This window comes from Lysinibacillus sp. JNUCC 51 (assembly GCF_015999525.1).
In the GTDB taxonomy this organism is placed as follows: domain Bacteria; phylum Bacillota; class Bacilli; order Bacillales_A; family Planococcaceae; genus Lysinibacillus; species Lysinibacillus xylanilyticus.
This window is the reverse complement of sequence record NZ_CP065545.1, coordinates 1,089,329-1,146,999: the sequence shown is the minus strand read 5'-3', so window position 1 is coordinate 1,146,999 and position 57,671 is coordinate 1,089,329. Positions and strand designations below refer to the sequence as shown.

Genomic DNA, 57,671 nt, shown 5'->3' with positions numbered 1-57,671 from the left:
TTACCATCTCTCGAATCTTACTTATTCCGTTCTTTGTCATTGTTATGATGTTTGATTTTGGCTGGGGAACAATGTCACTATTCGGTGCGACGATGCCTGTTCATCATTTTGTAGGTGCACTCATTTTTATTATTGCTTCAACAACTGATTGGGTAGATGGTTATTATGCACGTAAGTACAATCTTGTGACAACGTTTGGGAAATTTTTAGACCCACTTGCTGACAAATTGCTAGTTTCAGCAGCTTTTATTTTAATGGTAGAGCTTGATATGGCGTCTGCATGGATAATAATAATTATTATTAGCCGTGAGTTTGCAGTAACTGGCCTTCGTTTAATATTGGCAGGTGAAGGAGAAGTTGTTGCTGCGAACCAGCTTGGGAAAATTAAAACATGGGCTCAAATTGTAGCCATCGGAGCAGCACTTTTACACAATACAATCTTTACACTTATCGGTATTCCATTTGATACAATTATGCTATATATTGCATTGTTCTTTACACTATGGTCTGGATGGGATTATTTCTATCTAAATCGACGTGTCTTACTTGAGTCTAAATAAGAGAGGTCTTGAGGATCATGAATGCTGAAATTCTTGCGGTTGGCTCAGAGTTATTGCTTGGTCAGATTTCGAACACAAATGCGAGATTTATTTCTAGTCAGTTGTCCGAGTTAGGGATAAATGTGTATTATCACACTGTTGTTGGAGATAATGCACACCGTTTAGAAGAGGCCATTTCCATTGCAGAGACTCGTGCTGATTTAATCATTTTCTCTGGTGGGCTTGGTCCTACAAAAGATGATTTAACAAAGGAAACGATAGCGCGTCATCTTGATGTTTCTCTCGAATTTGATGATATCGCACTAGCTAATATTGAGCAGTTTTTTGCAAAACGAGGACGCCCAATGACGGAAAATAATCGTAAGCAGGCTTTAATACTAGCGGGTAGTGAGGTGCTTGTAAACCATCACGGTATGGCACCTGGCATGATATTAACAAAGGATGGGCGTACGTATATTTTGCTTCCGGGGCCACCTAAAGAGCTTGAGCCAATGTTCCAGTTTGAAGCAAAGCCAAAGCTTGGTGCGATGTTAAATGCTGGAGGGGTAATTACATCGCACGTTATGCGTTTTTATGGAATTGGAGAGGCGGAGCTAGAGGTACGTGTCCAAAATATTTTAGATTCGCAAACAAACCCAACTGTTGCTCCACTTGCTTCTGACGGTGAGGTTACATTGCGTGTAACTGCCAAAGCAGAAACGGAGCAAGAAGCGCAGCAGCTTATTGCCTCGAAGGTAGCGGAGATTCAAGCGATTGTTGGGGACTATCAATACGGTATAGATGATGATTCTCTTGCCTCTAAAACAGTAGAAATGTTACTAGACAATAAGTTAACAATTTCTGCAGCAGAAAGTTTAACAGCGGGATTATTTCAGTCAGAGCTTGCTGAAATACCAGGTGTTGGGGATGCCCTTGTTGGTGGCGTTGTTACGTATACGGAAGAGGCTAAGATTAAGCAACTCGGTATTTCTAAGGAATTATTAACTACACATGGTATTGTAAGCAGTGAATGTGCAGCGGCTATGGCTAGCGCTGTTCGTGAAAAGTTTGATACAGATATTGGTATTGGATTAACAGGTGCAGCAGGTCCTACAGCCCATGATCATCAACCAGTGGGGACGGTTTGGATTGGTCTTGCCATTGGCGATGAAAAACCGATAACGTATTTACTTCATTTATCGGGTATGCGTAATACAAATCGACTGCGTGCAGCGAAATTTACTTGTCATTATTTAATGCAGCTTTTAGTAGAAAGAGGCTTTAAAAAACGTTAATCAATTATGCCTTGGCATAATATAGGTTCATCCCTAAAAGTTTCGGATTACTTTTTGTTAAAACGTTACTATGTAAATAAGTTGATTGGAGTGGAGGCTGGGCGACTCCTTGGGGATTAGCGAATAGAGGAACGAAGGCTAAGACCATCACATCCTGTGACAACGCCTTCGTGACCAACATCGTGTTGGCCCGAGACCCTGGAGCGAGCAACGCGAGTGAAGCGGCTCATCGGACGCCCCCAGGAAGCTTTGCTCTGTGCGAAAGCGAAGCGACAGCAACAAATGTTTTATCTGCGCGAAAGCGAAGCGTCAGCGGCAAATGTTTTATCTGTGCGAAAGCGAAGCGACAGCAACAAAGCGCACAGTCGGAACGGAAATCAACTACACGTTTTGGTGGTGATCCATAATATAGTTGAAATAGAAATTTGGGTAATGGAAAGTTACCCAAATTTTTATTTTGAAGAAAAACGAATAAATGTTCGCTTTTTTCTTGCGTCTTATCTCAAAAACAAGTATAGTAGAGATAGAGAAAAACAGTGAACAGTTTTCGAAGGAGGAAAATGAATGAGTGATCGTAAAGCTGCCTTAGAACAGGCGTTAAAACAAATTGAAAAGAATTTTGGTAAAGGTTCAATCATGAAACTTGGCGAAAAGACTGATTTAGAAATCGCTACATCATCAAGTGGTTCGCTAGCACTTGATGCTGCATTAGGTGTTGGTGGTTATCCACGTGGACGAATTATTGAAGTATACGGCCCTGAATCATCAGGTAAAACAACGGTTGCTCTTCATGCCATTGCAGAGGTTCAGGCAAAGGGTGGACAAGCAGCGTTTATCGATGCTGAGCACGCGTTAGATCCAATCTATGCACAAAAATTAGGTGTCGATATTGATGAACTTCTATTATCTCAACCAGATACAGGAGAACAAGCGCTTGAAATCGCAGAAGCATTAGTACGTAGTGGTGCTATCGATATCATCGTTATTGACTCAGTAGCAGCATTGGTTCCGAAAGCGGAAATCGAAGGAGATATGGGTGATTCGCATGTTGGTTTACAAGCACGTTTAATGTCTCAGGCGTTACGTAAGCTTTCAGGTGCTATCAATAAATCAAAAACGATTGCCATTTTCATTAACCAAGTACGTGAAAAAATCGGTGTTATGTTCGGAAACCCGGAAACAACACCTGGTGGTCGTGCACTTAAATTCTATAGCTCTGTTCGTTTAGAAGTACGTCGTGCAGAAGCTATTAAACAAGGCAATGACATTATGGGTAACCGTACAAAAATTAAAATTGTGAAAAACAAAGTAGCACCACCATTCCGTACAGCTGAAGTTGATATTATGTACGGTGAAGGAATTTCAAAAGAGGGCGAAACAGTCGATTTAGGTGTTGAACTAGATATCGTTCAAAAAAGCGGTTCTTGGTATGCTTACGGTGATGAGCGCCTAGGTCAAGGTCGTGAAAATGCTAAACAGTATTTAAAAGAAAATCCAGCAGTACTTGACGACATCGCAAATAAAATCCGTGCTTCTTACGGTATTGCATCATCATCTTACACAATTGCTGCGCATGATGATGAGGAAGAAATGGATGAGGAATTAAAACTTCTTCTTGAAGATGAATAATATAAATGCATTGTTCCCACTCTTTATAGTGGGAGCAATGCATTTTTTTTGTTTACACATACTGGGGAATATGGTTTTATAATATTTATTAGGAACATTAAAAGTTGTGTGCTACAAAGAGAGATAGGGAAGCTTTGTAAATATAATTCCTAAGTACTGCTTCTATGCGTTAATGTTAAAAGGTAAAATAAGCGTTAGTGTAAAAAGTAATAGGAAATTAATTCTCTTAATGGTTATGACTGACTTTTTTTCATAGGAGGGCGAACAGATGCCCGACTATCCTTGACAGAGCTTGAGGCTAGCTATACAATTAAATATGTATAATTTCTGAATTATGACTTTAAATAGGCAGTACATTCTGAATTCATTAATAAAGGCCATAAAGCCCTAGTAAATGAAGATGAAGACTCTGGCAGATGCCAAGGATTTTGAAAGAAATGAATAATAAGATGTTAGCCTTAGTTCTTTGCATCCTGCGAAAACAGCTAACGTATCTGCATCGGTAAAAACACCACTTCCTGTGACTTTACCGAGTGACCGACATCATGACGGCTCCTCGTGCAGACCAGAGCATAATTTCAAAATCCGGGACGCAATTACTATGCCAAAGGCGAGATTGATGTATGCGCCGACTGAAACTGTAATACCCAAATAGCAAGAGGAGGTGTTCATATGGATGGAATTACTATCATCTCCGCTTTGCTTGGACTCATCGTTGGTGCCGCTGTTAGCTTTATCTACATGAAAAAAGTGAATGACTCAAAAATCACTGGTGCTAAACATGTCGCTGAAACAATCGTTGAAGAAGGAAAACGAGAAGCGGAGGCATTGAAGAAAGAAGCACTACTTGAAGCCAAAGATGAAACTCACAAATTTCGTACTGAAGCAGAAAATGACATTCGTGAACGTCGTTCAGAACTTCAGAAACAAGAGAACCGTTTATTGCAAAGAGAAGAGAATCTTGATCGCAAAGATGATGCTCTAAATAAGAGAGAAGCAAGCTTAGAGCGTAAAGAACAAGCTTTAAGCGAAAGACAACAGCATATTGAACAGATGGAAAGCAAAGTGGACGAGCTCGTTGCCTCGCAAAAATCGGAGCTAGAGAGAATTTCTGCTTTAACTAGAGATGAAGCAAAAGCTATTATCTTAGGAGAAGTAGAAAAAGAGCTAACAACTGATATTGCTGTGATGACGAAGGAAGCTGAAACACGTGCGAAGGAAGATTCAGATAAAAAAGCACGTGAAATTTTATCGCTGGCATTGCAGCGTTTTGCAGCAGACCATGTTGCTGAGACAACAGTATCTGTCGTGAACTTGCCAAATGATGAAATGAAAGGCCGTATTATTGGTCGTGAAGGTCGTAACATCCGAACTTTGGAAACGCTAACAGGTATAGATTTAATTATTGATGATACTCCAGAGGCGGTTATTTTATCAGGCTTTGATCCAATTCGTCGTGAAACTGCTCGACTTGCACTTGAAAAACTTGTACAGGATGGCCGAATTCACCCTGCCCGAATTGAGGAAATGGTGGAAAAAGCTCGACGTGAAGTGGATGAACAAATCCGCGAAACAGGTGAGCAAACAACATTTGAAATTGGCATTCATAACTTACATCCAGATTTAATGAAAATTTTAGGCCGTATGAAATATCGTACAAGCTATGGACAAAACGTTCTAAAGCATTCCATTGAGGTTGCGCATTTAGCAGGCTTACTTGCTGCTGAACTTGGTGAAGATGTAGCATTAGCTCGCCGTGCAGGCTTATTACATGATATTGGTAAAGCGATTGATCATGAAGTTGAAGGTAGTCATGTTGAAATTGGTGTAGAATTAGCAACGAAATACAAAGAACATCCAGTCGTAATAAACAGTATAGCTTCTCACCATGGTGATACAGAAGCAACATCTGTCATCGCGGTATTAGTGGCTGCAGCTGATGCATTGTCAGCGGCTCGTCCAGGTGCTCGAAGTGAGACGCTTGAAAACTATATCCGTAGACTTGAAAAGTTAGAGGAAATTTCTGAAAGCTATGATGGTGTAGAAAAATCCTTTGCGATTCAAGCTGGTCGTGAAATTCGTATAATTGTACAACCTGAAAAAATTGATGACTTAGCTTCACATCGCTTAGCGAGAGATATACGTAAGCGAATTGAAGAAGAACTTGATTATCCGGGCCATATTAAAGTAACGGTTATTCGTGAAACACGTGCCGTGGAGTATGCGAAATAGTGTTGAAAGTTAGAGGTTTCTCTAGATGAAAATCTAGAGAAACCTTTTTTTATTGTGAAATTGTCATGATTAAAAGTTTTCTATCATAAAGAAAAGATAGGGAGTTAATAATAATTTCAGAGAAAGTTGTGAGAGCAATGATTGATATACATACACATATTTTACATGGGGTAGATGATGGACCGAGAACTGAAGAAGAATCATTACAAATATTAAAGCGGGCTGTAAAAGAGGGAATTACGGAAATAATATCAACTTCTCATGCCCTTAAACCGCAATTTCATGTAGACTATGCAACCGTAGTAAAACAATTAGATAACTTACGTGAATTAATCGAACATCACGATATACCGATAACATTACATACTGGACAAGAAGTTCGAATAAACAATCATATTGGCAACTTACTTAATGATAATCAGCTACATGTGTTGGCAAACTCAAAGTATGTTCTGATTGAATTACCGTCAAATATTATTCCTAGCTATACAAATGACTTGATGACAAAATTATTAATAGCAGGTTATACACCTATTATTGCCCATCCAGAACGGAATCGTGCTATTGCTGAGAATCCGAGCCGGCTAGAGGTCCTTATTCGTAATGGTGCATTTGCCCAAATTACAGCTGGAAGTCTTAGTGGACATTTTGGAAGAAAAACTCAAAAATTTTCATTAGAGCTTATTCGAGCAAATTATGTACATACATATGGCTCTGATGTTCACAATTTGACAACAAGACCCTTTCACTTTGAGAAAGGACTTCGATATTTAGAAAAGAAAAAAGAATTAGATATAGTTGATATTTTATTGGAAAATAATAGAAGGATCGTTAATAATCAACCTTTAATCTTACTGGAGCCTGTGGAATTAAAAAGACGAGGTATTTTAAAATAAAGAATTGATAGTAAAGAACTAGAAAATCATTTTATCTAATCTAGTGATGAATAACTTAGAAAATTAAGCGATATACTGACTACTAAACAATGTAATTTAAAAAATAATTCACGTTTATTTTGAGAGCAGCTTATTAAGTACAAATTGATGGATATTAATACTTTGATATAAAGAATAACAGTTACCCTTAATATAGTATAACATTACTGTCCTAATTATAGCTGCGTTAGCCGTACGTTTTAAACGACTAGCGCAGCTTTTGGATTTAAGCGTATTTTATTTCTCTGCATACAATATAACAACGTTTAAATAATTACAAATTGTTTTTATATAACTTGTAAGAAATCAATTAATTCATCTTCAATGAATAACAAGAAAATAATATTCATATATGTATTAAATGGTGAGTATCTAAAAATGACTAAATGATCGTATAGACATTTAGGATTGAAGGGGTCGTGTATGGAGAAAACAATAAACTTATTTGATTTCATCAAGATATTGAAAAAACGGTTCATTCTTATAATGAGTCTAACTGCTCTTTTGGTAGGGATTGCGGCTGTTATGAGTTATTTTGTGCTTACGCCAGTTTATCAATCAGAAACTCAAATTTTGGTTAATCAAAAGCTAGATGCTCAGCAGCAAACTCAATTTGAGGCGCAGAAATTAGAGATAGATTTACAATTGATCAATACGTATAGCATCATTATTAAAAGTCCTGTTATTTTAACGAAAGTGATTGAGAGGCTTGATTTGAATAGCACACCAGAGCAGTTAATGGATCAAATTTCGGTGACGAATGCAAATAGCTCTCAAGTCGTTTCTGTTAAAGTAAAGGATTCTGATTCTAAACAGGCGGTAGAAATTGCGAATACTTTGGCTGAAGTGTTTAAACGAGAGATTCCAGTATTAATGAGTGTAGATAATATTACGATTTTATCTTCCGCAAAAGTTAGTGAAAATCCTGTTCCTATCAAACCAAATAAACTACTGAATTTGGTTATTGGGGGAGTATTCGGTTTTTTAGTAGGTATGGCAATTGCCTTTCTATTAGAAGTTTCCAATAAGAAAATTAAATCTGAACATGAAGTGAAAGAAATTTTAGAATTCCCGATAATTGGTTTTATCAGTCCAATTAAATAATTTGGGAGCTAGGAGCGATTAATATTGGTACTTTTGAGAAAAAGAAAAAAGAAAAAATTGACGACAATGCCACGAAAATTAGTAACCGTGCTAGATGCAAATTCCATTAGCTCTGAACAATTCAGAGCTATACGTACAAATATTAAATTCGCCTTGCCAGATAAAGATTTAAAAACGATTTTAGTGACCTCCTCAATGGCTGGGGAAGGAAAATCGACGAGTGCAGCCAATCTTGCTGTTGTTTTTGCACAAGATGGGAAAAGGGTGCTCATTGTTGATGCAGATATGCGAAAGCCAACGATTCACCATACATTTGAATTGTATAATACGTCAGGTTTATCCAATGTATTAACAAGACAAGAAAAGTTTCATGAAGTCGTACAACGATCATCTATTGAAGGACTTGATGTCATCGTTAGTGGTCCTATGCCACCGAATCCTACAGATTTACTGGATTCGACAACAATGGATATTTTGATGAAAGAAATCTGTCGAGATTATGACATTATTATTTTCGATGCTCCTCCTTTACTGCACATTGCAGATGCCCAGATTTTAGCTCATAAGTGTGACGGTACATTATTAGTAGTAGATACAGATGTTGCCTTAAAAGATGATATGTTGAAGGCGAAAACATTACTTACTACAGCTCGGGCAAAGGTATTAGGTGTTATTATGAATAATATGGCCCTAACTCGTGATCACTATTATTATCAATATTCCAGTAATAAGTAATAAGTAATAAGTAATAAGTAATAAGTAATAAGCATTGTTCCTATACGAATCGTATTAGGTAAGGAGAAATATATGAATTATTTCGTTAATAAAGAAAATATTTCATACTTTTTATTAGTAATTATCGTGTTTCTTAGTTTGATATCCTTTGAAAAAATAATTTATAGCAATATTTATAGTCTAATATTAATGTGTATTTTATTGGTTGCAATGATACTACTTGTGACTCATTTTGTCATTGATAGAGAACGATTTGATCAATTACTATTCCAAGTAATAAATCAAAACAATATCGTCATTTTACTCATCTACTTCTTATTTTTCGCTAGCTTCCTCTCATCTTTAAGTAATGGTTTGATCTCTCTTGGTGGTCTTTTAAGACTGTTTAGTACGAGTTTGTCATTAATTGTGTTTTTTTTAATCATACCGAAACTAACACATACAGTAATTGGTAAAGTGGATCGTTTCATTATTTATCTCATTTCCTTATTTTCCATTGTCGGTATTATAACAAAAATAAATGGTTCCTTTTTTATTTACGATACGTATTATGGACGTGTGAATTCGATTTATTTTGATCCTAATTATTTCGGGGCGATAGCAGGTGTAGCGGTCATATTATCCGCTGAGAAAAAAGGATTTCTATTTAAAGTTTTGTGTGTACTCAATTTTACTGCACTTTTTTTATCCAATTCTAGAACAGCATTTTTAGCACTTTGTCTCACAATGCTCCTTACTTTCTTTTATAGAAGAAGGGTGAAAATTGGAACGATAGTATTTACTGTTTTTTTTATCATGATATTAGGTATTAGTGTGTATTTTTTATATGAAGCGGATTTCTTTAGAATAGAACAAGGCTTAAATTCTCGGGGGGATTTGTGGGAAATCGCCATTTCCGTAATAAAAAATCAGCCACTTTGGGGATATGGGCAAGAAAATATTCCTTATCTACTAACAGAACACGGTGTCGAAAATAGCAGTACACATAACGCGTATTTTGACTACATGCTGTCATACGGTATTCCTTGTATGGTGTTATATATTTTCATAATGCTTATCGCATTTTATAGGGGAATAAAGAATAAAGTAAATCGCTCGAAGATTCAAGTTCCTTTATTCTTACTTATTTGTTCCGCTGCTATCAATATTAGTATTGGAGGGCTAGGTGCTACTTCTTTATTATTCACTTTATATTTAGGGATGTGCAATAGTATGCGCAATCAAGATAAAGGGTTGAAATAATGGATACCGTTTATAAAAGAGAATTTGTAATATAGTCGGCTGAAAATGTGCTGAAGCGAACGTAATAACCATTTATGCGAAAGTTTTAACCTTTAGTACAGTGGTGCAATATGTAACAGACTATTTAACATTTTATCGTGTACCATAGACAAACTCTTTAATGATATTGATTGGCTGAATGAATATAAGGCATTTTAAAAAATTGATATCCCCCATAATCGTAAACAAGCTGTGCTGGTGCTATAGCCTGGATAGCGATCACCTGTCACTCATTTTTAATAAAAAAACGATCAGTAAATGAGAGTATGTGCAGACAGACACGTTGGCAAATTGAGAATATTATCGAATGGAATTAAGGAATGTCAAACTATATTTCTATAGTAAGATGATTTGATGAGGTAAAGGCCGATTTTTCAAAATGCCAATAAAGCAGAATAGTAGCTTCTTTTAAAGCGCATATTGTGTTTGATTTAAACGAGAACACTTTGAATACTATGGAGGAGTTGTACACATTGAAAATTAGTTTTGTGCATAGTGAAAAATCCTATTTACCTGAAATCAATGCATATGAGACTTATTTTAATGAACAAGAAGGAATAGAGGCCCAAATTATCACGAATAACGAACTGAAAGAAATGAAAAGTAACGACTTCGATGTGTTATGGAAATTTCCCGGTATGGATTTGCGGAGGAATTTTAAGGATGTCAAAGTGATTCACGAATATAATTCATTATCTACCGGCTATTTTCCTTCCTTCAAAAATTATTTAAAAAAACATTACAATATTATCCCAGATGGAAAAGTATTTTTGAATGAAAAAGTGGAAAGTGATTTGAAAACGAAAGATAAGATGCCTGCGATTATTAGGGATATGGGCATTGCCAAACAATTTTTTTTACAAAACACAAAGAAAGAATTTGATTTTGTCTATGTGGGAGCTATGGGGAAGGGGAGGGAATTGGAATTTGCTCTACAACCTTTTACCACAAAGCTAAAGCATAAAAGTATGCTATTAATAGGCCAGCCGAATGATGATTTATATGCTCAGTATAAAAATCATTCCAATATCATTTTTACTGGAGTGATGCCCTATAATGAAATTCCTAGCATTGCGTCAAAAGCCATTTATGGATTTAATTATATGCCAGATATATATCCATTCAATGTACAAGCTTCTACAAAATTATTGGAATACTGCGCGCTAGGCTTAAAAGTTGTGACAAGCGATTATCATTGGTTACGTGAATTTGAAAAACAAAGAGAAGGGTGTTTTTTTAAATTGAATGCGGACCTAGCTAATTTTACACAGAGCGAACTAGACAACTTTCCATTTATGACGCCAAATTTACAGGATCTAGAGTGGCATCAACTATTTGATAATATCAATCTTTTAGGATTTTTGAATCAAGTTGTCCACCATGAACCCTCTCGATAGACCAAAACATGATGCTGTTTTTACAGCGAGAGATTTGCTAGCAATATAGTCACTCTGTACTTATTTATTTCAACTTGAAAAGAAATACAATGATTAAGTATTAATGAGTTCTTGTGAGTTTTCATATGAATATATGTTGAATATATAACTCCTAAGCAAAAACCACCTTATCCTACATAAATACATTTGTATTCCTCTAATACAGGAATCCCTATTTCTAACCAATCAAAAGTTATCTCGAAATTAACGCTCATGCCAATCATCTTTCAAAAATAAATTTTAACAGAAGCTAAGGTTATTTTAATTATGGATAATTTTAATTTCTTTCAGTAATTGTCTTTTGTGCCGAAAGCTTAGCGACAGGTATAGAAGTCTCCAGCCTCAAGGGTGGTGAGATGAGTGCGGTTTTAAGTCACTTTTCAGAAGGTGTACAAACATCCACTGAAATAGAGGAACCCAGTCTAAGAACGCTACGTCCTGTGGCGACGACTAAGTGACCAACATCATTTGTTGGCCTAAAGCTTCTCGGACGCAATTTTGCCTCGGCATAATTGATTAGTAGTCAAATGACGAAATGGGTGAGTGCCTTACTTGATATTTCTAAGTTACTAAAGAATAAGTAATAGATTGAATTAATATAATAAGTGACTGATTATCATATGGTGAGTTCAAAGGAAGGGACTGGGGAAAATGAATGAAATTAAAACTGCAGCAATTTTTTCCTATGTAACTATCTTTTGTACTTTTGTAGTTTCAATAGCGTTTACACCATTTATGATTCGCATGCTTGGGCAAGAAGAGTATGGTTTATATGCAATAATGATGGTGATTATTGGCTATTTCTCGATTTTAGATTTAGGATTTGGTAATGCGATTGTTCGTTACATATCAAGAAATCGTGCTCTTGGTGACAAAAACAGTGAAGCGGAATTAAATGGATTTTTTCTGAAATTATATATCTTAATTGGTTTGATTGCGATTGCAATTGGAGTAATTTTATATTCACAAGTCGACAATATTTTTGGAAGTAGCTTATCAGATTATCAAATTGAGAAAGTAAAAATGATGGTTATTTTTATGACCATTAGTTTAGCAGTGCAATTTCCATTATGTGTTTTCTATTCAATCTTACAAGCGTATGAACGGTTTATCTTTATTAAAATAGTATCTTTAATACAGGTGATCATTCAGCCAATTACGATGCTGATTTTCCTTTTAAATGGTGCGGATTCTGTTACGATGATTGGTATTGTTGCAGTTTATAATGCTTTATTTATCCTGATAGATGCATTAATTTGTATAAAAATTCTTCATGTACAATTTACATTTAAAAATAGTAATAAGAGCTTGCTAAAAGAGATTTGTCTTTATGCATTTTTTATTTCTGTCACTGTAATTGTAGATAAAATCTATTGGCAAACTGATCAACTACTTTTAGGTATTTTAAAAGGTACTGTAGATGGTGCTATTTATGCGATTGCCATGCAGATTGTCATGATTTTTATGTCGTTGGCACTAGCTATTAGCAATCTTTATTTGCCTAAAATATCAATACTCGTTACGCAGGAAGATGGGCTGATGCAAATAAATCATCTATTTAAAAAAGTAGGGTCGATTCAGTTTTTAATAATTGGTTATGTTTTGGGGGGATTCATACTTTTTGGAAAAGACTTTATTACGTTATGGGTCGGAAAAGAGTTTCAACAAGTTTATTATATTGTATTGATCATTATGATCCCTTTCTCAGTTGATCTTATTCAGAATTTAGGATTGAGTGTATTAAAAGCAAAAAACTTAGTAAGATTTAGAACAATTCTATTATTATGTATTGCCTTGTTAAATTTTGTGTTATCGATTCCAGCTATTGAATATTTTGGTTTACTGGGAACAGCAAGTATAACAGCATTTTCATTATTAGTTGGTAATGTTGTAATTATGAATGTCTATTATCATAAAAAATTAAAATTAGATATCAAAGGATTTTGGCGAAATATATCAAAATTAATGGTCGCTTTCTTTTTCTCAACAATCACTATGAAGTTACTTTTATTTATATTTAATCCGAATATTACATGGGTTTCTCTCATTAGCTATATCATTTTATATGGCATTCTTATATTCCTAACTCTTATGGTGTTAGTGATAAATGCGCGACAAAGAAAAATGCTCATACATGTAGTAAAAAGTAAATTTACGAACTTAATACCAAGAAAAGTGGGACAGGAATAAGTATAATTTAATCAATTAAACGAAGCTTTTATTCAATGTAGTGTTAATGGAAATATTTATTTGTACTGCATGGTCAATTGCGAATCACCAGTTATAGATGGTAAACTAAAAGATGCTAATTATAGAAAGAGTGGTTTTGAAAATGAAAGTGCTATTTATTGGTGATATCGTTGGTTCAATCGGCCGCGATGCAGTGGAAAAATATTTGCCACGTTTAAAGAGAAAATATAACACAGACATTGTTATTGCCAATGGTGAAAACGCAGCAGCAGGGCGTGGAATTACACGAAATATTTATAATGATCTATTGCAAATGGGTGTAGATGTTATCACAATGGGCAATCATACTTGGGATAATAAAGATATTTTTGATTTTATTGATGATGCGGATTATTTAATCCGTCCAGCGAACTTTTCGAGTGAGGCGCCAGGTAAAGGAATGGTGCAAATTTCAAAAAACGGTGTAACACTATCTGTTATTAATTTACATGGACGAGTATTTTTACCTCCTCATGAGGATCCTTTTGCGATGGCAGAGGAATTAATCGAAGAAGCACATAAAACGTCACCGCTTGTGTTCGTTGATTTCCACGCAGAAGCAACAAGCGAGAAAATTGCACTTGGCTGGCATTTAGATGGGAAGGCATCAGCAGTCGTTGGTACACATACGCATGTTCAAACCGCCGATGCACGTATTTATCCAAATGGAACAGCCTATATTACAGACGTTGGTATGACAGGTCCATACGATGAAATTTTAGGGATGACGAAGGAAAGTGTCATTTATAGATTCCAAACAAACATGCCATCTCGTTTTGAAGTGCCTAAAAAAGGACGCGAAGTGTTAAGTGGTTTCTTTGTAGAGATTGATGATAAAACAGGAAAAGCTATACATTGCGAGCGAATTTATATAAACGAAGATTATCCGTTCCAAGCATAAGAAGAGAAACTATTGTGTATTAAAAAATGCACAATAGTTTTTTTGTTATAAAACAAAATAGTTAAGGGAATCTTTGAGAATTTTGTGGCACTTTAACTAAGAATGATTTCTGTTTCGGGCAACTCGCTTTCCTGTAGTCGAGCGTCGAGCCACTTCCTTCGCGTTGTTGTTGCTGTTGCTTTCGCTTTCGCACAGACAAAACTCCTTTATTAAAATTACTTTTATCACTTAGATTTAAGCGACGTGTCAGAGGATACTTGCTATGGCAATCAGTTGATTTACGTTCCGACTGGGCGACATCAAAACGTAAAAGGATTCACACATAGTTTTGTGTATGAATCGTTTTTTGCTCTTTGGCAGGTAGATGTTGATAAAATTCAAAAGTTGGGTGATAAAACGTGAAAGTTAGTCGATAAAATTCAAAAGTTGGGCGATAAAACATGAAAGTTAGTCGATAAAATTTAAAAGTTGGTCGATAAATCGTAAAAGTGTTCCGATAAAACTAAAAAGTTGGATGACATTTCGGAAGTCATGTGAATCAGTTGATTGGAGTGGAAACTGGGCGACTCCTTCGTGACCAACATTTGCTGTCACTTCGTTGCACTACGCTTTCGTGCAAAAAACATCTGTTGGCCCGAGACCCTGCAGCGAAGCGGCTCATCGGACGCCCCCAGCAAGCTTTGCTCTGCGCGAAAGCGAAGCGTCAGCGACAATGTTTTATCTGCGCGAAAGCGAAGCGTCAGCGACAATGTTTTAACTGTGCGAAAGCGAAGCGTCAGCGACAATGTTTTAACTGTGCGAAAGCGAAGCGTCAGCGACAATGTTTTAACTGTGCGAAAGCGAAGCGTCAGCGACAAAGCGCTCAGTCGGAACGGAAATCACCTCCTCGGTTTGCCAAAGAGCCATACTTTGTTTGATTACCATAGATTTTCAATGTAAATTTTCAGTCTTTTTTGATTGTTTCAATATATAAGAAATGAAAATAGTCTATTTTCTTCTTGGCGAGCATAAAATGACCTATCGACAATAACTTGAGGTCCAAAAAAAGGGGGACATGAGTTGTTGAGCGTAAACACTATTCGCGAAACGGGGAGGAATAATTGTGGATTCATTAAAAGTATCATCACGCTCTAATCCAAATTCAGTTGCAGGTGCATTAGTCGCGGTAATCAGAGAAAAAGGGCAAGCAGAAATGCAGGCAGTTGGGGCAGGTGCACTTAACCAAGCCGTGAAAGCAGTGGCCATTGCACGCGGATTTGTAGCGCCAAGTGGCACAGATTTAATTTGCGCACCGGCGTTTGCCGATATTTTAATTGCTGGTGAGGAACGTACAGCTTTAAAGCTTCTTGTGGAAAAACGTATTCGATAAAATGTAATGAAGTAAAATGCCTTGCACATAATAAGCTGCAAGGCATTTTTTCGTTTATGATAGAAATAAGGATATGAGGAAGAGAATGCCTCATGCCCTACATACTAACATGTTAAATGTCACTTGAAATCAGCAAGTTAATTTTTTAAACTTAATTGATTTGAAAATTACAACTTTATGAACCCATTTTCAGTCAAAGGTCTGATTTTCGGTTAAATCGTTGAATAACAATAGTGCAGACCGTTTCTTCGTGTTAAACTTATGAAGGAAATATAATAGCATATACATTGGATCTAAGGAGTTGTTGACATGTTACATCAGCTTTCATGGAAAGTCGGTGGGCAACAAGGTGAAGGGATTGAAAGTACAGGCGAAATTTTCTCAACGGCAATGAATCGTTTAGGTTACTTCCTATACGGTTATCGTCATTTCTCTTCTCGAATTAAAGGTGGCCATACCAATAATAAAATTACAGTTCGTCCAACAGAAGTACGTTCTATTGCGGATGATTTAGATATTTTAGTAGCGTTCGACCAAGAAACAATCGACGTCAATTATAAAGAACTAACAGAAACAGGAATTATTTTAGCTGATTCAAAATTTGATCCAGTGAAGCCAGAAGATTCAAAGGCGCCATTATTTGCGGTACCATTTACAGAAATTGCAGCAGAGCTAGGTACTTCGTTAATGAAAAATATGGTGGCTATTGGGGCAACTGCATCATTGTTAAATTTAGATAATGCAGTATTCCAAAATGTTGTCGACGATATTTTTGGTAAAAAAGGTGAAGAAGTAGTTCAAAAAAATATGGAGGCCATTGCACGAGGCCGCCAAATTATGAGTGAGCTTTTAGGCGATCGTGTAGGTGAATGGGCTTTAGCACCAGCAGATGGCAAACGCCGTATGTTCATGATCGGAAACGATGCTGTAGCACTAGGTGCACTTGCGGCTGGGACACGCTTTATGGCAGCTTACCCAATTACACCAGCTTCTGAGATTATGGAATACCTTATTAAAAAATTACCGAAATTCGGTGGTGCGGTTATTCAAACAGAAGACGAAATTGCTGCAGCGACAATGGCAATTGGTGCAAACTTTGGTGGTGTTCGTGCCTTTACAGCTTCTGCCGGCCCTGGTCTTTCATTAATGATGGAAGCACTTGGTCTTTCAGGTATGACGGAGCAGCCGCTAGTTGTTGTTGATACACAACGTGGTGGTCCATCAACAGGGTTACCAACAAAACAAGAGCAATCAGATTTAATGGCGATGTTATATGGTACGCATGGTGAAATTCCTAAAGTAGTAATTGCACCTTCTACAATGGAGGAGGCATTCTTTGACACAATCCAAGCGTTTAACATTGCAGAGGAATTACAATTACCAGTTATTTTAATGACTGACTTGCAATTATCTCTAGGTAAACAATCTGTAGAGCCATTCGATTACAATAAAATTGAAATTCGTCGCGGTAAAATTGTTACAGGCGACATTGAAGAAGCAGCTGATAAAGCATACTTCAAACGTTATGAAGATACGGAAGATGGTATTTCGCCACGTGTGCTACCTGGTACGTTAAACGGTATTCACCATGTAACAGGGGTTGAACACGATGAAACAGGTAAACCATCTGAAGCAACTGGTAACCGTCAAGTACAAATGGATAAACGTTTCCGTAAGCTAGCAGCATTGAAATTTGATAATCCAGTACATTCTAATGCTTCACACGAAGAAGCCGATATTTTATTAGTTGGTTTTAACTCAACACGTGGAGCAATTGAAGAAGTACAAGAACGATTGAATGCTCAAGGTATGAAGGTGAACCATGCACATATTCGCTTAATTCACCCATTCCCATCTGCTGAGGTGGTACCACTTGTAGCAAAAGCGAAAAAAGTAATCGTTGTAGAAAATAACTACACAGGTCAATTAGCAAATATCATGAAGATGAATGTTGGTGGTCACGATAAAATCGAGACTATTACAAAATATGATGGTACACCATTCTTGCCAGGTGAATTAGAAAATCGTGTGAAGGAGTTGACTCGCTAATGGCAACATTTAAGGACTTTCGTAATACAGTGAAACCAAACTGGTGCCCAGGCTGTGGTGACTTCTCTGTTCAAGCAGCGATTCAGCGCGCCGCGGCAAACGTTGGTATTGAACCAAACGAATTAGCTGTTATCTCTGGGATTGGCTGTTCTGGTCGTATTTCAGGCTACATTAATTCTTACGGTTTCCACGGTATTCATGGTCGTGCATTACCAATTGCACAAGGCTTAAAAATGGCTAACCGTGATTTGAACGTTATAGCTTCTGGTGGTGACGGCGATGGATTTGCAATTGGTATGGGTCATACAATTCATGCTATCCGTCGTAATATTGACATCACATACGTTGTTATGGATAACCAAATTTATGGTTTAACAAAGGGGCAAACATCTCCACGTTCTGCTGCAGGATTTATTACTAAATCTACACCAGGTGGTGCGATTGAGCCTTCATTAAAACCATTAGAAGTAGCTTTAACAAGCGGAGCTACATTTGTCGCACAAGGTTTCTCAACGGATATTAAAGAGTTAACAGCTTTAATTGAAGCAGGTATTAATCATAAAGGCTTCTCATTCATCAACGTATTCTCACCTTGTGTTACGTATAACAAAGTGAACACGTACGATTGGTTTAAAGAAAACTTAACGAAGCTTGCTGATATTGAGGGCTATGATAATTCTGATCGTGGTATGGCAATGCGTACAGTGATGGAGCATGAAGGTTTAGTAACAGGTATTATTTATCAAGATACTGAAACAGCTTCATATCAAGAAAAAGTACCAGGCTACTCCGAGCTACCATTAACAGATATTGATATTAATATGAGCGAAAATGATTTTAATGATTTAGTGAAAGAATTTATGTAAATTAAATTTAATATTGCATGACAAAAAGCATTTGGGATGTACTCATTCCAAATGCTTTTCGTGTTTTTAAAGACTGTTATGTCAATGGAATTAAGGTGTTAAAACATTATTGTTTCTGTTGCTACGTTGCACATCGCTTTGCAAAGAAGAACCGTAGTGCTGAAGTTTTGTTTTATCACTAAAATGACATGAAAGTAGATACATATTAAGTGAGGTTGATTGGAGTGGAGACTGAGCGACTCCTTGGGGATTAGCGTCACAGATGAGACCCTGGAGCGAGCAGCGCGAGTGAAGCGGCTCATCGGACGCCCCCAGGAAAGCGCTCAGTCGGAACGGAAATCAACCCCTCGTTTTGCCGAAGTTATACTCTATCATTGATTTTCTTTGTGATACACCACAAAATTTTTCGTTATCCTTATAAAATCCTTATAATCATTTTTTACACTATAATCATCGAAAGGAAGATGATTATTATGGAAGATATTATTTTACAAACAGAAAATCTTAGTAAAGGCTTTAAGGGGCAAAAAATCGTAGAGGATCTGTCGTTAACGATACCTCGCAATACTGTTTATGGTTTGCTCGGTCCAAATGGTGCAGGGAAATCAACAACGTTAAAAATGATTACGGGGATGCTACGTCCGAATGCAGGGAAAATACTTTTTAATGGCCGTGAATGGAATCGTAATGATTTAAAAGACATTGGTGTATTAATTGAAACACCACCGCTTTATGAAAATTTAACGGCAAGAGAAAATCTCAAGGTTCGAACGATTGCCCTCGGTTTGCCGCAGTCACGTATTGACGAAGTATTAAAAATTGTTGATTTGACCAATACAGGGAAAAAACGAGCAGGACAGTTTTCGCTTGGGATGAAACAACGTCTAGGGATAGCTATTGCGCTATTAAATTATCCAAAGCTTTTAATTCTTGATGAGCCGACAAATGGTCTCGATCCAATCGGCATTCAAGAACTTCGAAAGCTGATTCGATCTTTTCCAGAGCAAGGGATTACAGTCATTTTATCTAGCCACATCCTGTCAGAGGTAGAACAGGTCGTTGATGAAATTGGCATCATTGCAGGAGGGAAATTAGGTTATCAGGGAGTTGCCCCACAAGGTCAGGAATTAGAATCATTATTTATGCAAGTAGTGTCTGCTAATAGAAAGGTAGGCATGTAACATGATTTCAATTATGAAGGCCGAAAAATTAAAATGGAAAAAGACTTTTATCCCTAAATTAGTGTGGCTGGCACCCATTGTGGCGATATTACTAACTGCATTTTTAATGGGAGGGAGCTTCTTCCAAAAGGGTGCTTATAATTGGTGGTATACAATGCTCTTACCGGGTGCTCTGACGATATGTTGTGCATTAGTGGTGGAAAATGATGCTAAATTGAAATATCATAGTATTCTCGCAATGCCACTCGATCTGAAGAAGATTTGGTATGGCAAAATACTTGCATGTAGTGCCTGGTTGTTATTAATTACACTTATTTTCTTTGCAGGAATTACTGCTGGTGGAATACTTTTTGGCAATAGCTATTCTTTCATTAATAGTCTTACAGGTAGTTTATTAATTTTCGTAACGTTTTTATGGCAAATTCCACTTTGTTTATTCCTTGCGGCAAAATTAGGAACTTATATGGCTATTTTTATAAATTTAGTCGGCAATATTGCTGGTATGATTGCATTTGCAAATGGAGAGTTCTGGTATAGAGTTCCTTATGCCATTACAGCAAGACTAATTTGTCCAACTCTTGAGATTTTACCAAATGGTTTGCCAGTGCCTGAAGGTAGCCCGTTATTAAGCATGTCGGTTTTAGTTCCAGGTATATTAATTGCTTTAGCATGGTTTGCATTACTTAGCTTCTTTACTGCACGTTGGTTCCAAAAAAAGGAGGCGAAATAGTGTATGGTAATGTTAAGATTACTTAGAGCAGAGTTTCTTAAAACAAAAAGAACGCCGTTTTTGCTTACACATCTAATTGTACCTATTATTATTTCAGGGATATTTTTAGCATACTATACTTATTCACCATGGGGTTTTTATGATAGGGTAACGGCTTATCTTCAAGCAGTAGCATGTGGGTTTCCAATTATTATTGGATTAGTTTGTGCGATGGCAGCGGAGCAAGAAGCAAATGCAGGACATTTTCAGGGGATGCTAACAGCTACTAAAATAAAAGTAGTGGCCTATTTAAGCAAATTGCTAATGTTATTGTTATTTAGTTTTGGAGCAATAATACTGTCCTTCGGTATTTTTAGTGTTGGTTTTATTGAACTCCTGCATGAAGATACTTTTGGTTATCAATTTTATTTCATAGCTGGATGTATTCTATTTGTTAGCTTTGCATTTTTATATATTTTACATTTTTTTGTTAGTTTTCATTTTGGTAAAGGTGCCTCAATCGGATTAGGGATTGTCGGATCACTAATAGTAGCCCTACTCCTCACGGGACTAGGTGATGGTATTTGGTCATTTATACCTTATGGTTGGGGTGGTCACTTTGTTTCATTATGGGAAATGAAGGCGTCAGGGCTTGACCTATCGACGGTGGAAATAGGACTTCAGGAAGGTATTATTGCTTTATCTTGCGGGACATTGCTTGCATTAGTCCTTTCTTGTTTATGGTTCTGGAAATGGGAAGGAAGAAAAACAGAAAGTTAGGGAAAATGATGAGGGTAGAAGTATGGCAAAAATATTAGCAGTAGATGATGAAAAAGATATTTTAGTATTGATAAAAAATGCATTACTAAAAGACGAACATTTAGTAACCGCAGTCTCTGATGCGACAGAAGTAAGTAAAATGAATCTTGGTACTTTCGATTTAATTTTACTGGATGTAATGATGCCCGAAATAGATGGGTTTACTCTATGTGGTCAAATACGTCATGCTGTAGATTGTCCTATCCTTTTTTTAACGGCTAAATCGTTGGAGGAGGATCTAATGTATGGTCTTGGTCTGGGCGCAGATGATTATATTATCAAGCCGTTTGGAATTGGGGAGCTACGTGCAAGAGTGAATGCACATTTGAGACGCGAAAAAAGAGAAAGACGTAGCATTCTCTTTGTAGATAACGTTCACTTCAATTTATCCGGCAAAGAGCTGTTTGTAAATGAAGAAAAGGTAATGCTGACAAAAAGTGAATACGAAATATGCGAATTTTTAGCTCGAAATCGAGGACAGGTGTTTTCTAAAGAAAAGATTTATGAAACTGTTTTTGGGTTTGATGGGAAGAGTGACAGTACCGCTATTACTGAGCATATTAAAAATATTCGTTCAAAGCTACATGCTTTTAATGTTGACGCCATTGACACTGTTTGGGGGATCGGATATAAATGGAGACAATAAAGCCTACTAAAGGAACACGACTACATACTTTTTTTCTTCGATATCTCTTTTTCCTATGTATAGGCACTATACTATTAGTAGTACTACTGTTTGGTATATTTTTGTTTACTTTTTCTGCCAATATCGTACTACCCGCAAATTATGCAGAAACTCAGATTTCATTATCGAAGGATCGCATTACGTCTAGTAGTTCGGTTACAGCTGATATTATTCCAGACCTTGTTGACTACGCGGTTTTTTCTAAAGATGGACAATTTTTTACAGGGAGTCTTTCAGAAAAGGAAGCTATAAAGGCTTGGAATTTAATGAAAAAAGGGGAAACTTCAAATGGTTCCCAATTTTACTCGTTTATAGAGCGAGAAAATGAGATTTGTATATTACGATATTATTTAGTACCTCAGTATCGTTCGGAAATTTTAAGAAAATATTTGCCTAATCCGCAACTATTTGTATTTCTATTGTTTATTATAGGGATAGTGGCTTATGCAACTGTCCTTGCTATCCATTTTGGCAGAAGTTTAAAGAAAAAAATGGTTGGCTTGCAGGAAGCGATTGAAAAAATACAAAATCAAAATTTAGATTTTACGATTAACCATTCAGGAATTCGTGAAATAGATGAAATATCAATTTCTCTTGAGCAGATGAAAGAGGCCTTAAACAGCTCCTTAAAACAGCAATGGGAATCAGAACAGACCCGTAGAGAGCAAATTTCAGCTCTTGCCCACGATCTGAAAACGCCTCTTACAATTATTCGGGGGAATGCAGAACTTTTACAGGATACTGAACAAGATGATATACAAAGAGAATATAATGACTATATTTTGAAAAATACGATGGAAATAGAAAAATTTACGAAAGAGCTGATCGATTTATCTAAAATGGAGAAAAATATCGTTCGTGAAAAAACGAATGTTAAAACAGATGCATTTATGATAGAAGTAGAAGATCAAATGAGAGCTCTTTCGTTGGAGAAAAAGCTTCAAGTAGATGTCCAAAAGGAAATGCTACCTGCACTTATATCGATCGATGAAGAGCGGTTCTATCGAGCGATTTTAAATATCATTGCCAATGCTGTAGAACACACACCTGAAAATGGCAAGGTGACATTAACTGTTCAAGGTGCCGCTGATATTATTCAATTTACTGTTGTTGATAGCGGCTGTGGATTTTCTCCGAGAGATTTAAATGAGGCTACCAAACAATTTTATCGAGGAGATTCAAGCAGAAATGCGGGAAACCACCATGGGATGGGACTTTATATTGCTCAATCCATTGTTCAGAGTCATGATGGAACATTGCTTATCGCCAATGATTTATCAGCTGGAGGAGGGAAAGTGACCATAACAATCCCAACCGATTTCGCATTGGCGTAATTGTTTTTGTTGTTGTATTGCTTTCGCATAGAAAAACTAAATTATTCAAAATGAGATTTATTATTTTGTATATTTCTATTTTGTTAGCGAATTCTAATGAAGTTTATTAATATGACATTGGAAAAAAATATATATCATATATATGAGTTGATTGGAGTGGAGGCTGGGTGACTCCTTGGGGATCAGCGATAGAGGGACGAAGGCGAAAACCATCACGTCCTGTGATAACGCCTTCGTGACCAACATCCTGTTGGCCCAAGCGGCTCATCGGACGCCACCAGGTAGCTCTGCTCTGCGCGAAAGCGAAGCGTCAGCGGCAAATGTTTTATCTGCGCGAAAGCGAAGCGTCAGCGGCAAATGTTTTATCTGCGCGAAAGCGAAGCGTCAGCGGCAAAGCACCCAGCCGGAACGAAAACAACCTCACGCTTTTGATGGCGAGCCCTTAATTAATAAAAATGGTTCATTAACACACTTGATAAATATCTTAAAAGAAGAATGATTTTGACAAATTTGTTAATATCATTCTTTTTGTTTTTGTTTGAAAGGAAAAAGTGGGGAGTGTGTTCGGGCAATCGTATTGTAAAAAATGCTACAATAAAAGAAAAAAAGAAGAGGCGATGCACGTGAGTAACGTCATTGATTTTATTGCAAAGAAAAGAGAACGCGAAGAAAGGCAGCGTGCTCAAGATTTAGAAAGGTATGTTGCGACACAATGTAATTTTCATCAACCAGAAAATATTGATGCACTTGTTGATGGTAAAATGATTGAGGTCAAGGACCATACGTTGTTTTTAGGATTTCTCTCAATATTAAAAGATGAAAAAATTGATCCACTTGATATTTTTCAGGATGTTTTTAAATTGGAACCTGCCCACTTCGAGATGTCCTACAATATGAGATGGTGGTCAGTTGTACAGCTTGCCTTTACATTTTTAACAATTTTAAAGGAGAACGAGCCGCATACATATGCAGATTTTCTTGGTTTATAAAATTAATCTAGAGTGTGTGCACGTCTTGGAAAGCTATATAAACGTGCGCATACAGGACTAGATTCCTTCTTAATTTCCTCTAAAACTTTTACGACCCCCCTTCAATTAATAATTGTTCATAGATTTTCATAATACCTTAATAATTTTTACTGAATATTTTAACGTCCTCCATACTTGCTTAATGTTTGTTTCTTAACATAAATGTTGTAAGACAAATGAAAACAAACATAAACAAATGGAGGTTCCAACTCATGGCAATTCAAAAGTTGTGGAAGAAAGGTCTAATCGGAGCATTAGCAATTTCAATGTTGGCGGCTTGTTCTGACGGTTCATCTAGTTCGAATGAAGTGAAAAGTGATTTGTCACTTGAAGAGGTTACGAAAAAAGCAAAAGAAGAAGGCACTGTAAATTCTGTCGGTATGCCAGATACTTGGGCTAACTGGGTAGAGACTTGGGAAGAGCTTGGTACTGAGTATAGCCTCAAGCATAAGGATACAGATATGTCGAGTGCTGAGGAGCTAGCAAAGTTCGAGGCCGAAAAGGAGGATGCCACTGCGGATATTGGTGACGTTGGAATTGCCTTTGGGCCGATTGCTAAGGACAAAGATTTAACATTACCGTACAAAACATCTTATTGGGATGAAATACCTGACTGGGCAAAGGATGATGAAGGCCATTGGATCGTGGGTTACACTGGAACAATTTCATTTTTAACTGATAAAAACAACGTCAAAAATGCCCCGAAATCTTGGGAGGACATTAAAAACGGAGATTACACTGTCAGCATTGGTGATGCTTTAACAGCGAATCAAGCACAGTTTGCTATTTTAGCAGCTGCAATGGCATTTGGTGGCGATGAATCGAATATTCAACCAGGTATAGACTTTTTTGCAGACTTAGCAAAACAAGGGCGTTTAAAAGGAGATCCAACTGTAGCGAATTTAGAAAAAGGCGAAATTGACGTAGCCATCCTATGGGATTTTAATTCACTTGGCTATCGACACCAAATTGATGAGAAACGCTTTGATGTAGTCATTCCATCAGAAGGCTCAGTAACATCAGGGTATGCAACGGTCATTAATAAATACGCAAAAAATCCTCATGCAGCAATGCTTGCTCGTGAGTACATTTTATCCGATGCGGGGCAAGAAAATTTAGCGAAGGGTTATGCTCGTCCAATTCGTGACAAAGTGCAATTGTCTCAAGATGTTCAGAAACTATTATTGCCTGAGGAAATGTACAAAAATGCACAGCCAGTAAAAGACCAAAAGAAATGGGAAGAAACAACAAAGCAAATTCCACAACTATATCAGGAGCAGGTATTAATTCATGGGAAATAATAAAGTTGTTTTAATTGTCGTAGATGCACTTCGTTTTGATACAGCCTGTACCCATATGGGGTTTATGCACCATTTAGTTGAACGTAAAATTGCAGCGCGCTATAAGGTTTGCTCAGAGGTCCCGTCACTATCAAGGCCTCTATATGAAACGATTTTAACGGGGACACCACCCATTGTGCATGGAGTAACGAGCAATATGACAGTACGTTTATCCACGCAAAATAGTCTATTTCATATAGCAAAAGAAAACGGTCTTTCGACTGCAGCTGCTGCCTATCATTGGGTAAGTGAGTTATATAATCGTGCACCATTTATGCATATGGAGGACAGGCTGCAATTAGATACTCAATTGCCGATTGAGAATGGCTTGTTCTATTTTGAGGATCACTATCCAGACAGTCATTTATTTGCTGATGCTGCTTGGTTAATGGATCAAAAGCAACCTGATTTCTTATATATTCATCCGATGAATGTAGATGATGATGGTCATAAATTTACAGCCGACTCGGCACAATATCGAAATCGCGTTTTAGCAGTGGATGCATTATTATCTTTATTTATTCCAAAATGTCTTGCGCAGGGCTATGAAGTGATCGTGACAGCTGATCATGGGATGACGAGTGATGGTAATCATGGAGGCACAACAGCTGAGGATCGCCACGTACCGATGTTTGTTATTTCGAATCATGTTAAAGCAGGCATTAAGGATGAGGTTGTATCACAGCTACAAATTGCTCCACTATGCTGTCATTTATTGAATATCGAACCTTCTGATGAAATGGTTCCGCTGTTATTAGAGGGGATGCATTCTTTAAAAGGGGTTTAATTATTAATATTTAATCAGGTGTGTAATTGGAGTGGAGGGCTGGGCGACTCCTTGGGGGATCAGTGTCAAAAATGATACCCTGCAGCGAAGCGGAGTGGCCCAGCTGAAACGGAAATTGACCCCAGTTATTGTGAAGAATTCATTTTTATATGAATTACTTTGAAGGTTTATCGGAACAAAATCCAGATTTATCGGAACAAAATCACGTTTTATCGGAATGATTTTAGAATTTATCGGAACAAAATCTCATTTTATCGGAACAATTTCAGTTTTTATCAACTATGGGCGACTCCTTGGGGATTAGCGGCTAGCCGGAACGGAAATCAACCCTACGTTATGGTGATGAGCCTTCTAATTAATAAAATGGCCGCTATTAAATAAAGAAAGAAGTGATTGTTTTGATTTCGAAGCGGCAAACAGTTGCCTGGCTTTCTCCTTTTCTAGTACTTGTCTTGTTATTTTTCTTAGTACCATTACTGTATATGCTAATCACAAGCTTTCAAAATAGTGATGGTTTTACACTTGCACAATATAAATCTGTATTAACGAATGATTACATTTTACAAGGCTTTAAAAATAGTATTACACTGTCCGTTATTTCGGCTGTCATTGCCTTGATCGTTACGTTATTTGCAGTTTATGCGATTATGAGATTTTCTGAGCCAGTGCGTGAGAAAATTTTAATACTGACAAACTTAACATCAAATTTTTCAGGTATTCCGTTAGCTTTTGCCTTTATCGTATTGCTTGGCAATAGCGGGCTCTTTACATTGCTATTCGATAAATGGGGTATCGGCCCATTATCATCATTTTCTCTATATAGCTGGGGTGGCTTGTTGCTGATTTATATTTATTTTCAGCTACCGTTAGCATTAATGCTTTTATACCCAATTTATGATGGAATTCAACAACAATGGAAGGACGCAGCAGCACTACTTGGAGCTTCTACTTGGCAGTTTTGGATGAAGATTGGGATCCCTGTTATGCTTCCGGGGATTGTTGGAACATTTAGCGTGTTGTTTGCCAATGCAATGGGTGCGTATGCCTCAGCCTATGCGCTAACTAGCAGTAACTACAATTTAGTGGCCATTCGTATTGGTTCTCTTATTAAGGGAGATATTTTTGCTCAACCAGAGCTGGCAAGTGCTATTGCCGTAATACTAGCAGTAACGATGGTGACGGCAATGCTATTAAGCGAATGGAGCATTTCAAAAACAAGGAGGAAGTTATAGTGAAAAAAAGAGGTTTTGCTGATTTATTTTTCCTCCTGTTAGTGGTGTATTTAGTGCTGCCTGTTGTTGCAACAATGCTTTATGCCTTTGCGACAAAATGGAATAAGACAATCTTGCCAGAAGGATTAACATTTAAATGGCTTGCTACCTTATTTCAAGATGCAGAATTTATCCAGGCGTTTGGACGTTCTGTTTTATTGTCGAGTGGGGCTGTAATGGTTGCATTGCTCGTTATCGTACCAGCTATTTTTGTGATCGTGTTGTATTTTCCGAAATACGAAAAATGGATTCAGATGGCTGTTGTGATGGTGTATTCATTTCCAGGAATTATTTTAGCAGTTGGGCTCATTCGTGTTTACAGCAAATTTGGTGTGCCAATGATTCTAGTAGTTTTAGGGGCATATGTTATCGGTATCCTACCGTACATTTATCAGGGGACACGCAATAGTTTGCGGAATGTAGATGCACGACAGCTTTTAGATGCAGCGCAATTACTGGGAGCATCGAAATTGCAGGCATTTACTAAAATATTATTACCTACTGTTTACCCAGGCTTATTTGCAGGTGCATTATTATCGTTTTCTGTACTTTTTGGAGAATTTGTACTGATTAATTTAGTTGTCGGTTCTCGCTTTGAGACTGTGCAAATTTATTTAATGAAGAAGCTTAGTACAAGTGGACATATTGCTAGTGCAGTAGTCTTTATTTATATCGTTCTAATGGGCTTATTAACGTTCGTTATTGCAACATTAACGAAACGATCGAAAGGTGCTACAAATCTATGAGTTATATTGTTATTGAAGAACTTCATAAAAAATATGGATTAACGACGGTTTTATCAAATATAAATATGAAGATTGAAAAAGGTGAATTTATAACTCTTTTAGGTCCAAGTGGCTGTGGTAAGAGTACAATTCTACGTATTTTAGCAGGCTTAACAGATTCATCTGCGGGAAAAATTATCGTAGAAGGTAAGGATATGAATGGTGTTCAACCAAAGGATCGTCAAGTTGGTATGGTATTTCAATCATATGCACTATTTCCGAATATGACGGTGAAAGAAAATGTAGCCTTCGGTTTACGCATGCAAAAAGTAAATACTGCTGAAGTGGATCAACGTGTTCAAGAAATGCTTGAGATTGTGCATTTAAGTGAAAAAGCAAATGCATATCCGAAAGAATTATCTGGTGGTCAGCAGCAGCGTGTTGCCCTTGCGCGAGCTTTAATAGTGCGTCCAAAAGTATTGCTGTTAGATGAGCCACTCAGTGCGCTAGATGCCCAAATTCGTAAGAAACTTCAAGCAGATTTACGAGCTATCCAACAAAAACTAGGTATAACGATGATTTTAGTTACGCATGATCAAGAGGAAGCGATGGCTGTTTCTGACAGAATCTTTGTTATGAATAATGGGATGATTGCACAAAGTGGAACACCTACTGCAATTTATACAAGCCCTGAAAGTGAATTTATCGCTAATTTTATCGGACATTACAATGTGTTTACACGTCAAGCCCTTGAGAAAATGATTGGCGAGACATTGCCAAAAGAATACTCAAAATTTGCGATTCGACCAGAAGCTATACATCTCGATCAGAGACAGGGGGATGTTTGTATGACTGGAGAGGCGAAGCAATCATTAATGAGTGGCAATGTTATTCGGACAACGTTAGAGGGTGAATGTCTCTTTACGATGGAGCAGCTACATCAACGAGGGCATTCGTTTGAGCTTGGTAAGCGATATGAGTGCTATGTAGCGAGGGAAGATGTGATTGCATTATCATGACATATGCAAAAATTGAACGTTTTGAATTTATTTTAAAACAGTTAGAGATAGAAGGAAAAATTGTTGTTGCCAATATTGCAGAAGAATTACAAGTGGCACCTGAAACGATTCGTAGAGATTTTGATGAGCTAGAGCAACAACATTTATTAACGAGAGTACATGGTGGAGCTGTTAAGTATACGAACGTTAGAAATGAACCGGCATTTTTGCGCAAGCTTCAAATGCAAAAGGAGGCAAAGCGCAATATAGCTCGTTTAGCAGCTAGATGTATATGTGACGGGGATACAATTGCGGTTGATACAGGTACAACGACTGTGCATATTGCAGATTTTTTATTGGCAGTCGACGATATAACCGTTGTTACCAATTCTATCGCTGCAGCTGTTCAATTTAATTTGGCGATAGAGGAGCGGCGCATGACTGGAAAAGTCATATTACTTGGTGGAACGACAAACCCAAGGCAATCCTCAGTAACAGGCGCTATGACGTTGGAGTTATTAGGGAATATGAATTTTGATAAAGCATTTATATCGTGTGGTGGTATAAGTGAAGGTATCGTATACGATTATGATTTGGATGAATCGTTAATTTCTAAAAAAATGATTGACCGTAGCAAGATGAACTTTTTATTAGTGGATGCATCTAAAATAAATGGTAAGTCCTTTTATCAAATATGTCACATTGAAGAGTGCTCAGAAATTCTTTGTGATATAGCTTGCCCGTTGGAATGGCAAGCGTATGAGGAAAAGTGGACGGTATGCAATGGAGGGAAAAGCGAATGATTGATTACCATGTACATTTAGAGGAGGGGCCTTATTCATTCCGTTGGCTAGAGCGTACTTCTCAAGCAATTAGATTTTTTAATGAAGATGAAGGATCAGCTAAAGGTTCTAAAGCATTTATAGAATTGCAAATGAAGCAGTTATCACAGCGATTACAAAGTGGCTGCTATAGTGAGGAATGGCTAGATTTATATTTACAACAGGCAAAGAAGCTAGGTTTACGCGAGGTTGGCATTGTCGACCATCTATATCGTTTCAAGGAGACACGAGCATATTTTGAGCGTTATATGCAGTTAGATAACAATGAAGTTGGGAGAGCTCAGCGTTACTGGCTTGATAGTGTGATGACGGAAAGTATGGATGATTTTGTGTCAGCTATTAATCAAGCAAAAGAAAAATGGAGTCGTCATGGTATTTCCTTGAAGCTTGGTATCGAGGCAGATTATTTTGTCGGTGGTGAGGAAGAATTAACTTCATTATTAGAAGGATATCCATGGGATTATGTTATCGGATCTGTCCATTTTGTGGATGGCTGGGGTTTTGATAACCCTCAAACTCAATACATATTTGAGGACATGGACGACGCAACTTTACAGGAAAACTTTGCCCAATTTTTTGCTACAGTAGAAAAAATGATCCTCTCGAATATGTTTGACTTTGTGGCGCATTTAGACAACTTTAAAGTGTTTGACTATCAAGTGAAGAACACAGCTTTTCTTGACTCTTGGTATGAAAGAATTGCAAAGGCACTTGTGACAACACAAACTGTCACTGAAATAAATGCCGGCTTATATTATCGCTATCCAGTAAAGGAAATGTGCCCAGGCCCCCGTTTCTTACAAATTTTAATTAAACACGATGTATCCTTTACAGTTTCCTCAGATGCGCATTTCCCAGACGATTTAGGTAAGTATACATTTGACAATGTAAATTTGCTTAAGAGCCTAGGTGTTCAATCGATTGTCGGCTTTGAACAGCGTATGAGAAAATTAATAAAGATATAGCATACTGTGGTTCATAAATATAAAGGCATTGACACAAAAATGTGGAGTTCATTTTTGTGTCAGTGCCTTTAATTAATTTATTAGTATTAGTTACATAAGTACAAGAAAAATCGCATACAAATGATTAAATTCATTTTTTAATGAGAGGCGAGTAAAATTGACAATAACAGAAGATCAAACCTTTTTGCCAGTTATCATACAATCGGGTCACAGTGCATATGGGGTAGCCCGCTCCTTTTACGAAGCATATCGTATTAAAAGCCTTGTATTAGAACCAGCTTTGAAAACAAAAAACATTCGATCGCTCTTATTAGGTGGGGCCCGAGGAATGGCAACTCAAAATAGTCAAATCATCGACTTTCAATCTGTGGACCGTTTAGATGAACCAGCTTATTTTGTACAAGCTTTAATCGACATCGCGATGCAGTTCAAAAATAAGAAATTGATTTTACTTGCAAGTAATTGTTACTACGCAGAGCTTATCATTATCAATAAACAGTCGCTACAACAATATTTTATTTTGCCATATATAGATGAAGATTTAATGGATCGGATTCGAACAAAGGAAGAGTTTTATAAGTGCTGTGAAATATATAATATTAAATACCCAAAAACAGTGGTAGTGACAAAGGAACATCATGCAATAAGTGATGTTCCATTCGATTATCCGATAATTATTAAACCATCGAATGCAGTCGAATATACGAGTTGTTCCTTTCCTGGGAAGAAAAAAGTATTTCTCGTAAAAAATGAAGAAGAGCAGCAACAGATTATAAAAAATATATATAGCTCTACGTATAAAGATTCTTTAATTTTTCAAGAATTTATTCCAGGCGATGATTCGTATATTCGTGTATTAGATGTTTACGTAGGGAAGGATAAGAAGGCTAAATTGATGTGTTTAGGTAATAAGCTTCTTGAAGATCCTTCACCACAAAATATTGGCAATTCTTTGGCGATTATGACTGATTTCGATGAACAGCTAATGGACAAAATACGTTATTTTTTAGAGGACATCGGCTATAATGGATTTGCAAATTTTGACATGAAACTAGATGTTCGCGACGGGGAATATAAAATATTTGAAATGAACTTACGATCTGGAGCTTCTAGCTATTTCGTGACAGCGAGTGGTCATAATTTAATGCAGTATGTCGCTAATGATTATGTATTCAATGTAAATCAAAAGCTAACGTATGTACAAACAAAGCATTTGTGGTCACTTATTCCAAAAAGGATGCTATTTAAAGGTTTAAAAAATGAAAAACTGAAAATAGAAGCCAAGCGATTAATTAAAAAGGGCAAATATTCGAATTCCTTATATTTTAGAGAAGATATGAACGTAAAACGATGGACGATGCTAAAACTATATAATTATTATTTGAATCTCAAATATAAAAAGTACTACAAATAAGGTCAAGGCCAAGTGCAGGCACCTATGATACAGAATCGTATCATAGGTGTCCTATTTTTTTTGGGGGAATTAAGGTAGTTAAGAGTAATTAAAGCTCATCACCAAAAGTTGTAGATGACGTTTGTTAAGACGTATGTTTTGTTTATAAGTTGATTGGAGTGGAGGCTGGGCGACTCCTTGGGGCTCGTCGGACGCCCCAAGGAAGCTTTGCTCTGTGTGAAAGCGAAGCGACAGCAACAAATGTTTTAACTGTGCGAAAGCGAAGCGACAGCAACAAATGTTTTAACTGTGCGAAAGCGAAGCGACAGCAACAACAACAACAAAGGGCCCAGCCGGAACGGAAATCAACAATACGTTTTGGTAATGAGCCGTAATTAAGTCTAAACCACGACATTTAGTACGCAAACCTTGTAGGATGTTGCAATTATTAAGTATAATAGGAAAATGGGAATTCAAATGTATGGAATTCGTTTGAAAGGAGTTACCTGATTGCGATGAATGAAGAACAACGCTTAGCAAATCAACAAGTCAATCAACCAAAAAAAGAAGACAAGCCTGAAAAGGATTATAGTAAATATTTTGAAACGGTCTTTACGGCTCCTTCATTAAAAGATGCTAAAAAACGTGGGAAAGAAGAAGTTAAGTACCATAAGGACTTTAACATTGCAGAAGAATTTGCAGGTATGGGTACGGGGCGTACTTTCTATATTCGTACGTATGGCTGCCAAATGAATGAGCATGATACGGAAGTTATGGCTGGGATTTTTATGCAGCTAGGTTATACGCCTACAGATGTGATTGATGAAGCTGATGTAGTGCTACTGAATACGTGTGCTATCCGTGAAAATGCAGAAAACAAAGTATTTGGAGAACTGGGCTTCCTACTAAAATATAAACGTAAAAATCCAGAAATGCTGATCGGGGTTTGTGGCTGTATGTCACAGGAAGAATCCGTTGTAAATAAAATTTTAAGAAGTTATCCGCATGTCGATATGGTGTTTGGTACACATAATATTCACCGTTTACCGAACATTTTAAAAGAAGCATATATGTCTAAGGAAATGGTCATTGAGGTTTGGTCTAAAGAAGGCGATGTTATTGAGAATCTGCCGAAAAAACGTCTTGGTTCCATCAAAGCTTGGGTAAATATTATGTACGGCTGTGATAAATTCTGTACGTATTGTATCGTACCTTATACGCGTGGTAAGGAGCGTAGTCGCCGTCCAGAGGAAATTATTGCTGAGGTTCGTGAACTAGCGGCTGCGGGCTATAAAGAAATTATGTTATTGGGGCAAAATGTCAACGCTTACGGTAAGGATTTTGAGGATATTGAATATCGACTTGGTGATTTAATGGATGAATTACGAAAAATTGATATTCCACGTATTCGTTTTACAACGAGTCATCCACGAGACTTCGATGATCATTTAATCGAAGTACTTGCACAACGTGGTAACTTAGTTGAACATATTCATTTACCAGTACAATCTGGTTCAAATGATGTGCTAAAAATTATGGCGCGTAAGTATACACGTGAGCATTTCCTTGGTTTAGTAGCGAAAATTAAAGCGGCTATTCCGGAAGTAACACTAACGACTGATATTATCGTAGGCTATCCTAATGAGACAGAGGAACAATTTGAGGAGACATTATCCTTGTACCGTGAAGTAGGCTTTGAAATGGCCTTTACTTATATTTATTCTCCTCGTGAGGGTACACCTGCTGCCAAAATGGTCGATAATGTACCTGAAGAAGTGAAAAAAGAACGTCTTCACCGTTTAAATGAGGTTGTAGGGGAATACTCTCGCAAAGCATTAGAGGGCTTGAAGGGCGAAATAGTAGAAGTCTTAGTCGAAGGTACAAGTAAAAAACGTGATGATGTGTTAGCTGGCTATACTCGTAAAAATCGTCTTGTAAACTTTAAAGCGCCAGCAGATTTAATTGGTCAATTAGTGAAGGTAAAAATAGTTGAGGCTACTTCTTATTCACTAAGTGGTGAGTTCGTAGAAATAGTAAAAAATGAAAAGGTGGAAGCGTAAATGTCACAAGTATTATATACAAAAGATGATTTAATCAAGAAGTCACACGAAATTGCGCATATGATTGCCAATACGCCAGAAGTTGAATTTTTCAAAAAGGCTGAAGCACAAATTAATGAAAATCAATTAGTACGTGAACGTATTGCAAGTCTAAAAAGCCTACAAAAACAAGCTGTTAACTTCCAACACTTAGGAAAAGAAAAAGCGCTTAAATTAATTGAAGATAAAATCGAAAAAATCGAAGAAGAAATCAACGCAATCCCAGTGGTTCAACAATTTAAAGAATCTCAAGGTGATGTAAATGATTTATTGCAATTAGTTTCGAACACAATTGCTAACAATGTTACAAATGAGATTATTCGTTCAACTGGTGGGGATTTACTTTATGGAGAAACTGGCTCGCAAGTAGCAAATACAAGACCAGGCAGCTGCTCATAAAATAATAGAAGTAATAGCTCGAATGACAGCATTCGGGCTATTTTTATGTTTAACTACTTTCAGAGGGTGTTCAAACATTCGTACCTGTCGCTACGCTTTCGGCACAAAAGACATCCACTGAAATCGAGGAACTCGGGCTAAAAACTTCACATCCTGTGAAAACACCTGAGTGACCAACCTCGTGTTGTTGCCGCTGCTGCTTCGCTTTCGAGCAGATGAAACCCTTTTGCTGCCGCTTCGCTTTCGCACAAAAAACATTTGCTGATGTCGCTACGCTTTCGCGCAAAAAACATCTGTTGCTGCCGCTGCGTTAGCACTACGCTTTCGCACAAAAAACATTTGCAGGTCTAAGCGCAAAGCCGATTCCGGACGCAATTATGCCGAGGCATAATTGATTAATCCTCTTCAATATTTGTGGGGAATAGCGTATTTAGACAACATAGGATATAAAAAGTCAGTAAATATATTCTCCAAAAATATATGTTCACCCAATGGGCGCTACCTGCATATGATGGAGTGAAAAGAGTCAAAGGAGGAATTGCGCTGAAACGTTTACGACAAATCGTGACGAGAGCAGTAGTTGCCAAAGGGAAGAAGAGAACGGAAGAACGTGTAACATTAAGTCCATCAAATAAGCCGACGAGTATTCTAGGGTGCTGGGTCATCAATCATACTTGCTCCGCGAAAAAAGTCGGTAAATTTGTAGAAGTATCAGGGAAATTTGATGTTAATGTATGGTATGCCTATAGTAGTCATTCGAAAACAGCGGTGTTTTCTGAAACGGTGCACTATAAAGACAAAGTGAAGCTTTCATTTAGAGAAGGCGACGTGAGTGTTGGTGATGATGTTCGTGTACGTGTCATTCAAGAGCCAAACTGCATAGAGGCAATCATCTCTCCGTGTGGTACGAAGTTTGAAATCGTAGTAGAACGTGAAGTGGTTGTAGAGGTAATGGGAGAAACGACAATTTGCATTAGTGTACATCCACTAGATTTCGAAGAGGAATGGAACTATGAAGAAAGCTCATCTTCATCATCTAGCTCCAGTTCCAGCTCATCGTCTAGCTCTAGTGAAGAAGGCAGGTATGTTTTAGAGTCTTCATCGTTTCCTGATGAAAGAACAAGATAGCACTAAAGATTTTATACATGCGAAGCGCTAGCATCTTAAAAAAAGGTGAATTAAGCGTTTCGCATGTATCTTTTGTTATAATAAAAATATCTATATGGTTAGAGCGAGGGAATTTTTAAAATGACAACATATACACCAATGATGCAACAGTATTTGCAGGTAAAGGAAGATTACAAGGATGCCTTTTTATTTTTTAGATTAGGCGACTTTTACGAGATGTTTTTTGAGGACGCTATTAATGCCTCTCAACTTTTAGAAATTACATTAACGAGCCGAGATGCGGGTGCAAAAGAGCGTATTCCAATGTGTGGCATTCCGCATCATTCGGCAAAAAATTACATTGAAACGCTTGTGCAAAAGGGTTATAAGGTTGCGATTTGTGAGCAAACAGAAGATCCAAAGCAAGCAAAGGGTGTAGTGAAGCGTGAAGTCGTGCAGCTTATTACACCTGGTACGATCATGGAAGGTAAGTCGCTCGAAGGTAAATCCAATCATTTTATTGGTGCTGCGGAGCAATTCGACGATACAACATTTGGCTACGCCTATTTAGATTTATCTACAGGTGAAGCAGTAGTCTCTTCAATTGAGGGCGATGGAAAAGCACTTTTAATGCAAATGCAGGCATACGGTATTCGTGAATTAATTGTAACGGAAAGTTTGCAGCTTCTATTAGCAGAGCATGCAGTAAATGCAGGTATTGTCCTTTCAATTGAAACAGATGAAATGACATTAGAGAAAGCTGCACATTATTTAGAGGCGGTGCCAAATGATTTACGAATTGCTTGCCAACGTTTGCTAGCTTATATCGATAAAACACAAATGCGTTCTTTATCACATATTCAAACATTTACGTACAATGAAATGAAAAATTATTTACGTATTGACTCTAGCTCTAAGCGTAATTTAGAGCTAATTCAATCTATTCGCGGTGGCGATCAAAAGGGCACACTTTTATGGTTGTTAGATGACACTGTGACTGCAATGGGAGGGCGCAAGTTAAAGCAATGGCTACATCAACCCCTTGCTTCACGTGCTGCCATTGAAGAAAGACTAGCAACTGTCACTGATTTATTGGAAGAATATTTTGTAAGAACGGAACTCCAAGCCTCTTTAAAACAAGTATATGATTTAGAGCGTTTAGCTGGACGTGTAGCTTTTGGTAATGTTGGTGGACGAGATTTAGCACAGCTACGTGATTCATTACGTCAAGTACCTGCAATTCAGCAGCAATTACTTAGTACCAATAAAGAAACGATGCAAAAGCTAGGCGCAGCGCTTGATACGTGTGCGGATGTAGAGGCACTATTAGCTCGTGCTATTACAGACAATCCACCAATTACGATTAAAGAGGGTGATGTCATTCGCGATGGCTATAATGAGCGCTTAGATGAACTTCGCTATGCTTCTCGTAATGGGAAGGATTGGATTGCACAGCTCGAGCAAGAGGAACGGGCGAAAACAGGCATTAAAAACTTAAAAATAGGCTACAATCGAATTTTCGGTTACTATATTGAAATTACAAAATCTAATATCCATTTAGCAGATTTAACACGCTATGAACGTAAGCAAACTTTGGCCAATGCCGAGCGTTATATTACTCAGGAGCTTAAAGAAAAAGAAGCGTTAATTTTAAATGCTGAGGAAGAAAGTTTAACGTTAGAGTATAACTTATTTGTGGAAATTCGTGATGAATTAAAGGCGTTTATTCCACGTGTCCAAGCGTTAGCGGCAAGCATTAGTGAGTTAGATGTACTATTAAGCTTTACAAGTGTTTCAGAGAAATACCGTTTTACGAAGCCTGAGTTTCATGGTGGACGTTCACTAGAAATTATTGAAGGGCGTCATCCGGTTGTTGAGAAAATGCTCAATAAACAAATGTATGTACCAAACGATTGTGTACTTGAGGAAAATAACAATATGATGCTTATTACAGGTCCTAATATGTCCGGTAAAAGTACGTATATGCGTCAAGTTGCACTAATTGTTGTTATGGCACAAATGGGCTGTTATGTACCTGCAGAGAAAGCTAGATTACCAATTACAGATCAGATCTTTACACGCATCGGTGCGGCGGATGATTTAGCTGCGGGACAATCAACATTTATGGTGGAGATGTTAGAATCTCAGCACGCGATTACGCATGCTACAAAAAATAGTTTAATGCTGTTTGATGAAATTGGACGTGGGACATCTACTTATGATGGTATGAGTCTTGCTCAATCGATGATGGAATACATCCACGATAAAATTGGGGCAAATACACTGTTTTCAACTCACTATCATGAATTAACGGCACTTGAAAAGGAACTTCCTCGACTGCAAAATGTACACGTATCTGCTACTGAAAAAAATGGCACAGTTGTCTTTTTGCATAAGGTGAAAAAGGGGGCTGCCGATAAATCTTACGGAATTCATGTAGCACAGCTTGCACAATTGCCAGAGGAAATTTTAACAAGAGCACAAGTGCTACTTGAAAACTTCGAGGCTGGAAACGATGCCGGAAACGAAGTAACAGTGGTACAAGAAGTTGTGGAAAAGCCAATGCAAATGTCTCTATTTACGGAGGAAGAACCAATCTCTCCAGCAGAGACAGAGGTGCTTAAAAACCTTGAAAAAGTAAATATTCTGGGCACTTCACCTATGCAAGCAATGAATATTTTATACGAATTACAGCAGCAACTAGTAAACGCAAAAAAGTAAAGGAGTGATGCGCTATGGGAAAAATACAAATTATGGACGAGTGGCTGTCCAATAAAATCGCGGCAGGGGAAGTAGTTGAAAGACCGGCCTCTGTAGTAAAAGAGCTTGTTGAAAATGCCATTGATGCAGGAAGTACGTCCATTGATGTCTTTTTACTAGAAGCGGGCCTCACTTCAATTCAAATAATTGATAATGGTAGTGGTATGGATGAAGAGGATGCATTAATATCATTCTCTCGCCATGCGACAAGTAAAATTCATCAAGAACACGATTTATTTCGGATTCGTACCCTTGGCTTCCGTGGTGAGGCCTTAGCTTCCATTGCATCAGTGTCGAAAATGACACTTATTACATCTAATGGTGAATCAGGTACGTATTTAGAGCTTGAGGGTGGGCATATTGCTACACATAAACCTGGCCCTTTACGTAAGGGAACAGATATTACAGTAGCACAGTTATTTTTCAATACACCCGCTCGATTAAAATATATGAAAACAATACAGACCGAGCTTGGACATACAATTGATCTGATGAACCGTCTTGCACTCGGAAATCCGCAAATTGCGTTTAGATTATTGCATAACGGCCAGCAATTGTTACAAACAAATGGACGAGGAGACGTACAGCAAGTATTAGCTGCCATTTACGGTGTGCATAATGCGAAAAAAATGGTGGCATTCAATGGAGAGTCACATGATTATAAAATTTCTGGCTTCGTAACACTACCAGAGGTGACTCGTGCTTCGAAAAACTATATGTCATTGTTTGTAAATGGTCGCTGGGTGAAGCATTATTTGGTCCAAAAAGCGATTGTAGATGCGTATCATACGTATTTGCCCATTGAACGTTTTCCAATTGTAGCGCTCTATATAGAGGGTGATCCTTATTTAACAGATGTCAATGTTCATCCTGCCAAACATCAAATACGTTTAAGTAAGGAGCCCGAGCTTCTTAAGCTAATTGAGGAAACTATACGAGAGAAAATCCGCAATGTTATTCGAGTACCGCTTATGGAAAAGAAAGAGAAAGTGGTAAAGCCTGCGACGGAGCAGTTAAATATTTGGAAACCTGCACCAAAGCTTAATGTGGATAAAATGAATGCAATTGTAGAAAAACTTTATGATGTGCAAACTGTTCAGGAATCGAACACTTTAGATCCTATAGTGCCACAACCTGAATCCGTTCCTACTGCGGTTGAAGAAAGCTGGCAACCGACACCGGTGATGGAAGTGAATCCTATTAAAGAAGTGAATCTTCCTAATGAAGTGAAGCTAGAGGAACCAGTGGAAATTCTAGAGGATGAATCAGCTAAAGAACCATTTCCTGCGCTTGAAGTAGTAGGGCAAATTCACGGCACGTATATTGTTGCACAAATGGAGGATGGCTTTTATTTAATTGATCAGCACGCTGCTCAGGAACGTATTAAATATGAATTTTTCCGTGAAAAGGTCGGTCAGGTGAACCCAAATGAGCGTCAGGCTTTATTGCTTCCATTGACTTTCCATTATGCTGCTGACGAGGCTCTTATATTACGAGAAAACAGACAAGAGTTAGAAGCTGTTGGCGTATTTTTAGAGGAATTTGGACAGGCTTCATTTGTAGTGAGAGAGCATCCTAGCTGGTTTCCTAAGGGAGAAGAACAAGAAATTATTGAGGATTTAATTGAACAGGTACTGACAACTAAAAAGGCAGACGTCAAAAAATTACGTGAGGCGGCAGCGATTATGATGAGCTGTAAAAAATCGATTAAGGCTAATCATTATTTAACGAAAGAGCAAATGGATATGTTACTGCAAGATTTACGCAATGCCGACAATCCATTTACCTGCCCACATGGACGTCCAGTGCTAATACATTTTACAACGTATGAAGTGGAAAAAATGTTTAAACGGGTAATGTAGTTGTAACGCCTGACAATAATCATGAACAACATGAATAGTCCGTGCTGCATAAAGGAATTTTATAGGTATACAAGAGATTATATGTTTAAAGTTTTTACTAATTATACAGGCTAGCATACGCAGTAGAGGTTACACGTATTTTCAAATTATAGCTAATGGGGGAAAAAAGTTATGTTTTCATTTGAACAACGTCCTAAAATTATGCATTTTTTAGAGCAATATAGCTTTGATGTTTTAGTCATTGGTGGTGGCATTACTGGTGCTGGCATTGCGCTTGATGCAGCATCTAGAGGGTTATCAGTCGCTTTGATTGAAAAGCAGGACTTTTCTGCCGGCACATCAAGCCGTTCAACAAAGCTTATTCATGGTGGACTTCGATATTTAAAACAACTTGATGTAGGTGTCGTAGCTGAGGTTGGGCGTGAGCGTGAAATTGTTTATGACAATGCTGTTCACGTGACAACTCCTGAAAAGATGCTATTGCCATTATATAAGAAGGGCTCACTTGGACCATTTACAACATCAATGGCACTGAAGGTATATGATCGATTAGCAGGTGTTAAAAAGCATGAACGTAGAACAATGTTAAACGCTCAGGAAACGGCAGCACTAGAGCCTTTACTCAATCGAGATGAGCTTATTGGTGGTGGCTATTACGTTGAATATCGTACGGATGATGCCCGTCTGACAATTGAAGTGCTGAAAAAAGCTGTGGAATATGGGGCACTTTGTCTAAATTATGCGGAGATGACAGAGTTTTTATATGAGAAGAAAAAGCTTGTTGGAGTACAAGTGAAGGATCATGTTACAGGGAAAACGATACAAGTGCATGCTGCGCAAATCGTCAATGCTACTGGACCTTGGGTAGATGAGGTCCGCAAAAAAGATAAAGTAGTAGACAAAAAGCAGTTACGTCTCACAAAAGGGGTCCATATTGTCCTTGATCAAAAGGATTTTCCATTACGCCAAGCAGTGTACTTTGATATAGCGGATGGGCGTATGGCCTTTGCTATTCCACGTGATGGTAAAGCCTATATAGGGACAACAGATACAGTTTACGAGGGAGACCCTGTACATCCTGTCGCTACCCAAGAGGACGTTGATTATTTAATTGCTGCTGCAAAGACTGTCTTTCCAACTGCAAATATTTCAAGAGATACGATTGAATCGTCGTGGGCAGGTGTGCGTCCACTTATTTTTGAAAAAGGGAAGGATCCATCCGAAATTTCACGCAAAGATGAGATATGGACGGCTCCAAGTGGACTAATGACGATTGCGGGTGGCAAACTAACTGGCTACCGTCAAATGGCAGAAACAATCGTTGATAAAATTGTGAAAACCCATAAATATAAGCACGCAAGTCCATGTGTAACACGTGAGTTATCACTTTCTGGTGCAAAAGGCATCAATGCCATCAATTTCACTGATTATAGTACTTATAAAGCTAAAGAGGGCGTTCAGTATGGTCTAAATTATGATGAAGCAAAACAGCTTGTACAAAAGTATGGCACGAATGTCGATGCATTATATAACCAGGTGAAATATTTGCATGAACATGGAAGCACGATGCCTCTAGCCCTACATGCAATGTTACTTTATGGCATAGAAGCGGAAATGGTGTACACACCAAGTGATTTCTTTATCCGTCGAACAGGCTTACTATACTTTGATATTGATGCGGTAAAACGTTATAAACAGCAGGTCATTCAAGTTATGCAACAACATTTTAACTATACAGAGTCACAAAGAAATACTTATGTAGCTCAACTAGAGCAAGCAATTTTAGATGCAACAAATTTTGCTGTGGAAGAGGTGTAGGCAATGCGTTATATTGAAATGACAGATGGCCATTTTCTGTTTACTCGAACATTAAAGCCATCGAAGCCATGTATTGGTCATATTCATATTCTGCATGGTATGGCGGAGCATAGTGGACGTTATGTGAAATTTGCCAATAGCTTAAATGAAGCTGGCTATGCAGTAACAATGCATGATCATCGTGGGCATGGAGAAACAGCAGCCTATAATGGCACACTAGGTTTTTTTGCTGAAGAAAATGGGTTTGATCGTGTCGTAAAAGATGCACATGAAGTAGTAACATTATTGCATGAACAATTTGCAGATGTACCTTTGATATTATTTGGTCATAGTATGGGATCGTTCATTACTAGAAGATATATTCAATTGTACAGTGATCAAGTGGATAATGTGATTCTTTGTGGAACAGGAAACGTTACAGCATTGCATACGATGGGGAATTTAGTAGCAAAAGTATTGGCCAAACAGCTTGGTAAAGAGACGGAGAGCAAGTTGTTAAATAAGCTGAGCTTTGGTAGCTTTAATAAACAGTTCCCAAATTCGAAGACTCCTTATGATTGGATATGTTCAGTAGAGGATGAGGTGGAAAAATATATAGATGATCCATATTGCGGCTTTATCCCTACTAATCAATTTTTTGTGGATTTAACAACAGGTTTTATGTCGTTAAATCGTAAAAAAGAGATTGCAAAAACAAAAAAAGACTTACCTATATTATTGATAAGTGGTAGTAAGGATCCAGTAGGAGAACAAGGCCAAGGTGTATACGCTGTAGCTGAACAATTGGCAGAAGCGGGCATACAGGATGTGACGGTTTACTTATTTGAGGATAAGCGCCATGAAATCCTAAACGAGGACAATCAAAAGGCAGTCTATCAAGTTTTATTACGGTGGTTAGAAAAATATGATACAAGATAAAATACAGCAGGCAGAGGTCGTAGCAATCGTAGGGCCTACTGCTTCTGGAAAAACGGCATTAAGCATTGAGTTAGCAAAAAAATATAATGGCGAAATCATCAACGGTGACTCCATGCAAATCTATCGAGGCTTAGATATTGGTACAGCGAAAATTACTGAGGAAGAGATGGAGGGTGTACCCCATCATTTACTAAGCTTCAAAGAGCCGACAGAGTCCTTTTCAGTAGCAGATTATCAAAAATTAGTGCGAGCTAAAATTGCAGAAATTCAAGCGCACGGTAAGCTACCGATTATTGTAGGGGGCTCAGGTTTATATGTGCAGGCAGTACTCTATGATTTTCAATTTACAGAGGAGCAGGTAGATGAAGCTGCACGAAAAGCCTATTATGCAGAGCTGGAGAAATTAGGTCCAGAGGCGATGCATGCTAAGCTAAAAAAACTTGATCCACAAACAGCAGAGACGATTCATCCAAATAATACTCGCCGTGTTATACGTGCGCTAGAGATGATTGAGCTTAGTGGCGTTTCAAAGGCATCCGAAGCACAAAATCGTGGAGAAGTTCCACTTTACAATCATGTGATTTTAGGACTTGGGCAAAATATGTCACGTGAAAAGCTCTATGATAGAATTAACCTTCGAGTTAATATAATGATGGAAAAAGGGCTTTTAGAAGAAGTAAAAGGCTTATGGCAGCAAAATATACGAGGTGTGCAGTCAATCCAAGCAATCGGCTACAAGGAATTATATGAATACCTAGATGGAAAATGTTCTTTAGAAGAAGCCATTGAAAGTTTAAAGCAAAATTCTCGCCGCTATGCGAAAAGACAACTAACATACTTCCGAAACAAAATGGATGTATATTTTGTTAATAATGACGAAATACTTTAATTAATTTCTAAAAATTACTAATTGCCAAATTGGTAGAACATGCTACTATAGGAATGAAGAGGTAGAAAGAAGTATAAGGAGGCATTTTGATGAAATCAATTAACTTGCAAGATACATTCTTAAACCATCTACGTAAAAACAATGTTTTTGTAACTGTGTTTTTATTAAATGGTTTTCAGTTAAAAGGAACTGTGAAATCTTATGATAATTTTACAGTATTATTACTAGATGCTGAAAGCAAGCAACACCTTATTTACAAACATGCTATTTCTACATTTGTTCCAGCAAAGCAAGTAGATTTTTTAGAGACAGAAGAATAGAAACATTATAGTAAAACAGTTAGTGTTCATGACACTAGCTGTTTTTTTGCCTACAGGCTATAATGTAAGAGGAAATCGACATATTGGAGGACTACACATATGAAAATTATGGATACAACAGAAATATTAGAACTATTAGATGCTAACGAAGACCTATACATCATTGATGTTCGTGAAGATGATGAGGTAGCACAAGGCATGATCCCTGGTGCTCAGCACATTGCTCTTGGAACAATCCCTGAACGCTTAGGCGAATTAGATGCTTCAAAGCCATACATTATCGTTTGCAAAGCAGGCGGTCGTTCAGCAAATGCATGTGCATACCTAGAAGCTCAAGGTTTTGACGTAACAAACCTTGAAGGCGGCATGCTTGCTTATGATGGAGAGTTAGAATTTAAATAATGGTCGATTAAAACCCTCATTTAGGCGAGGGTTTTTCTTATACAATCGAGTTGATAAAAGATTGAAGCAATCGTAATTAATTTGGTAGTATATGTTACAATTACAACATACAAGGAGGGATTAGTATGTATCGAACAATAGCACCCCCAACAATGTCTTTACAGTAGAATCTACTGTTTGGGCATTCAATAAAGGCTTGCTAATTCTCAATAGATTCTACTGTATATCGAAGACTATATACATGTAGAAAGTAGGAATTAGAAATGAGCGGAAAGCTATCTTTTATTTTATCAATGATTATTTTTGGAGCTGTCGGTGTTTTTGCAAAATATATTAAGTTGCCTTCAAGTGAAATAGCCTTTTGGATGAGTCTTGTTGGCTCTTGTTTTTTACTTTTGATTTTCCTTGCTAAAAAAGAAAGGTTTACGAAAACTACTATTTTGCAAAATAAATGGCCATTAATACTTTCGAGTTTTGCCTTATGTGGTAATTGGATTTTCCTTTTCCAAGCGTACAAGGAAACAACCATCGCAAATGCAGCTCTAAGCTACTATTTTGCTCCAGTACTAGTGATTTGTCTGTCACCTATAGTTTTGAAAGAGAAAATATTATTAAGAAAAATTTTTTATGTTTGTGTTGCTCTTGTAGGACTGTATTTTATCGTTCAAAGTCAAACTACCGAAACGAGCGAACATTATATCGGTATTGTCTATGGGCTTATTGCAGCTTGCTTCTATACAATAATTACATTCACCAATAAGTATATTCGTGGATTAAAAGAGCCTGATAATACGATTATTCAACTTGCTTTAGCAGCGTTAATCCTTGCTCTTTACCTTTTGGGGACTAACGGGTTCCAAGTAATGCAAATCGATATTAAATCAATTAGTTTACTTATAGCATTGGGCATTGTACATGCTGGAATCGGCTTCTATCTGTTCTTTTTGGGAATGCGTCATCTAAAAGGGCAAAGTATAGCTATTTTAAGCTATATTGATCCACTGACATCATTAGTGATTTCGGTGATGGTTATAGGTGAAAAAATGGCGACCCTACAAATACTAGGCGCTATCCTTTTACTCGGTGCAACATTTCTGAGTGAAATAGATAAAACAAAGTTGATATCACAGCAATAAACGGAACAGAAAGCTCCCGAAAGCCTTTTTGGCATTAGGGAGCTTTTAGTAAAGGGGAATAGAATTAGTTTTATCCTCTAAAGTCCGTGTTAATATTTCATACTCTTTTAGAAAATTTTTGTAAATATATTCCGCATAATTTGTTGCAAAGTCTATTCTTCTTTAAATTGTGCCAAGCACCATTCTTTAGTTTCTTGGTCGGCAAAGGATGCTTCTACACTATTTAAATAAATTTGTCGATAATCTTCTTCGCTTAGATTAAATTCATTGTTAACTAAATGGATTTCATTTGCCATTGTAGTATTTGATACGGTTCTGTTATCCGTATTAAATGTCACTTTTATTCCATCTTTATGAAATTTATAAATCGGATGTTCAGAATAATGATTAACAGCTTTCGTTTGGACATTACTTGTTGGACACATTTCAAGCACAACCTGTCTTTCTTTAACTATCTTATAAGCCTCGGCACAATCTTTAATAAATACTCCGTGTCCTATTCTTTCAGCACCCAAAAGTTCAACAGCCTCTAGAACGTTTTTACCAATCCCTGTTTCACCAGCATGAATAGTGACTCTGTAGCCATATTCTTTGGCTAATGCGATTGGATCTACGAATTTTTCACAAAAGCCTTCTTCTTCGGATGCACATAGGTCAATTGCCACTACACCTTTTCCAAGGAACTTTTTACCTTTTTCAACCACCTCGAATGCACTTTCTACAGACATCGTCCTCATGCAGGACAGGATTATATTTCCCTTTATTTCGTAACAGCTTTCAGCGTCTCTCATCCCATCTATAACAGCTTGAATAACTTCTTCAACGCCAAGACCTTGTAATGTGTGAAGTAACGGGGCAAATCTGACCTCTAAATATTTCACATTTTCCATTGTTGCATTCTCAAATAGCTCAAAAGTAATTCTTCTTAAGTTCTCCTTAGACTGCATTACTATATTAGGAAGAAAAAATCTTTTTAAATATTCATCAAGGGATTCGCATTCTAACGGAGCAATTAGCTCCTTTTGTAGTTCATCCTTATCAAAAGTGGGTAACTGAATGCCTTCCTTCAGTGCAATATCGATAATAGTTTCAGCCCTAAGGCTTCCATCCAAATGACAGTGTAGTTCAATTTTTGGCAATGTTAAAAAGTTCATTTTTGACCTCCTGAAATAAATTATTAGATTTAAAATACAAAAAAATTCCTGATCACAAAGAAAATACAAGTTTTGTACTTGTACTTTCTTCGTAATCAGGAATTTCGGTTCCTGGTAGAGACCCCCAAACCATATTATTGGGGTTATACGGAAATATTATTGAATTCATTTATGATTTTTAATAGGATAATAAAAAAATTTCGGATTGTCAACATGGTCCCTACCTTTATCAACAAAACTGCTTCGTTCGTTTAAGTACATTTCTTCAAATAGTTATTTGTTGTTATTAAGAGGAAAAGGTCCTTTTGAGTTTATATTTTGGAGTACCGAATGTCAACATTCATTATTATCCCTTACACCTAATGATCCTTATATCGATAGACCACTCGCCCAAATCCCTTTAAAACCGACTTCCTCTACAACTTTTGCGGAAAGAACGTTATGGATTTCATTAAAAATTCAAGTCTGTCTGAATATATTTTTTAAAAAAAATTCGTCCTTTTTTCAATATCTCCCATCTCCATACTCGACATGTCTATATAACTAAAAGTAATGATTAGTGGGGCAAATATATTAGAAACTAATGATTTTGAAATCAATAAAATGGATGTATTGAGAACAATCATAATAATACTTTTCTAGTGTAGTAGATTTATTATGACTCTAACAGAAAAATAGGAGATATTAGTCACGTTACCAAGTCTCACCCACCCACGCAAGATAAATCTATCTACATACAATAAAGTAACCTCCATAAGTGGAGAGGACTACACTATCAATACAAAAGAAATAAAAATATCTAATTAAATGAGGTGAGTTTATTGAAAAACGGACTTGGAAAATGGGAACAATTCTTACTTTTAAAACAAAATCCTTTAACAACTAACTGCATGCCAGAATCAAAACTTTACAGTCTAGAAAACCTAATCTATTTATTAAATAAGTATGAGTATATTTATGTGAAACATAATAGCACTGGACAAGGAAGAGCAATGTATAAAGTCTACAAAAGAAAAGATGGACACTATTGTTTTAACGGATTTACCATGCAAGGTGAAGAAATAAGTAAATGTGTAGCAGCAATTGAGGATTTCCACCAAGTTCTACATCCATATGAGAAACACGGTAGATTAAGCGGAATTTATATTATACAGGAGGGGGTCAAAAGTCTAACCCCTGATGGGGATTCAATATCCATTCGTGTTCATGTTCAAAATCTAAAGGGAAAATGGGTAATTGGAGGAATTTACGGAAGGCTTGCAACTGAGGATCATGGGATTGTCAATTCAAATCGGGGTTCTCAAGCAATATCGATTGAAGAATTATTATCAGGTTATTTGATGATGGATAATACAAAGAAAGATCAAACAATAGACACTCTAAAAGAAGAATCAATTTTAGCATCTGAAGTAATATCATCCCACTTTCCTAATAGAGAATATGGCATTGATTTTGGAATAAATCTTGAAGGAAAACCTATATTATTTGAAGTAAATACAACGCCAAGCATACGTAGTTTTGCCAAAGTTGATAGAGCGATCTGGAAGAATATTGTTGAGATTAGGAAAATGCAAAATGAAGGTTAAGTTTGAAATGTAGTTATTTTTCATGTTAGTCAATTGCAAGCCCTCAGGAACCTGAATATGCGTACATTAGTTTATTTGGTTATTCGAAGTGTTAAAAGATTCTTTTGATTCACTCTTTTGGAGCAAATGCCAGCGAAGGAAAATTCCTGGAGCATTTTTCCGTTTAATCTAATATATTGACACAAAAATCACTTTGTCGTAGATTTAAAGTAATTGCATAAAAGCATTAGGTGCCCACTGCGGGAGAATAGGGAATAAAGTGAAAAGCTTTAGCGGTCCCACCACTGTAAAAGAGAGTTTCATAGAGAATGCCACTAGCATAGTCTGGGAAGGTTCTATGAAATGTTGAAATTGAGCCAGGAGACCTGCCTAACTGCTTCGGTTATATAGACGATGGAAAAGTCTGTAGTTTATTTGTTATGGAATAAACTACAGGCTTTTTATTTTTTTCTCTAAATCATTCTTCGAGTAACAAGGGCAAAAAAGAAAGGGGAAATTTTCATGCAATTATTACAACAGACGATTCAAAACATTCAAAGTGCTGACCACAAAATGATGGAGCAGGCAAGAGAACGCATAGATGCACTTTGCAAGCCTCCTGGAAGCTTGGGAAGACTAGAGACCCTTGCTGTACAACTATCAGGGATTACAGGAGAACTATTTCCTGAGATTGATAAAAAAGCGATTATTGTCTGTGCCGCAGATCATGGTGTTTGTGATGAAGGGGTGACATCTAATCCACAAAATGTGACGGTCTTTCAAACATTAAATTTTCCAAGAGGAGGGACTGGTGTTTGTGCTGTAGCGAAAATAACAAATGCAAAAATTGTCACGGTAGACGTTGGCGTAAAAGAGGATATTCCGCATGATGCTGGGGTCATCATAAAAAAGATTAAATATGGAACGGACAATATGGCGAAAGGTCCTGCTATGACACGGGAAGAAGCCATTCAATCCATTGAAGTAGGAATTGAAGTAGCTACGGAAGAAATAAACAAGGGGATAAATGTACTCGGGACGGGTGAAATGGGCATTGGAAATACAACACCGAGTGCTGCAATATTATCGGTTCTTCGCGAATGTCATCCCAATGAAGTGACAGGCTTCGGTGCAGGTGTTGGGCCAGGGGGGATAGCACATAAAGTAGAAGTCATTCACAATGCTATTACATTAAACAAACCAAATCGTCATGATGCTATTGATATTCTTGCAAAAGTTGGTGGATTAGAAATAGGCGCTATGGCTGGAGTGATACTTGCCGCAGCTGCGCATCGCAAGCCTGTTGTTATTGATGGCTTTATTTCTACCATTGCTGCTCTTATTGCATACGAACTTGAACCAAACGTAAAAGACTATATAGTTCCTTCACATGCCTCTGAAGAACCAGGTGCAAAAATTGCCGCTGAAATGCTCGGAATTGAACCGATGCTGCAAATGAATATGCGATTAGGTGAAGGCTCAGGTGCAGCATTAGCCTTTCCTATTTTAGATGCAGCATGCTCTATGATGAAAAACATGGCTACATTAGAGGAATCTATGTTGCTGTTGAAAAAGTAACTTTAGTCGCTGCCGTGGATGCACGGTGTTTGTGATAAACAAGAAATTAAATAACAAGCCCAAATATCAGATTTGGGCTTGTTATTATGTAGCAGTATAGCTATGCTCGATTCAACTTCCGTAACGGTAAACGCCATTTCTTCATATATGAAAGTATTCTTAGTACTGTGATCACACCAAATAATACATATAAAAAGATATCCCCTGAGAATTGTTGAAGTCCGATAATAAGCCCGGCTAATGCTGCCCAAACGCCATAGACTTCATCACGAAGAACTAACGGTTGTCGTCTAGCTAACAAATCGCGAACAATTCCACCACCTGACCCTGTTAAGACAGCAGCTACAATAACGGCACTAATAGGCATGTCGAGCTTCACAGCATAGAGAGCACCTTGAATCGCAAATGCCGATAATCCAATAGCATCGGTGAAATTGCCCCAGCGATGCCGGTGCTGAATGAGTCGATGTGGAAATAAGAAAAAAATTGTAATGGCTGCAATGGCGATTTGGAACATCATGTCCTGACCCCACAGTGTTGTTACAGGTAAACCTATGAGTAGATTCCGTATAGCTCCACCACCAAAAGCAGTTACGATACCGAGTATATATACACCGAATAAATCGTATTCTTCCTCCATCGCAATTATTGCCCCGGAAATAGCGAAGGCAATTGTTCCAATGATGCTAAAAAACTCCCAAGCCAACCTTTTCACCCCTTATCTGAATAAATCATTTCTTGTTGTAGATTACATATTAGAAAGCATCGACTTGCGATTTAGAATTATCAGATATCAAATATCTTATTATAGCAGAATTAAATAGATTAAGTTCGTTATTTAGTTTAACGCCAAATGAAAATTTGAAACAAGAAGAATACCCGCGCTTTCAAAAGCAAGCTTTGCAGGCAAGCTCACAAATTGTTAAGATAAGATTTGAACAAATGTGAAATGGAGAATAACATAATGACTTTTACAACCAATTTATCAGAAGAAACACTAGCGTTAGCTGCTAAAATAGAAGAAAAGGTACGCCCTTTTCATGCAAAGGTAGAAGATATGGCGTTCTTCAATCAACAAAAAGTGCTTGCTGCATTCCGAAAGCATCAAGTTAGTGATTATCATCTGCACCCGTCTAATGGTTATGGCTATGATGATGAGGGGCGTGACAATCTAGAACGAGTGTATGCAGAGGTCTTTGGAGCGGAGGCTGCCATTGTACGTCCGCAAATTATTTCTGGTACACATGCAATTACACTTAGCTTATTCGGAGTGCTACGTCCTGGTGATGAATTACTTTATATTTCAGGTCAGCCGTATGACACATTGCAATCAATAGTCGATGGTGGCGATAAGGATACTGGCTCGTTAAAAGATTATAAAATCAGATATAGCCATGTGGATTTAATCGATAACCAAGAGATCGATTGGGAAGGTGTTGCAGCTGCAATTACATCAAACACAAAAATGATTGCTATCCAACGTTCGAAGGGCTATGCAACACGCCCATCCTTTACCATTTCACAAATTGCAGACATGTGTGCAAAAATCCGTGAATTAGCGCCAAATGCAGTTATTTTCGTTGACAATTGCTACGGTGAATTTGTTGAGGCACAGGAACCAACAGAGGTTGGGGCTGATTTAATGGCAGGCTCACTCATTAAAAATCCTGGTGGAGGCTTAGCGAAAATTGGTGGTTATATTGCGGGTCGTGCAGATTTAGTAGAGAAATGTGCTTATCGTATGACATCACCAGGTATTGGTGCTGAAGCAGGAGCAACATTAAATACGCTTGGTGATTTCTATCAAGGATTTTTCCTTGCGCCACATGTTGTATCTCAAGCATTAAAAGGTGCCATCTTCACGGCGGCTATGCTAGGAGAGATCGGCATGAATACATCACCAAGCTATGATTCTAATCGTACGGATTTAATTCAATCGGTTTCTTTCCAAACTGCGGAACAAATGATTGCTTTTTGCCGTGAAATTCAAGCGAACTCACCAATTAATGCGCATTATGCACCAGAGCCGGCGTATATGCCTGGCTATGAAGATGATGTCATCATGGCCGCTGGAACATTCATTCAAGGTTCCAGTATTGAGCTTACAGCAGACGGTCCTATTCGTCCGCCATTTACAGCATTTATTCAAGGTGGGTTAACATACGAGCACGTAAAATTTGCAATTTGTAGTGCTGTTCAAAAAATCCAAAAATAGATTGCGAAAAAGCTATTCAAAATTTCCATTTTGAATAGTTTTTTATTTATGGATGAAAAGTTGAATATATATATAAGTTAATTGGACTCGAACGCCCCTAGGAATGCGCGAAGTCGGAACGGAAATAAACCCCCACCTTAGGAAAATAAACTTAGTATTTTACAATTTTTCATCATTTCAAAAAAAATATTTTATTCCATGTTAGGAAACCTCACATGGACTGTTGACAGTGTGAATTTTTCGTTATATTATTAGCTGGTATTGGAGGGGACTTAAATGAGTCGTGAAATTAGACGAACTATGCCGTTGTTATCAATGAATATCGTAATGCAATTGACCGAGCTTTCGGCACGTCAGATTCGTTATTATGAAGAACACCATTTAATTGAGCCGCACCGAACAGAAGGCAATCGACGAATGTTTTCATTAAATGACGTCGATACACTGCTGGAAATTAAAGATTACTTGGAACAGGGCATGAACATGGCAAAAATTAAAAAGCTGTTCTCTAAAAAGAATGAACCTGTTTCAACAGATGAACCTAATTTAAGTGACTCAGAATTACGTCGCATCATGCGTGAGGAAATGCTTCAAGCGCAGCGTATGCAAAAATCATCCATCCGTCGTGGGGATTTATCTCGATTCTATTAATAAAAGGCAACATCATTAATTACTTTATTAATAGGGTAGGGTAATGATAAAAAAGCTAGACAATTTATAGGAGTGTGGAAAACTGTGGGTAAATACACAAAAGAGGACATTAAACGTCTAATCGAAGAAAAAAACGTAAGCTTTATACGTCTACAATTTACAGATATTCTTGGCACAATCAAAAACGTTGAGATTCCTGTAAGCCAATTAGATAAAGCTCTAGAAAATAAAATGATGTTTGATGGCTCATCCATTGAAGGCTTCGTACGTATCGAAGAATCAGATATGTATTTATATCCTGACTTAGATACTTTCGTAGTGTTCCCTTGGACTTCTGAAAAGGGGAAAGTAGCACGTTTCATCTGTGATGTATACACTGCTAAAGGCGAGCCATTTGCTGGTGACCCACGTAATAACTTAAAACGTATCCTTAAAAAAATGGAAGATATGGGCTTCACAAGCTTCAACTTAGGGCCTGAGCCAGAATTCTTCTTATTCAAATTAGATGCAAAAGGTGAACCAACACTAGAAGTAAATGACCACGGTGGTTATTTCGACTTAGCACCAACTGATCTTGGTGAAAACTGCCGTCGTGATATCGTATTAGAGCTAGAAGAAATGGGCTTCGAAATTGAAGCATCTCACCATGAGGTAGCTCCAGGACAACACGAAATTGACTTTAAATATGCAGATGCAATTACAGCTTGTGACAATATCCAAACGTTCAAATTAGTTGTTAAAACAATTGCTCGTAAACACGGTTTACATGCTACATTTATGCCAAAACCATTATTTGGTGAAGCTGGCTCTGGTATGCACTTCAATGTTTCATTATTTAAAGGTAAAGAGAATTCATTCTACGATGAATCTACTGAACTAGGTCTTTCTGAAACTGCAATGCAATTCATGGCAGGTGTCCTTGCTCACGTTCAAGGCTTCACAGCTGTGACAAACCCAACAGTTAACTCTTATAAACGTCTTGTACCGGGTTATGAAGCACCATGTTATGTTGCGTGGTCAGCTCAAAACCGTTCACCGCTTATCCGTATCCCATCAGCACGTGGTCTTTCAACTCGTGTAGAAGTACGTTCTGTAGACCCATCTGCTAATCCATATTTAGCAATGGCTGTTATTTTAGAAGCTGGTCTTGAAGGTATTCGCAATAACTTAACACCACCAGCTGCTATTAACCGTAACATCTACGTGATGTCTGATGAAGAGCGTAAAGCGAATGGTATCGCAAACTTACCACCAGCACTTGACGATGCTTTAGCGTTACTTGCACAAGATGAAGTAGCTCAAGCAGCTTTAGGTGAGCATATCTATGCAAACTTTAAAGAAGCAAAAGAAATCGAGTTTGACATGTATCGTACAACAGTACACCAATGGGAACGCGATCAATATTTAAAAATGTACTAATTAAAAGCGTTGGAGCTGTGATGCTCCAACGTTTTTTTGTGCACCTATCACCAAATAGCGAGATAGCGCATGCTATAAACAACCCTTATTCTCTATTCTCAAATAAGCTTCAATTAGAGTAGGTCATGATATGACACAATTTAAGGCCTGTCTACCGACATGTGGTGCAGCAGAGGTAATAGTATGTAGGGACCGATTTGCTACAAGACATAATGTCAATAAAACCGTGAAAATTATTGCCTCAATCTATGACAACTGATTTACCAAATAGTCATGAAGATAGTTTGCATTTAGCCGGCTATGATATGACGGGACGTCCTGCTCAACAGGTGGTACTTGGCGGCGTATGTGTAGGAGCAATGTATAGCAGGGGGGATAAATCCATAACGTTGTATCAATTCAAAAATGTACTAATGACGAGATTCTAATCTACACTAATAGTAAGAAAGCGATAGGGAAGACAAGCCCCATCGCTTTCTTCTATTAATAGCCCATATGATGATGACCCATGTGATGACCCATGTGATGACCCATGTGATGACCCATGTGATGGCACATATGATGATCCATATGATGATGGCCCATGTGATGGTGATGGTGTCCCATATGATGATGGCCCATATGATGATGTGGCATATGGCAAGGCTCAGGTGGCATTTCGCAAAGTGTATGAGTTTCGCAACATTCCTCCACTACACACTCAGTGCAAGGGAAATGATATTGATGATCAATTATATGTTTGTTAACTGTTGTAATATGTGCTGGTTGTACATGAGGTACGACCGTATGGATGTAATTAGTGCGTACATATTCCTCTGGTGGACAAAAATGTGGTTGTTCAAATTGAGTTGGGCACATTTGTGGCGGACAACAATGTGGTTCATGGTGATGATGGTGATGATGATGCATACGTCTATGCATGGTAAAACCTCCTGTTTTGATAAGTTGTGGTTCATAATTAACATATGAGATGAAAGACAGTGTGGTCTATTTGTATGCCTATTAAGAGCTGGTTAAATCTCTTAGGCAATCAAAATAGGTATGATTAATGGAGAGTTTCACCAAACGATAACTTCTATTAGCAAATGTTTTATGTAGCGAAAGCGAAGCGTCAGCTACGGAAGTTTCCCACCTCTATAGGTAGTGAGATGAATGCGAATTTAATTACTTTTCAGTGGGTGTCCAAACACTGCTGAAAAAGAGGAACTCAGTAGTTGCCTCAGGATGGAATTATGCAGGGCATAATTAATCTTCTTAAAGATAATGTAAAATTGGGTTTTGTTGAAAGATATTGATACAAAGAAGAAGTGCGGATAATTAGAAGAGAATTATAAAAATAACAAATTTTTTTAGATTGAATAAAAATGCATTTTGTTGTAGAATTAAACGTTGTATTGTTGGTTTATGATATTTTTATAGCTATGACTTTATGAATAGAAATTTTGCAGTGCGGATGTTAATTATAAAAAAAGTAGTGTTTGGGCATTCCTTTATTACTTTTTAGAGGGATGTTTTTTTATATTATCCGTACGTTCTTTATGATCTGTATCGAAAGCGAAGCGTCAGGTACAAGACTCCCACCTCGAATTCAGTGAAAGTAAAAAAGTTAAGTGGGAGATTAACGGCTCGTAAATGCCTGAACGGTAAATACTAATGATTAGTGAGGAATAAAGATTTTCCCACTGATTAAAGTTCATATATACATTTCTTGGCGGTTTAAAAGGACATAACTAACAAGCTTGATGTATTAAACTTCGAAAAAACCTAGAGAAATGAGGCTTTAAATTATGAAAAAATATCCTACTTCTACATACTTTTTCTTCATAATTCCGTCTCTTATTGGTGTTCTATTATTTATGACACCAGTCTTAACGGAAGATGGATGGAAAGTTCCAATTGCTATTTTAGCAAATTTACTAGCAGGTTTTGTTGCACCAGTTATTAGTTATTTTACTATAATTATGTTTGCGATTTCGGCAATTGGTTCACTCATTGCCAAATTATTTCCTCGAAATAATTTAAAAGAGCCTAGTATTTTAGATACATTATTTTATGTAAATTGGTTTTGGACAATAATAAGAGTCATCGGTTTAGTATTTGCATCAATGGTTGTCTTTGATTATGGACCATCGGCGATTAATAATGAAAATACTGGTGGATTATTAATGAACCCAGACGGTGGTTTAGTAACATTTTTATTTACGATATTCTTATTTGCAGGAATACTATTACCATTTTTAACGAACTTTGGCTTGCTTGAATTTTTCGGAACGATGATGGTAAAAATCATGCGTCCTCTTTTTAAAAGCCCTGGTCGTTCATCGGTTGATGCACTTACATCGTGGGTAGGTGATGGAACAATTGGTGTTCTAATGACGAGTAAGCAATATGAAATGGGGAACTACACGAAAAAAGAATCTGCTATTATTGCAACGAGCTTCTCTGTAGTATCCATCACATTCTGTATCGTAGTATTAGACACAGTGCATTTGTCACGCTATTTTATTCCATATTATTTAACGGTTGTCTTTTGTGGTCTTGTTTTAGCGATAGTTATGCCACGGATTTTTCCGCTGTCTAACAAAGAAGATACTTATATCGACGGTACACCAGTAGATCTATCACGTGAAGAACTACCAGAAGGTTATAATTCTGTGTCACATGGTTTAGAAAATGCTTTAACCGTAGCGCATGCAAATCGT

General features: G+C 37.4%; 52 protein-coding genes and 2 riboswitches (2 of these 54 running past the window's edge). Of the genes, 49 read left to right on the top strand and 3 right to left on the bottom strand.

The window, feature by feature from the left end; translation table 11 throughout:
• The 41 genes from pgsA to JNUCC51_RS05710 form a co-directional block, all read left to right on the top strand.
• Positions 1-560: the 3' portion of a CDP-diacylglycerol--glycerol-3-phosphate 3-phosphatidyltransferase gene (pgsA, locus tag JNUCC51_RS05910; RefSeq protein ID WP_134018854.1), read on the top strand. Its footprint begins 19 nt before the window's first position; only the last 560 of its 579 coding nucleotides appear in the window; its start codon lies beyond the left edge, outside the window; its stop codon occupies positions 558-560.
• A 17-nt stretch (positions 561-577) separates the two neighbouring features.
• Positions 578-1,834 (top strand): competence/damage-inducible protein A, encoded by a 1,257-nt coding sequence (locus JNUCC51_RS05905; protein WP_337991243.1) that lies wholly within the window; start codon positions 578-580, stop codon positions 1,832-1,834.
• Positions 1,835-2,050: 216 nt separating this feature from the next.
• The gene (locus JNUCC51_RS05900) at positions 2,051-2,374 is read left to right on the top strand and encodes a hypothetical protein (protein ID WP_337991242.1); all 324 of its coding nucleotides are present in this window, start codon (positions 2,051-2,053) and stop codon (positions 2,372-2,374) included.
• Between the two features lie 24 nt (positions 2,375-2,398).
• Entirely contained in the window at positions 2,399-3,463 is a 1,065-nt protein-coding gene (gene recA / locus JNUCC51_RS05895) for a recombinase RecA (RefSeq protein ID WP_337991241.1), read from the top strand.
• A 672-nt stretch (positions 3,464-4,135) separates the two neighbouring features.
• A complete protein-coding gene (gene rny, locus JNUCC51_RS05890) occupies positions 4,136-5,695 on the top strand; it encodes a ribonuclease Y (protein WP_100543877.1) in 1,560 nt (519 codons plus the stop codon).
• 137 nt (positions 5,696-5,832) lie between these two features.
• On the top strand, positions 5,833-6,591 hold the full coding sequence (locus JNUCC51_RS05885; protein WP_337991240.1) for a tyrosine-protein phosphatase: 759 nt from the start codon (positions 5,833-5,835) through the stop codon (positions 6,589-6,591).
• Between the two features lie 462 nt (positions 6,592-7,053).
• Positions 7,054-7,734 carry a YveK family protein gene (locus JNUCC51_RS05880; protein WP_337991239.1) on the top strand — a complete coding sequence of 227 codons (681 nt, stop codon included), beginning with the start codon at positions 7,054-7,056 and terminating at the stop codon, positions 7,732-7,734.
• Between the two features lie 24 nt (positions 7,735-7,758).
• Positions 7,759-8,469 (top strand): CpsD/CapB family tyrosine-protein kinase, encoded by a 711-nt coding sequence (locus JNUCC51_RS05875; protein WP_443136975.1) that lies wholly within the window; start codon positions 7,759-7,761, stop codon positions 8,467-8,469.
• A 72-nt stretch (positions 8,470-8,541) separates the two neighbouring features.
• Positions 8,542-9,711 (top strand): O-antigen ligase family protein, encoded by a 1,170-nt coding sequence (locus JNUCC51_RS05870; RefSeq protein ID WP_337991238.1) that lies wholly within the window; start codon positions 8,542-8,544, stop codon positions 9,709-9,711.
• A 512-nt stretch (positions 9,712-10,223) separates the two neighbouring features.
• Entirely contained in the window at positions 10,224-11,147 is a 924-nt protein-coding gene (locus tag JNUCC51_RS05865) for a glycosyltransferase family protein (RefSeq protein WP_337991237.1), read from the top strand.
• Between the two features lie 690 nt (positions 11,148-11,837).
• A complete protein-coding gene (locus JNUCC51_RS05860) occupies positions 11,838-13,376 on the top strand; it encodes an oligosaccharide flippase family protein (RefSeq protein ID WP_337991236.1) in 1,539 nt (512 codons plus the stop codon).
• A 142-nt stretch (positions 13,377-13,518) separates the two neighbouring features.
• Positions 13,519-14,316, top strand: a complete 798-nt coding sequence (locus tag JNUCC51_RS05855; protein WP_337991235.1) for a TIGR00282 family metallophosphoesterase — start codon at positions 13,519-13,521, stop codon at positions 14,314-14,316.
• Between the two features lie 1,102 nt (positions 14,317-15,418).
• Positions 15,419-15,685: a stage V sporulation protein S gene (locus JNUCC51_RS05850; RefSeq protein WP_004224903.1), complete on the top strand. Its 267-nt coding sequence runs from the start codon at positions 15,419-15,421 to the stop codon at positions 15,683-15,685.
• A gap of 309 nt (positions 15,686-15,994) precedes the next feature.
• On the top strand, positions 15,995-17,734 hold the full coding sequence (locus JNUCC51_RS05845; RefSeq protein WP_337991234.1) for a 2-oxoacid:acceptor oxidoreductase subunit alpha: 1,740 nt from the start codon (positions 15,995-15,997) through the stop codon (positions 17,732-17,734).
• Positions 17,734-18,600: a 2-oxoacid:ferredoxin oxidoreductase subunit beta gene (locus tag JNUCC51_RS05840; RefSeq protein ID WP_337991233.1), complete on the top strand. Its 867-nt coding sequence runs from the start codon at positions 17,734-17,736 to the stop codon at positions 18,598-18,600. Before JNUCC51_RS05845 ends, JNUCC51_RS05840 begins: the two co-directional genes overlap by 1 nt.
• Before the next feature lie 473 nt (positions 18,601-19,073).
• Positions 19,074-19,781 carry a lantibiotic protection ABC transporter ATP-binding protein gene (locus JNUCC51_RS05835; protein ID WP_268635862.1) on the top strand — a complete coding sequence of 236 codons (708 nt, stop codon included), beginning with the start codon at positions 19,074-19,076 and terminating at the stop codon, positions 19,779-19,781.
• A gap of 1 nt (position 19,782) precedes the next feature.
• The gene (locus JNUCC51_RS05830; protein WP_337991232.1) at positions 19,783-20,511 is read left to right on the top strand and encodes a lantibiotic immunity ABC transporter MutE/EpiE family permease subunit; all 729 of its coding nucleotides are present in this window, start codon (positions 19,783-19,785) and stop codon (positions 20,509-20,511) included.
• 3 nt (positions 20,512-20,514) lie between these two features.
• Positions 20,515-21,270 carry a lantibiotic immunity ABC transporter MutG family permease subunit gene (locus JNUCC51_RS05825; RefSeq protein WP_337991231.1) on the top strand — a complete coding sequence of 252 codons (756 nt, stop codon included), beginning with the start codon at positions 20,515-20,517 and terminating at the stop codon, positions 21,268-21,270.
• Positions 21,271-21,292: 22 nt separating this feature from the next.
• Positions 21,293-21,955 carry a response regulator transcription factor gene (locus tag JNUCC51_RS05820; RefSeq protein WP_337991230.1) on the top strand — a complete coding sequence of 221 codons (663 nt, stop codon included), beginning with the start codon at positions 21,293-21,295 and terminating at the stop codon, positions 21,953-21,955.
• Entirely contained in the window at positions 21,943-23,328 is a 1,386-nt protein-coding gene (locus JNUCC51_RS05815) for a sensor histidine kinase (protein ID WP_337991229.1), read from the top strand. The genes JNUCC51_RS05820 and JNUCC51_RS05815 overlap by 13 nt, the downstream gene beginning before the upstream one ends.
• A gap of 175 nt (positions 23,329-23,503) precedes the next feature.
• Positions 23,504-23,827, top strand: a complete 324-nt coding sequence (locus JNUCC51_RS05810; RefSeq protein WP_337991228.1) for a hypothetical protein — start codon at positions 23,504-23,506, stop codon at positions 23,825-23,827.
• Between the two features lie 118 nt (positions 23,828-23,945).
• A complete protein-coding gene (locus JNUCC51_RS05805) occupies positions 23,946-24,317 on the top strand; it encodes an ELKS/Rab6-interacting/CAST family protein (RefSeq protein WP_232733217.1) in 372 nt (123 codons plus the stop codon).
• Positions 24,318-24,568: 251 nt separating this feature from the next.
• Complete coding sequence (locus JNUCC51_RS05800; protein ID WP_337991227.1) at positions 24,569-25,657, top strand: ABC transporter substrate-binding protein; 1,089 nt, start codon at positions 24,569-24,571, stop codon at positions 25,655-25,657.
• Positions 25,647-26,483: an alkaline phosphatase family protein gene (locus JNUCC51_RS05795; RefSeq protein ID WP_337991226.1), complete on the top strand. Its 837-nt coding sequence runs from the start codon at positions 25,647-25,649 to the stop codon at positions 26,481-26,483. The genes JNUCC51_RS05800 and JNUCC51_RS05795 overlap by 11 nt, the downstream gene beginning before the upstream one ends.
• A gap of 389 nt (positions 26,484-26,872) precedes the next feature.
• Entirely contained in the window at positions 26,873-27,715 is an 843-nt protein-coding gene (locus JNUCC51_RS05790; RefSeq protein ID WP_198516281.1) for an ABC transporter permease, read from the top strand.
• Positions 27,715-28,500: an ABC transporter permease gene (locus JNUCC51_RS05785; protein WP_337991225.1), complete on the top strand. Its 786-nt coding sequence runs from the start codon at positions 27,715-27,717 to the stop codon at positions 28,498-28,500. Before JNUCC51_RS05790 ends, JNUCC51_RS05785 begins: the two co-directional genes overlap by 1 nt.
• Positions 28,497-29,498 (top strand): ABC transporter ATP-binding protein, encoded by a 1,002-nt coding sequence (locus JNUCC51_RS05780; RefSeq protein WP_337991224.1) that lies wholly within the window; start codon positions 28,497-28,499, stop codon positions 29,496-29,498. Before JNUCC51_RS05785 ends, JNUCC51_RS05780 begins: the two co-directional genes overlap by 4 nt.
• Positions 29,495-30,280 carry a DeoR/GlpR family DNA-binding transcription regulator gene (locus tag JNUCC51_RS05775; RefSeq protein ID WP_337991223.1) on the top strand — a complete coding sequence of 262 codons (786 nt, stop codon included), beginning with the start codon at positions 29,495-29,497 and terminating at the stop codon, positions 30,278-30,280. The genes JNUCC51_RS05780 and JNUCC51_RS05775 overlap by 4 nt, the downstream gene beginning before the upstream one ends.
• Positions 30,277-31,284 (top strand): histidinol phosphate phosphatase domain-containing protein, encoded by a 1,008-nt coding sequence (locus JNUCC51_RS05770; RefSeq protein WP_337991222.1) that lies wholly within the window; start codon positions 30,277-30,279, stop codon positions 31,282-31,284. The genes JNUCC51_RS05775 and JNUCC51_RS05770 overlap by 4 nt, the downstream gene beginning before the upstream one ends.
• A gap of 163 nt (positions 31,285-31,447) precedes the next feature.
• Positions 31,448-32,698 (top strand): carboxylate--amine ligase, encoded by a 1,251-nt coding sequence (locus JNUCC51_RS05765; RefSeq protein ID WP_337992190.1) that lies wholly within the window; start codon positions 31,448-31,450, stop codon positions 32,696-32,698.
• Positions 32,699-33,192: 494 nt separating this feature from the next.
• Entirely contained in the window at positions 33,193-34,737 is a 1,545-nt protein-coding gene (gene miaB, locus JNUCC51_RS05760) for a tRNA (N6-isopentenyl adenosine(37)-C2)-methylthiotransferase MiaB (protein WP_100543856.1), read from the top strand.
• Positions 34,738-35,175 (top strand): YlbF/YmcA family competence regulator, encoded by a 438-nt coding sequence (locus JNUCC51_RS05755; protein ID WP_100543855.1) that lies wholly within the window; start codon positions 34,738-34,740, stop codon positions 35,173-35,175.
• 480 nt (positions 35,176-35,655) lie between these two features.
• Positions 35,656-36,303: an outer spore coat protein CotE gene (gene cotE / locus JNUCC51_RS05750; protein ID WP_337991221.1), complete on the top strand. Its 648-nt coding sequence runs from the start codon at positions 35,656-35,658 to the stop codon at positions 36,301-36,303.
• 120 nt (positions 36,304-36,423) lie between these two features.
• Positions 36,424-39,003, top strand: a complete 2,580-nt coding sequence (gene mutS / locus JNUCC51_RS05745) for a DNA mismatch repair protein MutS (RefSeq protein WP_337991220.1) — start codon at positions 36,424-36,426, stop codon at positions 39,001-39,003.
• 14 nt (positions 39,004-39,017) lie between these two features.
• A complete protein-coding gene (gene mutL, locus JNUCC51_RS05740) occupies positions 39,018-40,904 on the top strand; it encodes a DNA mismatch repair endonuclease MutL (protein ID WP_337991219.1) in 1,887 nt (628 codons plus the stop codon).
• Positions 40,905-41,075: 171 nt separating this feature from the next.
• Positions 41,076-42,722: a glycerol-3-phosphate dehydrogenase/oxidase gene (locus JNUCC51_RS05735; RefSeq protein WP_337991218.1), complete on the top strand. Its 1,647-nt coding sequence runs from the start codon at positions 41,076-41,078 to the stop codon at positions 42,720-42,722.
• 3 nt (positions 42,723-42,725) lie between these two features.
• Positions 42,726-43,640 (top strand): alpha/beta fold hydrolase, encoded by a 915-nt coding sequence (locus JNUCC51_RS05730; protein ID WP_337991217.1) that lies wholly within the window; start codon positions 42,726-42,728, stop codon positions 43,638-43,640.
• A complete protein-coding gene (gene miaA, locus JNUCC51_RS05725; protein ID WP_337991216.1) occupies positions 43,627-44,529 on the top strand; it encodes a tRNA (adenosine(37)-N6)-dimethylallyltransferase MiaA in 903 nt (300 codons plus the stop codon). Before JNUCC51_RS05730 ends, miaA begins: the two co-directional genes overlap by 14 nt.
• Before the next feature lie 89 nt (positions 44,530-44,618).
• Positions 44,619-44,849 (top strand): RNA chaperone Hfq, encoded by a 231-nt coding sequence (gene hfq, locus JNUCC51_RS05720; RefSeq protein WP_049668557.1) that lies wholly within the window; start codon positions 44,619-44,621, stop codon positions 44,847-44,849.
• A 99-nt stretch (positions 44,850-44,948) separates the two neighbouring features.
• Positions 44,949-45,251, top strand: a complete 303-nt coding sequence (locus tag JNUCC51_RS05715; protein ID WP_100545134.1) for a rhodanese-like domain-containing protein — start codon at positions 44,949-44,951, stop codon at positions 45,249-45,251.
• 263 nt (positions 45,252-45,514) lie between these two features.
• Positions 45,515-46,387 carry a DMT family transporter gene (locus tag JNUCC51_RS05710; RefSeq protein WP_337991215.1) on the top strand — a complete coding sequence of 291 codons (873 nt, stop codon included), beginning with the start codon at positions 45,515-45,517 and terminating at the stop codon, positions 46,385-46,387.
• A 152-nt stretch (positions 46,388-46,539) separates the two neighbouring features.
• Here the strand turns inward: JNUCC51_RS05710 and add are convergent, their stop codons facing one another.
• Positions 46,540-47,541 (bottom strand): adenosine deaminase, encoded by a 1,002-nt coding sequence (add, locus tag JNUCC51_RS05705; RefSeq protein WP_337991214.1) that lies wholly within the window; start codon positions 47,539-47,541, stop codon positions 46,540-46,542.
• A 72-nt stretch (positions 47,542-47,613) separates the two neighbouring features.
• Positions 47,614-47,712: riboswitch (purine riboswitch) on the bottom strand.
• A 650-nt stretch (positions 47,713-48,362) separates the two neighbouring features.
• Between add and JNUCC51_RS05700 the strand changes: the two genes are divergently transcribed.
• Together JNUCC51_RS05700 and cobT are read left to right on the top strand one after the other, a co-directional pair.
• The gene (locus tag JNUCC51_RS05700; protein WP_337991213.1) at positions 48,363-49,127 is read left to right on the top strand and encodes a YheC/YheD family protein; all 765 of its coding nucleotides are present in this window, start codon (positions 48,363-48,365) and stop codon (positions 49,125-49,127) included.
• A 211-nt stretch (positions 49,128-49,338) separates the two neighbouring features.
• Positions 49,339-49,514: riboswitch (cobalamin riboswitch) on the top strand.
• Positions 49,515-49,628: 114 nt separating this feature from the next.
• Entirely contained in the window at positions 49,629-50,684 is a 1,056-nt protein-coding gene (gene cobT / locus JNUCC51_RS05695; RefSeq protein ID WP_337991212.1) for a nicotinate-nucleotide--dimethylbenzimidazole phosphoribosyltransferase, read from the top strand.
• A 100-nt stretch (positions 50,685-50,784) separates the two neighbouring features.
• On the opposite strand, the gene JNUCC51_RS05690 is transcribed toward cobT, so the two are convergent.
• The gene (locus tag JNUCC51_RS05690) at positions 50,785-51,390 is read right to left on the bottom strand and encodes a trimeric intracellular cation channel family protein (RefSeq protein WP_337991211.1); all 606 of its coding nucleotides are present in this window, start codon (positions 51,388-51,390) and stop codon (positions 50,785-50,787) included.
• Between the two features lie 258 nt (positions 51,391-51,648).
• Here JNUCC51_RS05690 and JNUCC51_RS05685 point away from each other — a divergent pair, with 258 nt between their 5' ends.
• The 5 genes from JNUCC51_RS05685 to JNUCC51_RS05665 all read left to right on the top strand — a co-directional run bounded on the left by JNUCC51_RS05685 (position 51,649) and on the right by JNUCC51_RS05665 (position 55,397).
• Entirely contained in the window at positions 51,649-52,899 is a 1,251-nt protein-coding gene (locus JNUCC51_RS05685) for a methionine gamma-lyase family protein (RefSeq protein ID WP_337991210.1), read from the top strand.
• Between the two features lie 276 nt (positions 52,900-53,175).
• A complete protein-coding gene (locus JNUCC51_RS05680) occupies positions 53,176-53,550 on the top strand; it encodes a MerR family transcriptional regulator (protein WP_134027245.1) in 375 nt (124 codons plus the stop codon).
• A gap of 84 nt (positions 53,551-53,634) precedes the next feature.
• A complete protein-coding gene (glnA, locus tag JNUCC51_RS05675; protein WP_337991209.1) occupies positions 53,635-54,969 on the top strand; it encodes a type I glutamate--ammonia ligase in 1,335 nt (444 codons plus the stop codon).
• Between the two features lie 130 nt (positions 54,970-55,099).
• The gene (locus tag JNUCC51_RS05670; RefSeq protein WP_337991208.1) at positions 55,100-55,228 is read left to right on the top strand and encodes a hypothetical protein; all 129 of its coding nucleotides are present in this window, start codon (positions 55,100-55,102) and stop codon (positions 55,226-55,228) included.
• Positions 55,218-55,397: a hypothetical protein gene (locus JNUCC51_RS05665; protein ID WP_337991207.1), complete on the top strand. Its 180-nt coding sequence runs from the start codon at positions 55,218-55,220 to the stop codon at positions 55,395-55,397. The genes JNUCC51_RS05670 and JNUCC51_RS05665 overlap by 11 nt, the downstream gene beginning before the upstream one ends.
• A gap of 55 nt (positions 55,398-55,452) precedes the next feature.
• Here the strand turns inward: JNUCC51_RS05665 and JNUCC51_RS05660 are convergent, their stop codons facing one another.
• A complete protein-coding gene (locus JNUCC51_RS05660; RefSeq protein WP_337991206.1) occupies positions 55,453-55,890 on the bottom strand; it encodes a CotD family spore coat protein in 438 nt (145 codons plus the stop codon).
• Between the two features lie 866 nt (positions 55,891-56,756).
• Here JNUCC51_RS05660 and JNUCC51_RS05655 point away from each other — a divergent pair.
• Positions 56,757-57,671 carry the 5' portion of a YjiH family protein gene (locus JNUCC51_RS05655; RefSeq protein WP_337991205.1) on the top strand. 441 nt of this gene lie beyond the right edge of the window, so only the first 915 of its 1,356 coding nucleotides appear in the window; its start codon is at positions 56,757-56,759; the stop codon falls past the right edge of the window.

Bases quoted from the DNA above. Each gene is read 5' to 3' on its own strand.
- JNUCC51_RS05905 (WP_337991243.1), top strand. From the start codon at position 578: ATGAATGCTGAAATTCTTGCGGTTGGCTCAGAGTTATTGCTTGGTCAG.
- recA (WP_337991241.1), top strand. From the start codon at position 2,399: ATGAGTGATCGTAAAGCTGCCTTAGAACAGGCGTTAAAACAAATTGAA.
- rny (WP_100543877.1), top strand. From the start codon at position 4,136: ATGGATGGAATTACTATCATCTCCGCTTTGCTTGGACTCATCGTTGGT.
- JNUCC51_RS05885 (WP_337991240.1), top strand. From the start codon at position 5,833: ATGATTGATATACATACACATATTTTACATGGGGTAGATGATGGACCG.
- JNUCC51_RS05880 (WP_337991239.1), top strand. From the start codon at position 7,054: ATGGAGAAAACAATAAACTTATTTGATTTCATCAAGATATTGAAAAAA.
- JNUCC51_RS05870 (WP_337991238.1), top strand. From the start codon at position 8,542: ATGAATTATTTCGTTAATAAAGAAAATATTTCATACTTTTTATTAGTA.
- JNUCC51_RS05860 (WP_337991236.1), top strand. From the start codon at position 11,838: ATGAATGAAATTAAAACTGCAGCAATTTTTTCCTATGTAACTATCTTT.
- JNUCC51_RS05855 (WP_337991235.1), top strand. From the start codon at position 13,519: ATGAAAGTGCTATTTATTGGTGATATCGTTGGTTCAATCGGCCGCGAT.
- JNUCC51_RS05845 (WP_337991234.1), top strand. From the start codon at position 15,995: ATGTTACATCAGCTTTCATGGAAAGTCGGTGGGCAACAAGGTGAAGGG.
- JNUCC51_RS05840 (WP_337991233.1), top strand. From the start codon at position 17,734: ATGGCAACATTTAAGGACTTTCGTAATACAGTGAAACCAAACTGGTGC.
- JNUCC51_RS05835 (WP_268635862.1), top strand. From the start codon at position 19,074: ATGGAAGATATTATTTTACAAACAGAAAATCTTAGTAAAGGCTTTAAG.
- JNUCC51_RS05830 (WP_337991232.1), top strand. From the start codon at position 19,783: ATGATTTCAATTATGAAGGCCGAAAAATTAAAATGGAAAAAGACTTTT.
- JNUCC51_RS05825 (WP_337991231.1), top strand. From the start codon at position 20,515: ATGGTAATGTTAAGATTACTTAGAGCAGAGTTTCTTAAAACAAAAAGA.
- JNUCC51_RS05820 (WP_337991230.1), top strand. From the start codon at position 21,293: ATGGCAAAAATATTAGCAGTAGATGATGAAAAAGATATTTTAGTATTG.
- JNUCC51_RS05815 (WP_337991229.1), top strand. From the start codon at position 21,943: ATGGAGACAATAAAGCCTACTAAAGGAACACGACTACATACTTTTTTT.
- JNUCC51_RS05805 (WP_232733217.1), top strand. From the start codon at position 23,946: ATGCACGTGAGTAACGTCATTGATTTTATTGCAAAGAAAAGAGAACGC.
- JNUCC51_RS05800 (WP_337991227.1), top strand. From the start codon at position 24,569: ATGGCAATTCAAAAGTTGTGGAAGAAAGGTCTAATCGGAGCATTAGCA.
- JNUCC51_RS05795 (WP_337991226.1), top strand. From the start codon at position 25,647: ATGGGAAATAATAAAGTTGTTTTAATTGTCGTAGATGCACTTCGTTTT.
- JNUCC51_RS05780 (WP_337991224.1), top strand. From the start codon at position 28,497: ATGAGTTATATTGTTATTGAAGAACTTCATAAAAAATATGGATTAACG.
- JNUCC51_RS05775 (WP_337991223.1), top strand. From the start codon at position 29,495: ATGACATATGCAAAAATTGAACGTTTTGAATTTATTTTAAAACAGTTA.
- JNUCC51_RS05770 (WP_337991222.1), top strand. From the start codon at position 30,277: ATGATTGATTACCATGTACATTTAGAGGAGGGGCCTTATTCATTCCGT.
- miaB (WP_100543856.1), top strand. From the start codon at position 33,193: ATGAATGAAGAACAACGCTTAGCAAATCAACAAGTCAATCAACCAAAA.
- JNUCC51_RS05755 (WP_100543855.1), top strand. From the start codon at position 34,738: ATGTCACAAGTATTATATACAAAAGATGATTTAATCAAGAAGTCACAC.
- cotE (WP_337991221.1), top strand. From the start codon at position 35,656: ATGTTCACCCAATGGGCGCTACCTGCATATGATGGAGTGAAAAGAGTC.
- mutS (WP_337991220.1), top strand. From the start codon at position 36,424: ATGACAACATATACACCAATGATGCAACAGTATTTGCAGGTAAAGGAA.
- mutL (WP_337991219.1), top strand. From the start codon at position 39,018: ATGGGAAAAATACAAATTATGGACGAGTGGCTGTCCAATAAAATCGCG.
- JNUCC51_RS05735 (WP_337991218.1), top strand. From the start codon at position 41,076: ATGTTTTCATTTGAACAACGTCCTAAAATTATGCATTTTTTAGAGCAA.
- JNUCC51_RS05730 (WP_337991217.1), top strand. From the start codon at position 42,726: ATGCGTTATATTGAAATGACAGATGGCCATTTTCTGTTTACTCGAACA.
- miaA (WP_337991216.1), top strand. From the start codon at position 43,627: ATGATACAAGATAAAATACAGCAGGCAGAGGTCGTAGCAATCGTAGGG.
- hfq (WP_049668557.1), top strand. From the start codon at position 44,619: ATGAAATCAATTAACTTGCAAGATACATTCTTAAACCATCTACGTAAA.
- JNUCC51_RS05715 (WP_100545134.1), top strand. From the start codon at position 44,949: ATGAAAATTATGGATACAACAGAAATATTAGAACTATTAGATGCTAAC.
- JNUCC51_RS05710 (WP_337991215.1), top strand. From the start codon at position 45,515: ATGAGCGGAAAGCTATCTTTTATTTTATCAATGATTATTTTTGGAGCT.
- add (WP_337991214.1), bottom strand. From the start codon at position 47,541: ATGAACTTTTTAACATTGCCAAAAATTGAACTACACTGTCATTTGGAT.
- cobT (WP_337991212.1), top strand. From the start codon at position 49,629: ATGCAATTATTACAACAGACGATTCAAAACATTCAAAGTGCTGACCAC.
- JNUCC51_RS05685 (WP_337991210.1), top strand. From the start codon at position 51,649: ATGACTTTTACAACCAATTTATCAGAAGAAACACTAGCGTTAGCTGCT.
- JNUCC51_RS05680 (WP_134027245.1), top strand. From the start codon at position 53,176: ATGAGTCGTGAAATTAGACGAACTATGCCGTTGTTATCAATGAATATC.
- JNUCC51_RS05670 (WP_337991208.1), top strand. From the start codon at position 55,100: ATGACACAATTTAAGGCCTGTCTACCGACATGTGGTGCAGCAGAGGTA.
- JNUCC51_RS05665 (WP_337991207.1), top strand. From the start codon at position 55,218: ATGACAACTGATTTACCAAATAGTCATGAAGATAGTTTGCATTTAGCC.
- JNUCC51_RS05660 (WP_337991206.1), bottom strand. From the start codon at position 55,890: ATGCATAGACGTATGCATCATCATCACCATCATCACCATGAACCACAT.